56 protein-coding genes (1 of these 56 running past the window's edge) are annotated in these 57,671 nt (G+C 59.2%); 33 read left to right on the top strand and 23 right to left on the bottom strand.

The window, feature by feature from the left end; all coding sequences use genetic code 11:
• Positions 1 to 559 carry the 5' portion of a PstS family phosphate ABC transporter substrate-binding protein gene (locus tag GXX95_05755; protein ID NLT37645.1) on the bottom strand. 371 nt of this gene lie to the left of the window's left edge, so only the first 559 of its 930 coding nucleotides appear in the window; the start codon lies at positions 557 to 559; its stop codon lies off the left edge, out of view.
• Between the two features lie 232 nt (positions 560 to 791).
• Here GXX95_05755 and GXX95_05750 point away from each other — a divergent pair, with 232 nt between their 5' ends.
• Complete coding sequence (locus GXX95_05750) at positions 792 to 1,805, top strand: phosphate uptake regulator PhoU (protein ID NLT37644.1); 1,014 nt, start codon at positions 792 to 794, stop codon at positions 1,803 to 1,805.
• Between the two features lie 28 nt (positions 1,806 to 1,833).
• Here the strand turns inward: GXX95_05750 and GXX95_05745 are convergent, their stop codons facing one another.
• From GXX95_05745 to GXX95_05730, 4 genes are all read right to left on the bottom strand, one after another.
• Positions 1,834 to 2,337 carry a 3-isopropylmalate dehydratase small subunit gene (locus GXX95_05745; GenBank protein NLT37643.1) on the bottom strand — a complete coding sequence of 168 codons (504 nt, stop codon included), beginning with the start codon at positions 2,335 to 2,337 and terminating at the stop codon, positions 1,834 to 1,836.
• Between the two features lie 5 nt (positions 2,338 to 2,342).
• Complete coding sequence (locus GXX95_05740) at positions 2,343 to 3,596, bottom strand: 3-isopropylmalate dehydratase large subunit (GenBank protein ID NLT37642.1); 1,254 nt, start codon at positions 3,594 to 3,596, stop codon at positions 2,343 to 2,345.
• A gap of 17 nt (positions 3,597 to 3,613) precedes the next feature.
• On the bottom strand, positions 3,614 to 4,786 hold the full coding sequence (gene nifV, locus GXX95_05735; GenBank protein ID NLT37641.1) for a homocitrate synthase: 1,173 nt from the start codon (positions 4,784 to 4,786) through the stop codon (positions 3,614 to 3,616).
• 335 nt (positions 4,787 to 5,121) lie between these two features.
• Positions 5,122 to 6,162: an mRNA surveillance protein pelota gene (locus GXX95_05730; GenBank protein NLT37640.1), complete on the bottom strand. Its 1,041-nt coding sequence runs from the start codon at positions 6,160 to 6,162 to the stop codon at positions 5,122 to 5,124.
• A 211-nt stretch (positions 6,163 to 6,373) separates the two neighbouring features.
• Between GXX95_05730 and GXX95_05725 the strand changes: the two genes are divergently transcribed.
• From GXX95_05725 to carB, 3 genes are all read left to right on the top strand, one after another.
• A complete protein-coding gene (locus tag GXX95_05725) occupies positions 6,374 to 6,943 on the top strand; it encodes a zinc ribbon domain-containing protein (protein NLT37639.1) in 570 nt (189 codons plus the stop codon).
• Between the two features lie 94 nt (positions 6,944 to 7,037).
• Positions 7,038 to 8,120, top strand: a complete 1,083-nt coding sequence (gene carA / locus GXX95_05720; GenBank protein ID NLT37638.1) for a glutamine-hydrolyzing carbamoyl-phosphate synthase small subunit — start codon at positions 7,038 to 7,040, stop codon at positions 8,118 to 8,120.
• The gene (gene carB, locus GXX95_05715; GenBank protein ID NLT37637.1) at positions 8,117 to 11,329 is read left to right on the top strand and encodes a carbamoyl-phosphate synthase large subunit; all 3,213 of its coding nucleotides are present in this window, start codon (positions 8,117 to 8,119) and stop codon (positions 11,327 to 11,329) included. The genes carA and carB overlap by 4 nt, the downstream gene beginning before the upstream one ends.
• A gap of 163 nt (positions 11,330 to 11,492) precedes the next feature.
• Here the strand turns inward: carB and GXX95_05710 are convergent, their stop codons facing one another.
• Positions 11,493 to 11,993, bottom strand: a complete 501-nt coding sequence (locus tag GXX95_05710) for an ACT domain-containing protein (GenBank protein ID NLT37636.1) — start codon at positions 11,991 to 11,993, stop codon at positions 11,493 to 11,495.
• 161 nt (positions 11,994 to 12,154) lie between these two features.
• Here GXX95_05710 and GXX95_05705 point away from each other — a divergent pair, with 161 nt between their 5' ends.
• From GXX95_05705 to GXX95_05650, 12 genes are all read left to right on the top strand, one after another.
• Positions 12,155 to 12,949 carry a class I fructose-bisphosphate aldolase family protein gene (locus GXX95_05705; protein NLT37635.1) on the top strand — a complete coding sequence of 265 codons (795 nt, stop codon included), beginning with the start codon at positions 12,155 to 12,157 and terminating at the stop codon, positions 12,947 to 12,949.
• A gap of 4 nt (positions 12,950 to 12,953) precedes the next feature.
• Complete coding sequence (locus GXX95_05700) at positions 12,954 to 13,982, top strand: 3-dehydroquinate synthase (GenBank protein ID NLT37634.1); 1,029 nt, start codon at positions 12,954 to 12,956, stop codon at positions 13,980 to 13,982.
• Positions 13,982 to 15,436 (top strand): shikimate dehydrogenase, encoded by a 1,455-nt coding sequence (gene aroE, locus GXX95_05695; protein NLT37633.1) that lies wholly within the window; start codon positions 13,982 to 13,984, stop codon positions 15,434 to 15,436. The genes GXX95_05700 and aroE overlap by 1 nt, the downstream gene beginning before the upstream one ends.
• Positions 15,437 to 15,438: 2 nt before the next feature.
• A complete protein-coding gene (locus GXX95_05690; protein ID NLT37632.1) occupies positions 15,439 to 16,290 on the top strand; it encodes a shikimate kinase in 852 nt (283 codons plus the stop codon).
• Complete coding sequence (gene aroA, locus GXX95_05685; protein ID NLT37631.1) at positions 16,287 to 17,552, top strand: 3-phosphoshikimate 1-carboxyvinyltransferase; 1,266 nt, start codon at positions 16,287 to 16,289, stop codon at positions 17,550 to 17,552. Before GXX95_05690 ends, aroA begins: the two co-directional genes overlap by 4 nt.
• Before the next feature lie 14 nt (positions 17,553 to 17,566).
• The gene (gene aroC, locus GXX95_05680; GenBank protein NLT37630.1) at positions 17,567 to 18,625 is read left to right on the top strand and encodes a chorismate synthase; all 1,059 of its coding nucleotides are present in this window, start codon (positions 17,567 to 17,569) and stop codon (positions 18,623 to 18,625) included.
• The gene (locus tag GXX95_05675; protein NLT37629.1) at positions 18,618 to 19,688 is read left to right on the top strand and encodes a prephenate dehydrogenase/arogenate dehydrogenase family protein; all 1,071 of its coding nucleotides are present in this window, start codon (positions 18,618 to 18,620) and stop codon (positions 19,686 to 19,688) included. Before aroC ends, GXX95_05675 begins: the two co-directional genes overlap by 8 nt.
• Entirely contained in the window at positions 19,689 to 20,750 is a 1,062-nt protein-coding gene (gene asd, locus GXX95_05670) for an aspartate-semialdehyde dehydrogenase (protein ID NLT37628.1), read from the top strand. It begins immediately after the preceding gene.
• Between the two features lie 10 nt (positions 20,751 to 20,760).
• Positions 20,761 to 21,927 carry a hypothetical protein gene (locus GXX95_05665; protein ID NLT37627.1) on the top strand — a complete coding sequence of 389 codons (1,167 nt, stop codon included), beginning with the start codon at positions 20,761 to 20,763 and terminating at the stop codon, positions 21,925 to 21,927.
• The gene (locus tag GXX95_05660) at positions 21,928 to 22,332 is read left to right on the top strand and encodes a 4Fe-4S binding protein (protein NLT37626.1); all 405 of its coding nucleotides are present in this window, start codon (positions 21,928 to 21,930) and stop codon (positions 22,330 to 22,332) included.
• The gene (locus GXX95_05655) at positions 22,329 to 23,066 is read left to right on the top strand and encodes a UPF0280 family protein (GenBank protein NLT37625.1); all 738 of its coding nucleotides are present in this window, start codon (positions 22,329 to 22,331) and stop codon (positions 23,064 to 23,066) included. The genes GXX95_05660 and GXX95_05655 overlap by 4 nt, the downstream gene beginning before the upstream one ends.
• 146 nt (positions 23,067 to 23,212) lie before the next feature.
• Positions 23,213 to 25,765 carry a PAS domain S-box protein gene (locus tag GXX95_05650; protein NLT37624.1) on the top strand — a complete coding sequence of 851 codons (2,553 nt, stop codon included), beginning with the start codon at positions 23,213 to 23,215 and terminating at the stop codon, positions 25,763 to 25,765.
• A 30-nt stretch (positions 25,766 to 25,795) separates the two neighbouring features.
• Here the strand turns inward: GXX95_05650 and GXX95_05645 are convergent, their stop codons facing one another.
• Both GXX95_05645 and GXX95_05640 read right to left on the bottom strand, forming a co-directional pair.
• Positions 25,796 to 25,942 carry a hypothetical protein gene (locus GXX95_05645; protein ID NLT37623.1) on the bottom strand — a complete coding sequence of 49 codons (147 nt, stop codon included), beginning with the start codon at positions 25,940 to 25,942 and terminating at the stop codon, positions 25,796 to 25,798.
• Positions 25,943 to 26,054: 112 nt separating this feature from the next.
• Entirely contained in the window at positions 26,055 to 27,431 is a 1,377-nt protein-coding gene (locus GXX95_05640) for a radical SAM protein (protein ID NLT37622.1), read from the bottom strand.
• A 205-nt stretch (positions 27,432 to 27,636) separates the two neighbouring features.
• Here GXX95_05640 and GXX95_05635 point away from each other — a divergent pair, with 205 nt between their 5' ends.
• The 10 genes from GXX95_05635 to pheA are packed head-to-tail and all read left to right on the top strand — an operon-like array spanning position 27,637 to position 35,684.
• Positions 27,637 to 28,500, top strand: a complete 864-nt coding sequence (locus GXX95_05635) for an ATP phosphoribosyltransferase (GenBank protein NLT37621.1) — start codon at positions 27,637 to 27,639, stop codon at positions 28,498 to 28,500.
• Positions 28,501 to 28,509: 9 nt separating this feature from the next.
• Positions 28,510 to 29,556: a histidinol-phosphate transaminase gene (gene hisC / locus GXX95_05630; GenBank protein ID NLT37620.1), complete on the top strand. Its 1,047-nt coding sequence runs from the start codon at positions 28,510 to 28,512 to the stop codon at positions 29,554 to 29,556.
• Positions 29,550 to 30,215, top strand: a complete 666-nt coding sequence (gene hisH, locus GXX95_05625) for an imidazole glycerol phosphate synthase subunit HisH (GenBank protein ID NLT37619.1) — start codon at positions 29,550 to 29,552, stop codon at positions 30,213 to 30,215. The genes hisC and hisH overlap by 7 nt, the downstream gene beginning before the upstream one ends.
• Positions 30,212 to 30,916 (top strand): 1-(5-phosphoribosyl)-5-[(5-phosphoribosylamino)methylideneamino]imidazole-4-carboxamide isomerase, encoded by a 705-nt coding sequence (gene hisA, locus GXX95_05620; GenBank protein ID NLT37618.1) that lies wholly within the window; start codon positions 30,212 to 30,214, stop codon positions 30,914 to 30,916. The genes hisH and hisA overlap by 4 nt, the downstream gene beginning before the upstream one ends.
• 2 nt (positions 30,917 to 30,918) lie before the next feature.
• A complete protein-coding gene (locus tag GXX95_05615) occupies positions 30,919 to 31,467 on the top strand; it encodes an imidazoleglycerol-phosphate dehydratase (protein ID NLT37617.1) in 549 nt (182 codons plus the stop codon).
• A 1-nt stretch (position 31,468) separates the two neighbouring features.
• Positions 31,469 to 32,221: an imidazole glycerol phosphate synthase subunit HisF gene (gene hisF / locus GXX95_05610; GenBank protein NLT37616.1), complete on the top strand. Its 753-nt coding sequence runs from the start codon at positions 31,469 to 31,471 to the stop codon at positions 32,219 to 32,221.
• Entirely contained in the window at positions 32,218 to 32,838 is a 621-nt protein-coding gene (locus GXX95_05605) for a bifunctional phosphoribosyl-AMP cyclohydrolase/phosphoribosyl-ATP diphosphatase HisIE (GenBank protein NLT37615.1), read from the top strand. The genes hisF and GXX95_05605 overlap by 4 nt, the downstream gene beginning before the upstream one ends.
• Positions 32,835 to 33,494, top strand: coding sequence for a histidinol phosphate phosphatase domain-containing protein (locus tag GXX95_05600; protein ID NLT37614.1), 660 nt, complete (start codon positions 32,835 to 32,837; stop codon positions 33,492 to 33,494). Before GXX95_05605 ends, GXX95_05600 begins: the two co-directional genes overlap by 4 nt.
• A complete protein-coding gene (locus GXX95_05595; GenBank protein ID NLT37613.1) occupies positions 33,491 to 34,858 on the top strand; it encodes an aspartate kinase in 1,368 nt (455 codons plus the stop codon). The genes GXX95_05600 and GXX95_05595 overlap by 4 nt, the downstream gene beginning before the upstream one ends.
• 1 nt (position 34,859) lies before the next feature.
• Positions 34,860 to 35,684: a prephenate dehydratase gene (gene pheA, locus GXX95_05590; GenBank protein ID NLT37612.1), complete on the top strand. Its 825-nt coding sequence runs from the start codon at positions 34,860 to 34,862 to the stop codon at positions 35,682 to 35,684.
• A 6-nt stretch (positions 35,685 to 35,690) separates the two neighbouring features.
• Here pheA and GXX95_05585 read toward each other — a convergent pair whose 3' ends face one another.
• Positions 35,691 to 36,767, bottom strand: coding sequence for a pyridoxal phosphate-dependent aminotransferase (locus tag GXX95_05585; GenBank protein NLT37611.1), 1,077 nt, complete (start codon positions 36,765 to 36,767; stop codon positions 35,691 to 35,693).
• Positions 36,767 to 37,288: a flavin reductase family protein gene (locus GXX95_05580; GenBank protein ID NLT37610.1), complete on the bottom strand. Its 522-nt coding sequence runs from the start codon at positions 37,286 to 37,288 to the stop codon at positions 36,767 to 36,769. Before GXX95_05580 ends, GXX95_05585 begins: the two co-directional genes overlap by 1 nt.
• Before the next feature lie 103 nt (positions 37,289 to 37,391).
• Between GXX95_05580 and GXX95_05575 the strand changes: the two genes are divergently transcribed.
• On the top strand, positions 37,392 to 38,177 hold the full coding sequence (locus GXX95_05575; GenBank protein NLT37609.1) for an S-methyl-5'-thioadenosine phosphorylase: 786 nt from the start codon (positions 37,392 to 37,394) through the stop codon (positions 38,175 to 38,177).
• Positions 38,178 to 38,275: 98 nt separating this feature from the next.
• Here the strand turns inward: GXX95_05575 and gcvH are convergent, their stop codons facing one another.
• Complete coding sequence (gcvH, locus tag GXX95_05570) at positions 38,276 to 38,668, bottom strand: glycine cleavage system protein GcvH (protein NLT37608.1); 393 nt, start codon at positions 38,666 to 38,668, stop codon at positions 38,276 to 38,278.
• 91 nt (positions 38,669 to 38,759) lie between these two features.
• Between gcvH and hypF the strand changes: the two genes are divergently transcribed.
• Positions 38,760 to 40,937 (top strand): carbamoyltransferase HypF, encoded by a 2,178-nt coding sequence (gene hypF / locus GXX95_05565; protein NLT37607.1) that lies wholly within the window; start codon positions 38,760 to 38,762, stop codon positions 40,935 to 40,937.
• Between the two features lie 4 nt (positions 40,938 to 40,941).
• Here hypF and GXX95_05560 read toward each other — a convergent pair whose 3' ends face one another.
• Positions 40,942 to 41,385, bottom strand: a complete 444-nt coding sequence (locus tag GXX95_05560; protein NLT37606.1) for a hypothetical protein — start codon at positions 41,383 to 41,385, stop codon at positions 40,942 to 40,944.
• 660 nt (positions 41,386 to 42,045) lie between these two features.
• On the opposite strand from GXX95_05560, the gene GXX95_05555 reads away from it, so the two are divergent.
• The 3 genes from GXX95_05555 to GXX95_05545 all read left to right on the top strand — a co-directional run bounded on the left by GXX95_05555 (position 42,046) and on the right by GXX95_05545 (position 45,396).
• A complete protein-coding gene (locus GXX95_05555) occupies positions 42,046 to 43,092 on the top strand; it encodes a hypothetical protein (protein ID NLT37605.1) in 1,047 nt (348 codons plus the stop codon).
• A gap of 76 nt (positions 43,093 to 43,168) precedes the next feature.
• The gene (locus tag GXX95_05550) at positions 43,169 to 44,275 is read left to right on the top strand and encodes a TIGR00303 family protein (GenBank protein ID NLT37604.1); all 1,107 of its coding nucleotides are present in this window, start codon (positions 43,169 to 43,171) and stop codon (positions 44,273 to 44,275) included.
• 83 nt (positions 44,276 to 44,358) lie between these two features.
• A complete protein-coding gene (locus GXX95_05545) occupies positions 44,359 to 45,396 on the top strand; it encodes a radical SAM protein (GenBank protein ID NLT37603.1) in 1,038 nt (345 codons plus the stop codon).
• A gap of 11 nt (positions 45,397 to 45,407) precedes the next feature.
• Here GXX95_05545 and GXX95_05540 read toward each other — a convergent pair whose 3' ends face one another.
• The 9 genes from GXX95_05540 to GXX95_05500 all read right to left on the bottom strand — a co-directional run bounded on the left by GXX95_05540 (position 45,408) and on the right by GXX95_05500 (position 54,253).
• Entirely contained in the window at positions 45,408 to 46,013 is a 606-nt protein-coding gene (locus tag GXX95_05540; GenBank protein NLT37602.1) for an NTP transferase domain-containing protein, read from the bottom strand.
• A gap of 2 nt (positions 46,014 to 46,015) precedes the next feature.
• Entirely contained in the window at positions 46,016 to 46,810 is a 795-nt protein-coding gene (gene cobS / locus GXX95_05535; GenBank protein ID NLT37601.1) for an adenosylcobinamide-GDP ribazoletransferase, read from the bottom strand.
• A complete protein-coding gene (locus tag GXX95_05530; protein NLT37600.1) occupies positions 46,798 to 47,940 on the bottom strand; it encodes a hypothetical protein in 1,143 nt (380 codons plus the stop codon). Before GXX95_05530 ends, cobS begins: the two co-directional genes overlap by 13 nt.
• 9 nt (positions 47,941 to 47,949) lie before the next feature.
• On the bottom strand, positions 47,950 to 48,954 hold the full coding sequence (gene cobD, locus GXX95_05525) for a cobalamin biosynthesis protein CobD (protein ID NLT37599.1): 1,005 nt from the start codon (positions 48,952 to 48,954) through the stop codon (positions 47,950 to 47,952).
• A gap of 4 nt (positions 48,955 to 48,958) precedes the next feature.
• On the bottom strand, positions 48,959 to 50,086 hold the full coding sequence (locus tag GXX95_05520) for a histidinol-phosphate aminotransferase family protein (protein NLT37598.1): 1,128 nt from the start codon (positions 50,084 to 50,086) through the stop codon (positions 48,959 to 48,961).
• Positions 50,083 to 50,889, bottom strand: coding sequence for an ABC transporter ATP-binding protein (locus GXX95_05515; GenBank protein ID NLT37597.1), 807 nt, complete (start codon positions 50,887 to 50,889; stop codon positions 50,083 to 50,085). Before GXX95_05515 ends, GXX95_05520 begins: the two co-directional genes overlap by 4 nt.
• Complete coding sequence (locus GXX95_05510; protein NLT37596.1) at positions 50,879 to 51,925, bottom strand: iron ABC transporter permease; 1,047 nt, start codon at positions 51,923 to 51,925, stop codon at positions 50,879 to 50,881. Before GXX95_05510 ends, GXX95_05515 begins: the two co-directional genes overlap by 11 nt.
• Positions 51,926 to 51,943: 18 nt before the next feature.
• Positions 51,944 to 53,044 (bottom strand): ABC transporter substrate-binding protein, encoded by a 1,101-nt coding sequence (locus tag GXX95_05505; protein NLT37595.1) that lies wholly within the window; start codon positions 53,042 to 53,044, stop codon positions 51,944 to 51,946.
• Between the two features lie 135 nt (positions 53,045 to 53,179).
• Positions 53,180 to 54,253 (bottom strand): branched-chain amino acid aminotransferase, encoded by a 1,074-nt coding sequence (locus GXX95_05500; GenBank protein NLT37594.1) that lies wholly within the window; start codon positions 54,251 to 54,253, stop codon positions 53,180 to 53,182.
• 337 nt (positions 54,254 to 54,590) lie between these two features.
• On the opposite strand from GXX95_05500, the gene dcd reads away from it, so the two are divergent.
• A complete protein-coding gene (gene dcd, locus GXX95_05495; GenBank protein NLT37593.1) occupies positions 54,591 to 55,109 on the top strand; it encodes a dCTP deaminase in 519 nt (172 codons plus the stop codon).
• Here dcd and GXX95_05490 read toward each other — a convergent pair.
• Positions 55,056 to 56,075, bottom strand: coding sequence for a class I SAM-dependent methyltransferase family protein (locus tag GXX95_05490; protein ID NLT37592.1), 1,020 nt, complete (start codon positions 56,073 to 56,075; stop codon positions 55,056 to 55,058). The two genes, dcd and GXX95_05490, sit on opposite strands and share 54 nt — an antisense overlap.
• A 12-nt stretch (positions 56,076 to 56,087) precedes the next feature.
• On the opposite strand from GXX95_05490, the gene dph5 reads away from it, so the two are divergent.
• Positions 56,088 to 56,906 (top strand): diphthine synthase, encoded by an 819-nt coding sequence (gene dph5 / locus GXX95_05485; protein ID NLT37591.1) that lies wholly within the window; start codon positions 56,088 to 56,090, stop codon positions 56,904 to 56,906.
• Here dph5 and GXX95_05480 read toward each other — a convergent pair.
• On the bottom strand, positions 56,883 to 57,671 hold a 789-nt coding region (locus GXX95_05480), incomplete at its 5' end, for a hypothetical protein (protein ID NLT37590.1). The two genes, dph5 and GXX95_05480, sit on opposite strands and share 24 nt — an antisense overlap.

Here is a 57,671-nt window from a genome sequence, read left to right as displayed (position 1 = left end):
ACTCAGAAGCTCCCGTCTTACCCTTCTTGAGGACGACCTCTTCGAAGAACTGATAGGTGCCTGAGGTCGGCTGGCGGCCGTACAGGACTATGGTCAGGTCGGGACCGCCCACCTGGTTCCAGTTGGTGTACGTTCCATTGTATATGCTGGCCAGCTGGTCCAGGGTCAGGGTGGTCACGGTGTTCTCGCTATTAGTGATGATGGCTATGCCGTCAATGGCCACCTTGAACTCTAATGCGTTCACACCTTGGGCAATGGCGTTCTGCGCCTCGGCAGCGGTCATAGCCCTGGAGGCCTGCGCCACATCGGTCTCGTTCTGTATCAGCTTGGTGATGCCGACCCCGCTCCCGCCTCCGGTGATGGAAACGGAGGCTGTGGTGCTGTCAGCGTTGAAGTCCTCAGCGCACATCTGCATCAGCTCCAACATGGTGTCCGAGCCTATCTCGGTAACAGGGGTCTTTTTCTGGGCGTTGTTGTTCGAGCCGAGGCCGACGGCAAGCCCAGCGATGACGACGACCGCTATCACGGCGATCGCTGCATACATGATCTTCTTATCCATTTTTTTCCCTCAATGAGACAAGCTGGGTTGCCAAGTTCAGGCATCACCATCCGGGTGATGGCTTTCGACTGGCTGCCCATGTTCATCCATTTCCTCGCTTGAACTCACAATCGCCGATTCACATAACCAAAGTATAATCCTATGCAAAATAGAATATAGTTGTATATGTTTGTGAATGTATGACAATATACTATACATATTGTATATACAAAGATTATTTGGGAGAAATAGTATGGTCGCCAAGCGAATGGAGTCCAGAAAAGTGCAGAAGACCGGTTTATCCACGTTGACCGTGTCCCTGCCGAAGGAATGGGTCTCTACGATTAACCTGAAGCCCGGGGACCAGGTGGACCTGGAGATAATGCCCGATGGCTCCCTTCGTGTAGGTCCCAAGGAGCACAAGAAGAGAGAACCGCTTAGAAAGCTGATACAGTTAGAAAGCGATGACTCCACCGATCACCTGGTGAGGAAGCTCATAGGCGTTTACCTCGCAGGATTCACCATCATTGAGGTTCGCTCCAAGGAGCGCATGGACCTGGAGATAAAGAGGGCGGCCAGGGACTTCGCCCGTATGGTCATAGGGCCAGAGGTGATAGAGGAAACTGCCAACTCCATCGTCCTTCACGACCTCTCCGACCCCGTGGAACTGCCACAGAGGAAGTGCGTTCGCAGGATGCACCTAATCGTTGATACCATGCACCGTGACGCCATGATCGCCTATACCCAGGGGGACCGTGAGCTGGCCAACGATGTGATCGAGCGCGATCAGGACGTCGACAGGCTGTATTGGATGACATATAAACAGTATAATCTGATCCAGAAGGACCGCAGCCTCGCAGAGAGAGTGGGAGTGGACATCCATGAGAGCATGAGCCTCATGATGTTGGCCCGCCTCATCGAGAGAATAGGGGACCATGCTGAGAAGATAGCAAAGCATGCTCTGAACCTCAGTAAGAAGGGCGCATCCACGGAAATGGGCGCCATCGAGAAGATAAGCCAGGAGGCGTTAGTTATGCTCACCAAGGCCATGGAGTCCTACTTCCTCCGGGACATCGGCAGCGCCAACGATATTATCGACAGAGGCGATAACCTGGCCCATAAGGCCGAGGACCTTATACCTGAGCTGCAGTCCTACAATGGCAAAGGGGCGGTTTCCAACTCCTCGGTCCTGGACAGTGTCATCAGGACCATAATGTATGCGACCGACATCGCCGAGCTGGCGATCAACGAATCGATGCGCTCGTAGCAAAAATAAAGATTCAGGAAAGGGGTTTTCATTCGCTCTCGTCGAGCGCGAAGCCATTGTGCTTCTTGAGGTGCTCCGCCAGCCCGCCGTCCGAGAGGATCTTCATCATCACCGGGGGCAGGGGGCTGGCCTGGAGCGTCATGTTCTTGGAGACGTTCACCACAACTCCCTGCGCGATATCTATCTCCAAAACGTCACCCTCCTCGATCTGGGAGGTGTCCACCTCCACTACGGGCAGGCCGACATTGATGCAGTTGCGGTAGAAGATGCGCGCGAAGGACTTGGCAACGACCGCTCCGATGCCCGCGGCCTTCAGGACCAGCGGTGCCTGCTCCCTTGACGAGCCAGCTCCGAGGTTCTCGCCGGCGACCACAAAGTCGCCCTGCTCGATCTCGTTGTAGAAACCGGGGCGGATGTCCTCCATCACGTGCTTGGACAGCTCCTTCATGTCCAGGGTCTTGAACTTGTACTTACCGGAGATGACGTAGTCGGTGTTGAGGTTGTCCCCGAATGTATGGGCCCTTCCATTCATCGTGCTCATTTCTGCACCTCCCTGATGTCTGCGATGTGTCCGAGCATGGCCGAGTAAGCGGCGGTGGCGGGGCTGCTGAGGTAGATCTCCGCCTTGGTGTTGCCCATGCGGCCCTTGAAGTTGCGGTTGGCGGTGGAGAGAACGGTCTCCGCGTCCGAGGGCACGCCGTTGCACGTACCCACGCAAGGTCCGCAGGAGGGGGCGATAACGGTGGCGCCGGCCCTCACGAGCCTGTCGATGTAGCCCTCCCTCATGGCGTCCAGAAGCACGTTCCGGGACGCCGGGGCGACGATGAGGCGTACCCCCCGGGCGACCTTCTTTCCGGCCAGGATCTCGGATGCTATCCTGAGGTCCTCCAGCCGGCCGTTGGTGCAGGTCCCGATGTATACCTGGTCCAGCTCCGTTCCAGTCACCTGGGAGACGTCCACGACATTGTCCACCTCATGGGGCTTGGCCACCTGAGGCGGCAGGTCAGAGAGGTCCTCGCGGATCACGCGCTCGTAAATGGCCGAACCAGAGGCCTCCACACCTTTGAAGGGGGCGTTGGTCCTCTGACGGACGTACTCGCGTACACGGCCGTCGCAGGGCATGAGGCCGACCTTGGCCCCGACCTCCACGACCATGTTGGAGATGGTCATCCGGGCATCCACGGACAGGGAGTCGATGACCGTCCCGTAGATCTCCAGGGCCTTGTAGGTGGCTCCCCGAGAGGTGAGGGTCTTGCACATATGCAGGATGACATCCTTGGAGTGGGTACCCTCAGGCAAGATGCCGTCATAGACGAACTTGATGGTGCTGGGCACCCGGAACCACGTCTTGCCGGTGACCAGAGCGGCCGCCAGGTCGGTGGAGCCTACTCCGGTGGCGAACACGTTCAACGCGCCATAGGTGCAGGTGTGGGAGTCGCCGCCGATGACCACGTTGCCGGGGAGCACGTGCCCCTTCTCGGGGAGGAGCTGATGGCATACCCCTTCCCCCACATCATAGATGATGGAACCCTGGTCGTTGGCGAAATCCCTCATCTCCTTATGGATGTTGGACACCGACTCCATGGGCGAGGGGGAGTTATGATCGATGACGATGGCGTACTTCTTGGGGTTGGCGACGGCCTTGGCGGCCATCTGCTTGAACGCCTTGATGGTCAATCCTGTGGTCCCGTCCTGGGACATCATGAAATCGACCGGCACTATGCATATGTCTCCGGCGCGTACCTCCTTACCGGCATGCGCGGATAGGATCTTCTCGGAAATGGTTCCCATATTATCTCACCTTTTTTTCATTGGCCGGGGTTCGTCCCCTCCTTGTAATCTTGATATATGTACAGCAGTTCGTTCTCGGACAGGGAGCGCTTCAGGGAGACCGACGTAGCACGCACCACCTCTAGTATGGCTGCGGCGGAGTTGTCATCCAGCTCGATGCCCCTGGTCTCCAGGATCTGCTTTATGGTGCTCCTTCCGGAGTGCTTGCCCACTATGATCTTACGGGTCATGCCCACCTCCTCCGGGGAGTACGGCTCGTAGTTGGACAGGTACTTCATGACCCCATCGGTATGAATGCCCGCCTCGTGGGCGAAGCAGTTCTGTCCCACGATGGGCTTCCATGCGGGGATCTCCCTGCTGGATGCCCGGGCAACGTACTCGGATATCTCCCGGAGACGTTTGGTATCGATACCAGTATCGATTCCCAGGAGGTGCTTTGAGGCCATAACGACCTCCTCCAGGGGAGAGTTGCCGGTCCTCTCTCCGATGCCCATGACAGTGGTGCTCAGGAAAGTAGCGCCGGCCTGCACACCGGAGATGGCATTGGCTGTGGCCATCCCGAAATCGTTGTGGGTGTGCATCTCAATAGGGATGTTGACCTTTTCCATGATGTTCAGGATAGCGTCGTAGGTCACCGACGGAGTAAGGATGCCCAAGGTATCACAGTAGCGGACCCTGTCAGCACCCGCTTCCTTGGCAGTGCGGGCGAACTCCAGCATGAACTCCGGATCGGCGCGGGAGGCGTCCTCGGCATTTACAGATATGTACATGCCGTGAGCGGCAGCGTACTCCACCGACTCCACTATCCTCTCCAGGACCCATTCCCGGCTCTTCATCAGCTTATGCTCGATATGGATGTCAGATGAGGACATGGATATGGCCACGGAGTCCACGTCACAGTCGATGCTATTGGAGATATCCTCCTTGGAGGCCCGGTTCCATCCCAGGATGGAGGCGTCAAGTCCCAGATGGGCTATGCGCTTGATGGCGGCCTTCTCATCGCCGCCCATCGCCGGTATGCCTGCCTCGATCTGCTGGACCCCGATCTCGTCCAGCAGCTTGGCTATGCGCACCTTCTCCAGGTTGGCGAATACGATGCCTGCCGCTTGCTCTCCATCCCTGAGGGTGGTGTCGCAGACCTTCAGCTTTCTCTTCGCCAACTTCGCGAGGACATTTCCTTTGTCCCTCATTTTTTCGTCTCCCATATCATTGCTCCAGCCCCGCACGCACAAGTACCAGCGGATACAGCAGGATCCTCGCTGCGAGCCCTACATAAGTATGTGTCAAGAGCGTTCGCCCACAGGTCAGGCAGATGGCCCGCTTCTCCCTTGTGAAACAACCGCATCCGAACATCAGCGTCCATTCTGTTCTACCCGTAATATAAAGGGTTAGGGCCTGGTATTCTCGTTATCATAGGTTTTGTACTTAAATTGTTTTGTATACTTTACACCGAAATCGTAGCCATGCTGCCCTCTTGATTAAGATATGAATCATTGAATGTACTTTGTGAATTACGGCGTTTTGGTTAGGAAGGTAGGCGGAAGCGCAGGAGGGCGGCGATGCCTCCGATGGACTCAAGCTTCTGTCCTGCCTCGAACCTTTCGCTGACGACGATGACCTTTCCCCGGGAGGCCTCCACTTGGGACATCAGGGGCCCTGACCTGTTCTGGCGGACGATGCTGTCTAGTATGAGCAACGTCTCCACCGCGCCCATCAACACGGCCCTCTCCACTTCGGCAGGGCCATAGGCCACCGGCCCATCCTTGGCGATCTCGGTGAGCACGTCCTCCACCACCTTGGTCTCCATGGCGGCACGGGAGCCTTGCACCACCTCTGTTCCCAGGCCCGCTTTCATGAGCTCGTGGACGCCGGGCATGCCTGCCTGCCCGGTATGGTAGACATGAGCGCCCCTGAATATGTCCGGTTCCCGCTCCTTCCCTAGTGTCACGAGGGCCTCCTTGGCGAACCCGGGGCCCAGTATCACGAGGGGCACCCCCGGTTGAGCGGCCTGCTTGACCTTCTCCACGATGTCCTCGTAATAGTTGCGGTCCTCCTTCTGTTCGTACATCTTGCCTGATGAGGGGGCGTAGATCCGTGCCACCTCTTGTATCCCGAACTGACGCGCTATGGCTATCACAGCCTCGTCGTTCTCCAGGGACACGAACAGTATCCTCGGCTTCCTGGAGTCCTCCACCGCCCTCTTGACCCTCTCCAGGATAGATGGTGACCAATCGGTCTTGCGCACCGTCAGGACGTCACCCTCAGCAAGGTTCAGGGTATGGTATGAACCTACGTCCTGGGGCCCCTCCACGATCACGCCGTGCACCCTCAGGCGGCTCTCCGATTCATGGAAATCCACGTTCTCGGTGCGTATGCCCAGGACCATTCGCTTTTTCTCTCCTCGCTCCGCGCGGAGCTTATCGGTCTTGGACTCGTCCCTACGGTAGGTGACGGAAATGACGATGTCCCCTGGCAGGATGATATTGTACAGATGCCAAAGGTCGTCGAGGGTCTCCACCTGGAACTTGATCTCCCCCGCCTGGCGGTCTTGATGGAGGACGCGCATCGGGAGATGCGATGATTTGAAGTTATTTTATGATATCCCTCAGGCCGGTGCCCATCTGGTGCTGGATATCGGAATAATGTCCCAACCTGATGCTACATTTCCCTGAGGCACCGCTCAAGGCAGGGTTATCTGCTCTGATGTCTACGTTCCAGAATCACGATGATATCGACAAATAATTGATCCCGCGGTAGACCTAGTGGGGAAGTAGATAATGATCTGCGGTCGGTGCAACAACGAAAATCCCGAGGACAATCTTTACTGTGGACGGTGTGGGAACACCTTGATCACCGGAAACGTGAACGGTTCGCTAATGCGGACGAGATTGGGCATCACGCTATTGATCTTGGGCTCTGGACTGTTGGTGTTATCTTTTCTTTTCTCCATCGCGTTCACTTACATGTTCAGTATCAGCAACATGGACTGGGACCTGTCGCCTGTGTACCCAGTGATGTTCCTCCTAAACATGTTCGGGCTCCTTGGAACGGTTCTCGTAATCCTGGGGACGACCACCTACCTGCGAGGGGGCAGGTTCGACGGAGATGGGAGGGGCATGGCCACCATCCTGCTGATGGGTGGCGCTGTGATCTGCATCATAGGGGTGATCATGGAGATCGCAATGAGTGTCTCTTATCTGTTCCAGGCCATGAGCATCGTCGACTCTCAGATAACGGCCATTGGTTCAGTGATCACGGAGCTTGGCATCGCACTGTTCCTCATCGGCCTCATCCTGTGGTTGTTGCGATCGAGGCAGGGCTTCGGTTCGGGATCGGGTGTGTCGTGATGAGCCTATGTCCTGAATTGGACAATGAAGGAGAGATCTGTCCGGCCATAGATGCCAAACCTTAAGTATAACACACCATTTCTGCAAAATCTCGATGGTAAATCAGTGCCACCTCATCCTCGAAAACGGGACCATAGCTGAGGGCACTGGCTTTGGTTTTGAGAGAACGGTGTACGGAGAGGTCGTCTTCAACACCGGCATGTGCGGCTACCAGGAAAGCCTCACAGACCCCTCCTACAAAGGCCAGATTCTTATCATGTCCCACCCCATAATAGGCAATTACGGAGTGAATGACAGGTTCTCGGAGTCCTCGGAGGTGCAGGTCCGGGGGTATGTGGTGAGGGAGGCGTGCGATCACCCCTCGATGACATACGGCAACGGAAGCCTGGACGATCTCCTGAAAAGGGACAGGGTGCCGGGCATCTCAGGACTGGACACGAGGTCTCTGATCATCGGAATACGGGAGAAGGGCGTCCTGAAAGGAGCCATCGCCTTCGAAGAGGACCCCGAGGAGGTCCTCGAAAAGGTGCGGCAGATGCCATATCCCTCAGAGTCGAACTTGGTGGCCGAGGCCAGCGTGAAGAAGGTCATCAAGTACGATAGGGTGGGCTCCAAGAGAGTGGGGCTCATCGATTGCGGGGTGAAGAACAATATCATCAGGGAGCTGAGGAAGAGGTTCGAGGTCGTCCAGGTGCCATATGACACCCCGGCCTCCGCGCTGCGGGACCTGGAGATAGACGGCCTGTTCCTCTCCAACGGTCCTGGGGACCCCGCCCATCCCGAGCTGCAGACGACGGTCGTGAAGACCATAAGGGACCTCAAGGAGGAGCTGCCCATCATGGGCATCTGCATGGGCAACCAGCTTCTGGCCCGGGCCTTCGGGGGGAGCACGTACAAGATGAAGTTCGGCCACAGGGGAGTGAACCAGCCAGTGAAGCATAATGGCCGCATCTACATCACCTCACAGAACCATGGCTACGTGGTGGACCCCGAGACCATCGACGGGTCCGGTCTGATCGTGGACCATGTGAACGTGAACGACGGAAGCGTGGATGGGATGAGGCATGAGGAGCTGCCCATCTTCGCGGTGCAGTACCACCCTGAGGCGTCGGCCGGTCCCCACGACACTACCTTCCTTTTCGATGAGTTCAAGAAGATCCTGGAGGAAAGGCGATGAAGCGAACAGACCTGAAGAAGATCATGGTCATCGGCTCTGGCCCCATAGTCATCGGACAGGCCGCCGAGTTCGACTTCTCCGGGTCCCAAGCATGCCGCTCGTTGCGGGAGGAAGGGTACACCACTGTGCTCGTCAACTCCAACCCCGCCACCATCCAGACGGACGTGGAGACGGCCGACGTGGTGTACATTGAACCGCTCAACGCGGAGACCGTCGCCCGCATTGCCGAGAAGGAGAATGTGGACGGCATACTCTCAGGCATGGGTGGTCAGACCGCCCTCAATATATGCTCTGAGCTAGCGGAGAACGGTACCCTGGACCGCCTGGGCATACAGCTGCTGGGGACGCAGCCCCATGCCATCGCCCTGTCCGAGGACCGGGAGCTCTTCCGGGAGATGATGCTCAAGATAGGAGAGCCCATCCCCAAGAGCAAGACGGTCCACAGTGTCGAGGAGGCCCTGGTCGCGGCCAAGGAGCTGGGACGCTACCCGGTCCTCATCCGTCCTGCTTACACCCTGGGGGGAACGGGAGGGGGGATCGCCTACAGCGAGGAGGAGCTCATCAACATCACTGGGCGCGGCCTCATATACTCCAGGATCCACCAGGTCCTCATAGAGGAATCGGTCCTGGGCTGGAAGGAGTTCGAGTACGAGGTAATGAGGGATGCCAAGGACAATTGCGTCATCATCTGCAACATGGAGAACCTGGACCCCATGGGCATCCACACCGGGGAGTCCATAGTCATCGCTCCTGCACAGACGCTCAGCGATGTGGACCATCAGCGGCTGCGGAACGCCACCATCAAGACCATCCGGGCCCTTCAGATAGAGGGCGGGTGCAACATCCAATTCGCCCTGGACCCCGATACCAAGGAGTACCGGGTCATCGAGGTGAACCCCAGAGTGTCCCGGTCATCGGCCCTGGCCTCCAAGGCCACGGGATATCCGATAGCGAGGGTGGCCGCCAAGATCGCTGTCGGCTATGACCTTGACGAGATACCCAACAGGATAACTGGTAAGACCTACGCGGCCTTCGAGCCGACCCTGGACTATGTGGTCCTGAAGATACCGAGGTGGCCCTTCGACAAGTTCCGCACCGTGGACCGGACCCTGGGCACCCAGATGAAGAGCACCGGGGAGGTCATGGCCATAGGGCGGACAATTGAGGAAGGGCTCCTGAAGGCCGTCCGGTCCCTGGAGATCGACCAGGAGTACCTGGAGCCCGGCAATTGGACCGACGAAGTGATGGTCAGAGAGCTGAACACCGCCACAGACCAGAGGCTGTTCGTCATCGCCGAGGCATTGAGGCGAGGCATGAGCGTCCAGCGGATCTCAGAGATCACGAAATGGGATGCGTTCTTCGTGCAGAAGGTCCAGAACATCCTGGACATGGAGGCCGATTTGAAGGGAGGAAGTGAACCCTCGGCAGCCGTTCTGAGGAAGGCCAAGCGTCTGGGGTTCTCCGATGAAGCCATAGCCAAGCTTGCCGGCCTCGATGCGGAGAGGGTCAGGGAGCTGCGGAAGGAAGTAAAGCTAATACCCACGTACAAGATGGTGGACACCTGTGCGGCGGAGTTCAAGGCGGAGACCCCTTATTTCTACTCTACCTATGAGACGGAGAACGAGGCCCGCCCGTCCGCCAATAAGAAGGTCATCATCGTCGGCGGAGGACCTATACGCATCGGCCAGGGGATCGAGTTCGACTACGCCTGCGTGCACGGGGTCATGGCCCTGCAGGAGGAGAACGTTGATGCCATCATCATCAACAACAACCCGGAGACGGTGTCCACCGACTATGACATATCGGACCGCCTGTACTTCGAGCCGCTGACCTTGGAGGACGTCCTGAACATCATCGAGAACGAGGATGCCGATGGCGTGATCCTCCAGTTCGGAGGTCAGACCGCGATCAACCTGGCCATGCCCCTGCTGAAGGCCCTCAGGGGAAAGAAGACCAGGGTCCTGGGTACATCCCCGGAGGATGTGGATGTGGCCGAGGACCGGAAACTGTTCTCGGCGCTGATGGACAGGCTAGGCATTTTGCAGCCGCGCTCCGGTACGGGCTACTCCTTCGACGAGGTCAAGGTCATCGCCGAGCAGATAGGATATCCGGTGCTGGTGCGCCCTTCGTACGTCATCGGAGGACGGGCCATGGAGATAGTCTACAGCGAGGATGAGCTGCGGACCTACGTGGCCACGGCGGTGAAGGTGTCCAAGAAGCACCCCATCCTCGTGGACAAGTACCTCTCCCATGCCATCGAGATAGATGTGGACATAGTCGCCGACGGAACGGACGTGTTCATCGGAGGGATACTGGAGCACGTAGAGGAGGCCGGGGTGCACTCCGGAGATGCCACCATGACCATGCCCCCCCAGACCCTGTCCCCGGAGATCATGGCGGAGATCATCAGCATCTCCGATAAGGTCGCAAGAGGCCTCAACGTCCGGGGACTTCTCAATCTTCAACTGGCCGTGAAAGAGGGGGAGGTATATATGATCGAGGCCAACCCTCGGGCCTCCAGGACCGTTCCCTTCGTGTCCAAGGCCATTGGGCGCCCCCTAGCCAAGATAGCCACCAAGGTCATGCTGGGCCGGACCCTGAAGGAGCTGGGTTGCGTGGGCGTCCCCCAGTTCAACCATGTCGCGGTGAAGGCGTCGGTATTCCCCTTCCTTAAGTTGCCAGGCGTGGACTCCATCCTCGGACCGGAGATGAGGTCCACTGGCGAGGTCATGGGCATCGATCGCAATTTCGACGCTGCCTGCTACAAGGCCCTCATCTCCGCGGGGCTCAAGCTCCCAGCGTCAGGCGGTGTGTACATCACCGTCAACGACGAGGACAAACCAAAAATATTGAGCATCGCCAGGGAGCTGCAGGAAATGGGCTTCCGCATATTCGCCACCAAGGGCACCTCGACCTACTTGCGTGAACAGAGGTTGCATACCACCACCGTGTACACCATCTCTCAGAACATGGACCCGGATGCCCTGGGTCTGATGCGCAACGGTGACATCAATCTCATCATCAACACTCCTAGCGAGGCCTCGGGTGCGCGCCGGGACGGCTTTATGATGAGGCGTCTGGCAGTGGAGCTGGAGATCCCCTTCTTGACAACGGTGCAGGCCGCCCACGCCGCCGTGGCGGCCATGAAGCGCTCCCGCCTTGGTCCGCTGGACGTCGTCGATATCGGCTCCTATCAGAAGAGCTGTTAAGGGTGCGATTGGATTCGGCTATCAAGGCAGGACCGGCATCCGGGAAGTAGAGCACCCGGTCGGTATGCTCGAACCTTCCCGGGGCGGCCAGGAGGTCCTGCCACAGAAGAGGTACCAATGGTCTTTGTAAAAAGGCCCATGCTGCTCGGGCCAAAGCTCACATCTAGTGAATGATGAGGCTCTTTACGCCCCGGCATATCTTGATACGTGGTATCAGCTCCGGCGGCACCTCGCTGCCAGTTATCACATAGAGCCTCGGTTCGTCCGTCAGCTCGGGGTCATCGACCATGGCCTGCCTCACGCTTATTCCCGCCTCTGCAATTACCCCGGTCACATCAGCGATAATGCCTGGTACGTGAGCATCCGTAGGGATGACCTCTATACAGCTCCATCCCATCAGAGGCGCGACCTCCTTGAGCATGGCGGTGGGGAGAAGAGCCGTGAAGACCCTCTTCAGTTCCTCCGTCGACTCTATGGTCTCCACGGCAGCCCTGACGATCCTCCTGTCCACGTTGATGGCCCGGGCCACCGCCACATCCCCTATCTCCACCTCCCCGGAATAGATACGTCCTTCCTTGACCCTCAGACCATTTGTCATCAGAAGTCTGGCAACCTTACCTTGTGAAGGATATCGTCCGAAGTACTTGGAGAGGGAATACCACATGGCCGGAACATCGTCGCTGGCGATAAAAGAGTTTGCTGAACATACATCATTTCCTACGGCCCCATTTCCCAAATGGCGTGGCATTATCATGAGGTCATGATTTTTAAATAGCTCAGAAAATGGTTTATACATGCTAGATATTGTCTAGCAAGCGAGGCATAATAATGTCAGGCAAGAGCATCCGCATGGAGCGGATCATAGATCGGAACTCTGGACGGGCCGTAGTGGTGCCCGTGGACCATGGCATCACCATGGGTCCGATCCAAGGGCTAGTGGACATGAAGGCCACCATCGACAGGGTGTCCCAGGGAGGGGCCACCGCTGTTGTCATGCACAAAGGGGTGGTACCTTATGGTCACCGGTCCTTCGGCCGGGACATAGGCCTCATAGTTCACCTTTCAGCGAGCACTTCCCTGTCTCCGGACCCCAACTCCAAGGTGATCGTCACGACGGTGGAGGAGGCCATCAAGATGGGAGCGGACGCCGTATCCATTCACGTCAACATCGGCGCCAGCACCGAACCTGAGATGCTGCATGACTTCGGCCAGGTGGCCAGGGAGTGCAATGAGTGGGGGATGCCCCTCATGGTGATGCTCTACCCCCGGGGCAAGGACATCAAGGACAACTTCGACGTGGACCTTCTGAAGCAGTGCGCCCGGGCGGGAATGGAGCTGGGGGCGGACATCGTCAAGACGTCCTACACGGGCGAGATCGACACCTTCCGGGAAGTGGTGAAGGGTGCTATCATCCCTGTTCTCATCGCGGGGGGACCGAAGATGGACTCCGACCGGGACCTTCTGCAGATGGTCAAGGACTCCGTCGAGGCGGGGGGCTCGGGCGTGAGCATCGGCAGGAACATATTCCAACACCGCAATGTGACGGGCATAACCAGGGCTGTCGCCGAGGTGGTATTGCACGATGCCTCTGTGGACGAGGCTCTGAAGCTACTAGAGTGATAGCATGGAGAAGCTCATTTGGGTACGGGCCGACGGCCCCGCGGACTACGAGGAGCGCAAGAAGTTGGTCTCATCGGCCCTGGAGGAGGGCATGGTCCACATCCTCCTGAGAGAGGGTGACCAGTCTCTCCAACGCCTAGGGAGGTTCGAGGCCATGATCATCAGTGGTCCCGACGTCCTTTCCGGCGAGGAGCGCATCGGCACCATTGTGGAGATATCGACGCCTGAGGACCTGCAGCGAGCGTACTCCCTGCGGGACCAGGTGAGATACTTGCTGATCTCCGCCCGCGACTGGAAGGTCATCCCCTTGGAGAACCTCATTGCGGAGTTCCAGGGCTCGCACACCCGGATACTGGTGGTGGCGACCGATCCACTGGAGGCCAAGCTCTACCTGGAGACCATGGAGAAAGGGGCTGACGGGGTGGTCATTGAGGTCGACGACCCTGGCTCTTTGTCCTCCTTCGCCGGCCTGGCCGACCAGGGGAAGGCGAGCGTTGAGCTGGTCCCTGCCACTGTCACCGCCATCCGGCCGCTTACACTGGGGGATAGGGTGTGTGTGGACACTTGCTCCCTGTTGAGGATAGGGGAGGGCATGCTGGTGGGGTCACAGTCCTCTTGCCTCTTCCTGATCGGGTCGGAGAGCGCGGAGAGCGAGTACGTGGCCGCCCGTCCGTTCCGGGTCAATGCCGGTGCGGTCCACTCCTACATCATGATGGCCAATGGGAGGACGAAGTATCTCTCCGAGGTCCGGGGAGGGGATGAGGTCCTGGCCGTGGACGACAAGGGGGAGACGAGAAAGGTGGTCGTGGGACGATCGAAGGTCGAACGACGGCCCCTTCTCTTGGTCGAGGTAGAGGAAAATGGAAAAAGGTATAGCACCATCCTCCAAAATGCGGAGACTATACGGCTGTGCGCTCCCGAGGAGCCAATCTCCGTTTCCGACCTCAGGGTCGGGCAGAAGGTGCTGGTCAGGCTGGAGGGGGGCGGAAGGCACTTCGGCCACAGCATCAAAGAGACGATCACGGAGATCTGATGCGGGTCTGTGTTTCCCTTGTTGAGGACGGAGTTAAGGAAGCGGTGGCTGCGGGGCTTATCGCACAGGCGAAGGGAGCTGACCTGCTGGAGGTCCGCTTCGATAAGATGCCCAAGCTCCCCGAGGACCTCTCCGCCTTCCGGAAGCTAACATCACCGCGCATCGCCACCCTGCGCACCGAAGGCCAGGGAGGCAGCTCCCAGCACCGAGATGAGGAGCGGCTGAGGTTCTTCCGCAGGGCCATCCGCATAGGGTTCGAGAACGTGGACATCGAGTTCGATTCCCCCATCGTTTACCGGCTTGGCCGCGAGCTCAGGTCCGTAGGTCTGATATGCTCCTTCCATGACTTCACGGGCACCCCGTCAACGTCCCGCATCATCGATGCGCTCGTGACCGCCGCCTCCAAAGGGGACCTGGCCAAGGTGGCTTACATGGTCAACAACATCAGCGACCTGAGGCGCTTGTTGGAAGCGGCCCGGATGTTCTCGGTCACCGGCAACAAATATATCCTCCTGGGAATGGGCGAGCTGGGCGAGATCACTCGGGTCATGAGCGGGGCCTTCGGGAGCGCCTTCACCTACGCATCCCTGGAGAAGGGAAAGGAGGCCGCGCCGGGGCAGATGGACCTGGACACGCTGAAGGCCCTAGGTGACAAACCCCTGATCACAGGAATCACTGGCTCCCCGTTGGGGCATTCGCTGTCACCTGCCATTCATAATGCTGCCTTCAGTTCACTCAACATTCCTGGAAAGTACCTCCCTTTCCCCGCCACAGCCGCGGAGCTACCGGACCTCATGCACCTGGTCCGCGAGCTGGGCATCAGGGGCTTGAACGTCACCATCCCTCACAAGGAGGCTGTGATGCGGCACCTGGACGATGTAGACCCTCTGGCCAAACGTGTAGGGGCTGTGAACACCATCGTCAACAAGAACGGCAGGCTACTTGGTATCAATACCGACGTTTCCGGTCTGGAGAAGGCACTGCTGGCAGCGGGCGCCGACCCCAAGGGGAAGGGTGCGCTGGTGATAGGGGCGGGGGGAGCGGCCCGGGCCTGCGGTCTCGTACTCGAGAGGCGGGGGGCGAACATATGGTTCACGAACCGGACCGCTTCCAGGGCGCAAGAGCTGGCCAAGGTCTTCTCCGGCCGCGTCGCCAGCCACGGGGATGTCGCTCGCATGACCTTTGACATAGTGATCAACTGCACACCGCTGGGGATGCAGGGCTTCCCTAATGAGCTGCCGGTGGACCCCCATGTCTTCAGGCCGGGCCAGTGGGCGGTAGACCTGATCTACAGCCCGCCCATCACCCGTTTCCTTGAGGAGGCGAACAAGCACGGGGCCAAAACACTCTCCGGCATGGAAATGTTAATCTATCAAGCCATGGATGCTTTTGAGACCTGGACAGGGCAAAGGCCTCCCTATGAGGTAATGGCCACGGGTGCGAGGACGGGATAACCATGAAGGGCAAGGGAATGAGCCATGGCGCCGCCACCATAGTCAATGCCATCGCTGGCGGGAAAGGTGCCGCATTCGGGCTGGACCTTAGGACCGAGGCCACAGTGGAGCTAACCACGGGCAATGGCATAGTCGTCACCATGGACGGGCTTCCGAGCGAGGCCACGTCCCTGGCGGAGCGATGTGTGCAGGGCGTCCTGGAGGCCAAGGGCGGCAATAGGAGCTACCATGCGGAGGTCAGGACAACCTCGCAGATACCCGTGTCCCGGGGATTGAAGAGCAGCAGCAGCGCCGCCAACGCCATCGTCCTGGCCACCCTGGACGCGCTGGGCGAGACCATGGACCGGCTGGATGCTATACGGATAGGTACCAAGGCGGCATTGGATGCCGGCGTGTCCATCACCGGCGCCTTCGATGATGCCTGCGCCTGTGCCATGGGCGGGGTGGTGCTGACCGACAACAGGTCCGAGAGGGTCCTGTACCGTTCCCGGATGCCTGATTACATCAAGGCTGTCGTCCACGTTCCTGATGGGCAGATACGCAAGAGCGACCTGCCGAGGAAAAGGATATCGGCCGTCAGGGGCCTCGTGGACCTGGCCTTCAAGCAAGCGCAGGAAGGGGATCATTACCGGGCGCTCACCCTGAACGGGATGTGCTATTCCACCGCTCTCGGCCTGGACCAGGAGATCGCGTTGCAGGCCCTTCAGAACGGGGCCTTGGCGGCAGGCCTTACGGGAACGGGACCGGCCACGGTGATGCTCGTGGTCGAAGACAAGGTCCATGAGTTCATGGGGTCCATGAAGGAGTACCAGCTCCGAGTGGTGGACGTGTTCAACGGGGAGGGTACGGAGTGAAGCTCATCGTAAAGCCGTCCGCCCTCCAGGGGACACTGTCGTCCACCCCCTCCAAGAGCCACACCCACCGGGCACTGGTGCTCGCCGGTCTAGCTAATGGGGAGACGAGGCTGCGTCGCCCCCTCATAGGAGGCGATACCCAGGCCACCGTCAGGGGGATGGAGCAGTTCGGGGCCTCGTTCCGGGCGGAGGACGACGACCGCATCGTGCGGGGCGGACGCCTGAGGGCACCGGCCTCGGCCATCGATTGCGCCAATTCGGGAACGACCATAAGGCTGCTCGCGGGAATTGCCTCACTGCTTCCGTACAGCGTGACCCTCACCGGGGACGCCTCCTTGCAGCAGAGACCCATGAAGCCCCTGATCAGTGCCCTGACGGAGATGGGCGTTCACGCCTCCTCCCAGAACAACGGCTGCCCCCCTCTCATCATTCGTGGTCCCAACAAGGGCCGCTGGACACACATCAAGGGAGACATCAGCTCGCAGTTCATCTCCTCCCTGCTGATCTCCTCGGCCCTGAAGGAGCTGGACACGGAGATAGTGATCACCACGCCCCTGAAGTCACGGCCTTACGTGCAGATCACGCGGGACATGATGTCCCATTTTGGCGCCACCACCGCCGAGACCAAGAACGGCTATCGTGTGATGGGCGGCCAGCGTTACCGCCCCCGGGACTACACCATCCCTGGCGACTACTCCTCGGCCTCGTTCCCCCTGGTGGCGGGGGCACTGGCGGGGAAGGTCACGGTGACGGGTCTTGACCCCCAGGACCAGCAGGGGGACCGTAGCATCCTCGACGTGCTTGCGAGGTTCGGGGCATCGGTCACCCGGGGTGGGGAGAGCGTCACCGTGGGAAAGGGCGATCTCCATGGCACGGAGGTAGACCTGGGAGACTCGCCGGACGCGTTCCCTATCCTTGCCGTTCTGGCCACGCAGGCGCGGGGAGAGAGCGCGCTGACCAATGCCGAGCACCTGCGTTTCAAGGAGAGCGACCGCATCGCCACCACGGTCAGCTTCCTCAAGGCCATGGGCGCGGACATCGAGGAGCGGAAGGATGGCTGTGTCGTGAGAGGACCCACCCGCCTCAAGGGCAGGTCCATCGACCCCTCTGGAGACCACCGCATCCTCATGGCCGCTGCCGTGGCGGGGTTGGTCGCCGAGGGCACTACCACCATCTCCCACGGGGATAGTTACGCCATCTCCTACCCCCGGTTCCCCGAGGACCTGAGAGCGTTGGGGGCCAATGTAGAGGTGGTCAACTGAACACCATCGGCACCATGCTGAGGCTCACCATCTTCGGCTCCAGCCACGGCCCCGGCATTGGTTGCGTGTTGGACGGGGTGCCGGCGGGGATCGATGTGGACCGGGACTATCTACAGAGGGAGCTGGAGCTGCGCCGCCCGTCCGGAGCATTGGGAACGCCGCGGGCGGAGGAGGACCGCGTGGAGATACTCGCGGGCGTGGTGGACGATAGGTCCACGGGCGCGCCCGTGGTGCTGTTCATCGCCAACAAGGACACCGACTCCTCGAAGTACGACAAGTTCCGGGCGATGCCCCGCCCAGGCCATGCCGACCTCACGGCCCTCCGGAAGTATGGTGAAACGGTCGACCTCCGGGGGGGCGGCCAGTTCTCCGGCCGGATGACGGCCCCGTTGGTGGCCGCGGGCGCCGTGGCCAAGGAGATGCTCCGAGGATTGAACGTCCAGATCGCGGCCTACACCCAGCGCCTGGGCGGCGTGGAGGACGATCAGGAGAGGACCTTCAAGGAAGTGAAGCGGCAGGCCAAGGAGAACCCGGTGCGCTCCGCCGATCCCGCCCTGGCCTTGGACATGATCCATGAGATCATGGAGGCGAAGCACGAAGGGGACAGTGTGGGAGGCATCGTCCGCTGCCTTGCCGTCGGTCTCCCCATGGGCGTAGGGGAGCCTTTCTTCGATTCCCTGGAAGGGGAGATAGCGAAGATGATGTTCTCCATCCCTGGGGTGAAGGGCATCGAGTTCGGGGCCGGCTTCCGGGCCGCATCCATGAGGGGTTCGGAGCACAACGACTCCTTCCAGGTGGTGGACGGCGAGGTGAGCACCATCACCAATAACGCCGGAGGTGTGCTCGGGGGCCTGTCCAACGGCATGCCCTTGGACATCAAGGTGGCGTTCAAGCCCACGGCCTCCATAGCTATCGAGCAACGGACGATCGACCTTGACAGGATGGAGGACACCACCATCAAGGTCGAGGGGAGGCACGACCCGTGCATCGTCCCCCGGGCCGTAGTAGTGGTGGAGGCGGCCACGGCATTGGTCCTGGCCGATCTATGCCTGAGAGGTGATTTCATTGCGTGAGAGCATAGAAGACATTAGAAAGCGCATCGAGAAGATCGATCGCGAGATCCTTCGCATGATGGCCAACCGTACGGCGGCAGCTGTGGAGATGGGTAAGATGAAGGCCAACGACTCCTTGCCCCTCCGCGCACCCCAGGTTGAGGAGAAGGTCATCGAACGTTACATGGTCAGAGCGAAGGAGTTCGGGATGTCTGCCGATTCCGCCCGCCACATCGCGGAACTGCTCATAGTCGAGTCCATCGAGCAGCAGGGACGTATACCCAGACCACAGCAATCTAAGAGGTTCCTGATCGTCGGCGGCAACGGTCGAATGGGCGGCTGGCTATGCCGGTTCTTCGCCTCCCGGGGCCACAAGATCAGGATCTTCGACAAGGGGGAGAACGCCCGGTTCCCTGTCGAGAAGGACCTCAAGAAGGGTGTGAGAGACGCTGAGGTCATAGTGCTGGCCACCCCCATCTCACAGACGGCGGAGGTGCTCAAGGAGGTGCTGTCATACGACCCCAAGGGGCTGGTCTTCGATATTGCGTCCATCAAGGCGCCGTCCATACCCGTGCTGCGTGAAGCCGCGGCTAGGGGTGCCAAGGTGTGCTCCCTGCACCCCATGTTCGGGCCCGAGGCCCCCTCCATCATAAATCGCAATGTGGTCATGTGCAACTGCGGTTCCATCGAGGCCTTGGACCTGGCCAGACCACTGGTGGACGGGTCCAACGTCATCGAGCTGGACGTGGAGGAGCACGACTCACTGATGGCGTACGTGCTGGGCCTGAGCCATGCGGTCAACATCGCCTTCTTCGAGGCGCTTCGCCAGAGCGGCAGAGGGTACAAGGACCTGGACCGCGCCGGTTCCACCACATTCCACCGGCAGGTGGGGATCTCAAGGGACGTGGCATCGGAGAATGCTCAACTTTACTATGAGATCCAACATCTCAACCCGCACAATATAGAAGCTCTCGCTTACCTGCAGCGCGCCCTCGACGACCTCCGGGAGGCGGGGGTCAAGGGGGACCGAGAGGCGTTCGAGAGGATGATGACAGAGGGCAGTGAATATTTCGGAGGCAACTGAATGGCTAAGATAAAGGTCGCGGTTCTGGGAGCAACGGGGATGATAGGGCAGAGGTTCGTGCAGCTTCTGGAGGACCACCCTATGTTCGAGATCGGGGGGCTGTACGCCTCGGAGAGGTCCGAGGGCAAGAGGCTGGGCGACACCCTCAAGGTAAAAGACCATGAGTTCGGGGAGGACATCCTGGACATGAGGATCGAGCAGCTGATAGTCCCCAATATCGCCCGTGACTGCAGGGTGGCGTTCTCCGGGCTGCCGTCCGATATCGCCGGGCCGTTCGAGAGCCAGCTCGCAGGGTCCGGGGTCGCAGTATTCTCCAACGCGGCGAACCACCGAATGGAGGGGAACGTCCCGCTGCTCATACCGGAGTGCAACACACCTCACCTGGATATGGTGAAGAAACAGGCCACTTTCAAGGATGGGGGCTTCATCGTCACCAACGCCAACTGCTCCACCACCGGCATAGCTGTGCCGCTTAAGGCGGTGGACAGATCGTTCGGACTGGAGTTCGTGTGCGCCTCCACCTATCAGGCCGTTTCCGGCGCCGGTTACCCAGGGGTACCTTCCCTGGACATCCTTGGGAACGTGGTCCCGTACATCAAGAACGAGGAGGAGAAGATGGAGATGGAGCTGGCCAAGATACTGGGCTCGCTCAGCAAGGGCAAGTTCGTCGACCATCCCGTGGAGGTCCTAGCCTCCTGCGTCAGGGTGCCGGTGGAGGACGGGCACCTGGAATCCGTCACCTTGCGCACCGAGGAGGATGCTACCGTGGAAGAGATGATCAAGACCTTATCATCATTCAAGGCCGAGCCCCAACGCCTGAAGCTCCCCACCGCGCCCATCAGGCCGGTCATCGTGCGCAAGGAGGCGGACCGTCCCCAACCAGTGTATGATGTGAACGCCGGGGAGCCGGAGAGGGCGCGTGGCATGGGCACGGTCGTGGGAAGAGTAAGGAAGAAGGGTAACTTTTTCAAGATGTTCGTCCTGTCCCACAATACCATCCGGGGAGGCGCGGGGGGCTCGGTCCTCAACGCCGAACTGGCAAACGCCAAGAAGCTCCTATAAAGGTGATTCCGTGAAGAGAACGTACGAAGAGATCAACGCGAAGATCGAGAAGGGCGATGCTGTCGTCATGACGGCAGAGGAGGCCATCCAACTGGTGGAGAGCCAGGGACTGGAGAAGGCCACCAAGGAGGTGGACGTTGTAACAACGGGTACCTTCGGCGCTATGTGTTCCTCGGGAGCGTTCATCAACTTCGGTCACTCGGAGCCACCCATCAAGATGCAGAAGGTATGGCTGAACGAAGTGCCTGCCTACACGGGCCTGGCGGCGGTGGATGCATATATCGGAGCCACCGAGCTGCGTGAGGGGGACGGCATGGAGTACGGCGGAGCCCATGTGATAGAATCCCTGGTCAAAGGGGAAGCGGTCCACCTCCGGGCATCGGCGTACGGTACCGACTGCTACCCTCGTCGGGACATTGATACCTACATCTCGCTGAAGTCGGTGAACCAGGCATACATGTTCAACCCCCGCAACGCCTATCAGAACTACGGGGTGGCCACCAACTCATCGGAGAAGGCTTTGTTCACCTACATGGGGAAGCTGCTGCCCCACTACGGCAACGCGACCTACTGCAGCGCAGGCCAGCTCTCCCCCTTGCTCAAGGACCCTAAGCTACGGACCATAGGCATAGGCACCAGGATATTCCTCGGAGGGGGTATAGGCTATGTGGCCTGGGAGGGCACGCAGTACAAGACCGGCGTGCCCGAGAGGAACGGAGTGCCCTCGTCCGCGGGACGCAACCTGGCGGTCATCGGAGACCTGAGGGGCATGAGCGACGAGTTCCTGCGGGCCCTCAACTTCCACGGTTACGGTCCCAGCCTGGGAGTCGGCATCGGGGTGCCCATCCCCATATTGGACGAGGACCTCATGAGAACGGCCAGTGTACGTGATGATCAGATCTACGCCCCGGTCCTGGACTATGCCATACAGTCCCGGAACCGCAAGCCGATGATCGAGGTGAGCTACGCCCAGCTGCGCAGTGGTACGGTGGATCTGTTCGGGAAGAAGGTCAAGACCTCCTCCCTGTCATCGTACTTTAAGGCCCGCATGATCGCCGAACGCCTCAAGTCCATGATCATGAAGAACGAGTTCCAGCTCACGGAGCCGGTAGTCCCCCTGCCCGCGAGCAGAGAGCAAAGACCGTTGGACGTGTGCTCGAAGGAGGAGGTGCTGTAGATGGCCAAACGTAAGTTCAACCTGTATTTCCGCCCCGAACTGGTCAATGAGCCCATCACCTATGTCCTGGTCAAGGACTTCGACCTGCGGTTCAATATCCTCAGGGCAGAGGTGGTGGAACAGGGAGGACAGCTGCTGATAGAGGTCGACGGTAAGCCTGCTCAGATCACCAAGGGCGTGGCCTATCTGCAGTCCATGGGCGTAACGGTCAAGGAGCTTAACGAGTTCGTCACCAAGGACGAGTCCCGATGCACCAACTGCGGGATGTGCGTTTCCATATGTCCGGCGGACGCCATAGAGATGGACCGTAAGGACTGGACCGTAAAGTTCCATCTGGAAAAGTGCATCGCGTGCGGCCTGTGCGTCAGCTCCTGCCCACCCTTGGCGATGAAGCTCCAGGCATGACCAGGAAGCACTTCGAGGTCCGCGAGACCGCGGTGACCATCATAGCAGAGGATGAGTTCCTCCCGATCGCCGAGAGGTCGATATTCCGATCCCGGGAGGCCGTGGAGAGGTACATCGAGGAGGACCCCTTCTTCCAGGTCACCCTGGAGCCCTACCCTTGCCCTCCTCATGCCCCAGAAATAGTGCACAGGATGTGCGATGCGGCCTTGGCGGCGGGAGTGGGTCCAATGGCCGGTGTGGCCGGGGCCATAGCAGAGAGGGCGGTCCTGGACATGCGGACGGCAGGAGCGTCATATGCGATCGTGGACAATGGCGGGGACATCGCCCTGCTCATCGACCGGGAAACGGGAGTGGGATGGTACGCTGGTCCGTCGGTCAAAGGTCTGGGCTTCGCCTGCCCTCCCCGCAACGGGGTCTTCGGGATATGCACCTCGTCTGCCACTGTCGGCCCCTCCATCTCCTTCGGTGTCTCCGATGCCGCCACCGTGGTCTCCTCCAACGTCATCTTGGCAGACACCTGCGCCACCCTGCTGGGTAACCTGCTGACCTCCGAGGATGATGAGGTCATAAGGCACGCCCTGGACATTGTCTGCTCCATTCCGGGCGTGGAAGGGGCCGCCGCCGTGGTGGGGGGAAAGATGGCCATGAAGGGGAAGCTGCCCCCCCTGACCAGGACCGGCATTTCTTTGGAGAAGGTGACAAAAGTAGAGCACCTTCCAGTCGACAAGATTTAAGTTCCATCATAATGAATGCGCAGGCACAATATCAGAATTGATTCTGAAATATATTATTTTAATAATAATAGTAATGTTTCTTTGTCCGTTCCACCGTGCATATTATTCGAGCCATATACGTAGATGATGAACCCGCCCTTCTAGAGGTGACAAAAGTCTTCTTGGAGATGGACGGCGACATCGAGATCTTGGCCTTGGATAGCGGCAGAAAGGCCCTACCTCTCATCCTTAAAGGAGGTTACGATGTGATCGTTTCGGACTATCAGATGCCCGAGATGAGCGGCATCGACCTCCTTAAGGCCTTGAAGAACAAGGGCAATGACGTTCCCTTTATCCTTTTCACCGGCAAGGGCCGTGAGGAGGTCGCCATGGAGGCGATCAACAACGGTGCCGATTTCTACATCCAGAAGGGAGGTAATCCCTCGGTGCAGTTCCAGGAGCTGAAGAACGCCATCTTCAAGCTCGCGCAGAAAAGGGCAACAGAGATCATGCTGCGGGAGAGAGAGGAGAAGCTCCGCCTGCTGACCGACAACATGACGGACATTGTCTTCGAGATCGATACCAAGGGCAATGTGAAATACGTTTGTCCATCTGTAAAAGCGATCTTGGGGCATGATGCTGCCTCTTTGATTGGAAAGAACGCCCTGGTATGGGTCCACACAGAGGATCGGGAGATGGTGAGGCAGCAGTTCATGAGAATTGCTTCTGGAGAATGCGAGAATAGAGCCAAGATCGTATGCCGCTTTATGATAGCGAGCAATAAGTATCTCTGGCTGGAGACCATAGGAAAGGCCATTCGCGGGAAGGACGGACTGCCCACCGGCTTCGTATTGAGCTCCAGGGATGTCACCGATAGGATTGAGGCCGAGGCGGCCCGCCTGGACTCCGAAAGGAAGTACCAGAACATCATAGACAACGCCAATGATGAGTTCCTTATCGTCGATCAGGGAGGTAAGATACTGGAGGCCAACAAGGTCGCCAGCCGGTTGCTTGGTTTCTCCCATAAGGAACTGATCGGCATGGACATCAAAGCTGTCGAAACAGGCAGCAAGAGCGATCGTTCGTTGCAGGTCCAGACCCAATCCATGAAGGAGAACGTCTCCATCGTGGAGACATGCCACCTCGCTAAGGATGGGAGAACCATTCCTGTGGAGGTCTCGTGCACCCCCATTAACCTAGCGGGCCAGCCCGCGAACTTACTGATAGTGAGAAACATATCGGAGCGTAAGGAAGTGGAGCGGCAGCTGCGTAATTCAGAGAGGTTGCTGAACCAAACGCAGAGGGCCGCCCAGATCGGAGGCTATTACCTCGACCTTGTGAACGGGACCGCCAGTTGGACCGAGGAGGCCTACCGCCTTTGTGGGCTAGACCCGTTCAAGGTGGGGCAGGAGGACGACAACTACATGAAGCTCGGGCTCCCCTGGGGCCGCGAGACGTTCTCGGAAGCATGGTGGACCATACCCGACCGCAACACCGAGTTCGATTTCGTGTACATGCTGGTCGTCCCCAACTCCGGACTCCGCCATCTGCGCAACCGCGGCCGCCTGGAGCTGGACGATGAGGGCAACGTCAAGGGCATCTTCGGTACGATAATGGATGTCACCTACCTTAGGGCGACGGAAAGCCGCCTGCAGGAGAACCAGCGGTTGCTGGATGAGCTGGAGAAAGCCTCTCGGATCGCGAGCTTCAGGATAAACTGGGTGCGGAAGGTGCATCATTTCTCGGATGAGATCTACCGCATTCTGGGACTGAAACCAGAGGAGGACATGCCATATAGGGACATGTTCGAATTGGTGCACCCTGATGATCTGGTCCGTTACCAGGAGAGCATGAAGCTCATAAAACTGGGCAAGGAGGAGGTCGACATCGAGTTCCGTGTGATAAGAAGGGACGGCTCTATAGTCAGCCTTAAAAGCAGGGTGCGTCCGGATAAAGGACCCCACGGCGAGGTGGAAGGCATCTACGGTTCCATCACCGATGTCACCGACCGCATAATGGCAGAACAGGCGGTCCGCCTGGCAGAGATAAAGATCGCCCTCATGGGAGATATCACCCGCAGCGACATCAGCCGCAAGATCAAGACGTTGAACGGTTACCTGCAGATGGCATTGAACCGGTCCCACGATCCTGTGATAAGGGAACTGATGGCCAAAGCCCGGACGACCACCAGGAGCATAGACCAGAAGATCATGTTCAACGAGGACTATCTGAATCTGGGCCAGACAAGACCTAAGTGGATCAAACTGGACGAGAGCTGCCATTCTGCGATGTCCAAGTTGGACCTGGGAACGGTGAAGGTGAACATCGACCTGCAGAACTATGAGGTGCTCGCCGATCCCATGCTGGAGAAGGTGTTCTACAAACTGGTAGAGAACTCACTATTGCACGGTGGCACCCTCAGCACTGTCACCATCAGCTCCAGGCTCACCGCCTCAGGCCTCGTGGTTACGATCCAAGACAACGGGAGGGGCATCTCCTCGGGGGACCGGAAGAAGCTTTTCAACTGGGAGTTCCGCGGGCGACGAGGCCACAGCCTCCACTTGGTCGCGGAGGTGCTCCGCCTATCAGGGATTTCCATCCAGGAGACCGGCCATGATGGTAGCGGGTCCAGGTTCGAGATATCCATTCCTTCAGGCCTGTTCCGCGAGAGAGCGGTCCTGGGGCCGGGTGAGCAGGTCCGGGCCCCTGCCGCCATCTGATGGACCAGGTTATCGATGTCAAGACCCAACTCACTTCTTGCGAGCGTGCCTAAGGAGGTTGAGGCATTTCTTGGACCCACGGACAACCTTCTCATCACGGCACCGAATCTTGTTGGGGCACGTGAAGCACCTAGTATGCCATGTCAACAATTCATCGCCGGACTCCTGTTTGGCCATATTCTTCCCCTCTTACACGGCAGGGATATGGCCCTTTGTGGCGATATAGCTCACCCTTGTCAGTGGGGATCGTGGGGAGAACTGAATGGTGTTCGAACCGGGACATGTGCGTTCAAAGGTCCTTGAGACCGCTGGTGACTGCTCTCCGAGCATCCGGGTTGGTGAGGTTCCCGAATATTATGCTGCGGGCAGTGGGGTTCACCATCAGAACGTGCAACAGCTCCTTGACCCCTCCTAGGCTCTTCCAGGCGTCCATAAAGGCTCCGTATCCGTCCTTGACCAGGGACTCCAGCTCCGCCTGGGAAGCATTCTCGGGGAAGTACTCAAAGACCCTGTGGTTGGTCTTCCAGTCCTCTTCCTTCACCACCCCCTTGGTCCTGAGGTCATCCCACAGCGGCGTTCCCACCAGGAGGTCCAGGATGTTGTACTGTACCCCATGCGGCCTCAGGGATCGGGCGAAGTCGATGGTGGAACGCATCTCCTCCTTGGACTCTATGGGTGCGCCTATAATGTAGGAAGTTATCACCAGCATCCCCGCTTTCTTGGCATTGGCCACCGCCTCCTCGGTGCGCTCGGGGGTCTGCTTCTTGTTGTAGAATTGAAGCACCTTGGGGGATGAGGACTCCGCCCCGAAATATATGACGTTGAATCCTGCGGCCTTCATCTTCTTAAGAAGTGGGAGGGACGCGTGCCCTGCCCTGCCCTCGCAGTACAGCCTCATCTTTATCCTCCTCTCGGTCAGGAGCCGGCAGATCTCTTCCACTCGAGCGGTGTTCTGCGTGAAGTTATCGTCCACCAATACGCATTCCCTGTAACCTTGGTGGTACAGCATTTCCATCTCTCCCACCACGTTCTCGGCGCTGCGGAACCTCCACTTTCTCTCGGAGAACGCGGCACATGAGCAGTAGGTACACGAGAAGGGGCAGCCACGGGACGTGGATATGGTCGTGAACTTGCGGAAGGTAAGGGGTATCCCTTGGAAGTAGTAGCCGTACCGCAGGTCTCCCAGGAGGGAGCGGTCTGGGTACTCCAGGGAATCGAGGTCCTCGATGAGGGCCAGAGGCCTGTCTATCCAACCCCCGTTCTCCCTGCGGCTGGTGAGCCCTTCCACGTCTTCCACACCCCGCCCGTTCTCCATGCGGTCAAGGAGCACGGGCAGCGCCCGCTCCGCCTCTCCCTTTATGATGTGGTCAATGAACGGATACTCCCTCAGTATGTTGCGGGCGGCGAAGGTGGCATGGTAGCCGCCGAGGATGATCTTCATCTCCGGGAAAAGGTCGTGAGCTTTCCGCAAGGTCTCCATGGTCACCAGGAACGTGTGGGTGGAGCAGTTCATGCCCAGCACGTCCGGCCGTTCCTTTGCGATCCGTTCCACCATCTGGTCCACGGTGTAGTTGAGGCAGAAGGCATCAACGATCAATATCTCGTCCTGGGGACGGGCCTTCTTGAGAGCACCTGCGATGTACAGGATACCTAGAGGGGGCCACATCTCCGTGGTCCTCCAAGGGGGAGTCGCCAGCATTAACTTCAAGCAATATCCTGACGATAATGCGAACCGGCTATAGAAAAATATTCTGGCCTGACAAGCTACGGTGGGGCGACGGACCTTGTCCGAGGCTGGACCTTGAATAAAGGACACATGTTTTTTATGGGGACAGGATATCACCAATTCATTGTAGAGACGGGATGAAGGTATGTCGATAAAACTGGCCGTGCCGAACAAGGGGCGCCTGAACGAGAGGTCGGTGGAGATACTCGAGCGGGCGGGCCTAGAACTGGAGGACGGGGGCGAGAGGAAGCTTTACGCCTCCGTCAAGAACGGCGACCTTTCGGTCATGTTCCTGCGGGCGCAGGATATAGTCAAGTTCGTGCATAAGGGCGCTGTGGACATGGGCATCACCGGCTGGGACCTGGTGCTGGAATCGGGTCTGGACGTCCATAAGCTGATGGACATGGGCTTCGGTCGGTGCCGGCTGTCAGTAGCGGTCCCAGAGCAGATGGGGATCGACAAAGTGGAGGACATACCGGAGGGATCCATCGTAGCCACTTCCTTCCCGGGGATGACCCAGAAGTACTTTAAGAAGCAAGGGAAGAAGGTGGAGGTCGCCACCATATCCGGAGCGGCGGAGGTCACTCCACACCTGGGGGTAGCGGACCTGATCGTGGACCTGGTGTCCAGTGGGAGCACCCTCAAGACCAATCACCTCAAGGAGATCGCGGTTATCGCAGAGTCACAGGCTGTCCTCATCGCCAGCAAGGAGGCCATGAAGGTCAAGAGGACGGAGATGGAGGAGCTCGCCTCCGCCATCCGGAGCGTGATGGACGCTGAGAGGAAACGCTACCTGATGGCCGACGTGCCCAAAACGTCCCTTGATGAGGTGAGGGGGTTCCTTCCCGGCATCGCCGGCCCCACTGTTATGAACATTGCTGGTCGTGACGACGTGGTCGCCATACATGTGGTGGTGGACAAGACCGAGATATATCAGTCGGTCAACAAGCTCAAGCGGTTGGGGGCGACCGGAATACTCATAGTTCCCATAGACCGCATGGTCCCCTGAGGTGCCCAGATGAAGGAAGAATGGGTAAGATCCACCGTAAGGGACATACCGTTGTATTATAACCCTAAGGAAAAGGCAGTGCGTATGGACACTTCCATCAATGTTCTGGGGACCAATCCATGTGTGAGGGAGGTTCTCGCCAAGAGCATGGACCTGGACCTGAACCAGTACCCCACTCCTTACTCCGACGGCCTGCGCCAGGCCCTGGCCCAGCGCTACGGCCTCAACGAGGACAATTTCGTGGTCGGTAACGGTTCCGACGAGGCGCTCGACATCGTGTTCAAGTCGTTCATGGAGCCGGGCGAGACCGTGGTCGCTCCTTATCCGTCATACGTCCTCCACGGCTTCTTCGTGAAGATAAACGGCGGACGGTTCGCTACCGTTGACCTAAAGCCAGGGTTCCAGCTGGACCCCGATGCCATGCTGGCGGCCAAGGGCAAGATCATCATACTATGCACCCCCAATAATCCGACCGCCAACACCTTCGACCATGCTGACGTGGAAAGGTTGGTCCGGGAGCACGACGGCCCTGTGGTGGTTGACGAGGCCTATGGGGAGTACAGCGACAGGTCGTTCCTACCGCGGGTCGAGGAGTTCGATAACCTCATTGTTACACGCACATTTTCCAAGGCCTACGGTCTAGCGGGCATGCGCGTGGGGTACATGGCCTCCAACCTCAAGATGGCGGGCATCATGCAGCGCATCAAGATACCCTACTCTCTTAATCAGGTGAGCGAGAGGGCGGCGATGGCGGCGCTGAAGAACACCACATATGTGGATATGGCCGTGGACCTGGTCAAGAAGGAGAGGGAACGCCTCTCACAGGGCCTGGAGTCCCTAGGCTTCAAGACGTATCCTTCGCAGAGCAATTTCATACTGTTCAAGAGCCCCCACCCCTCCGGGGAGCTGGTCAAGCGACTGGCGGATAAGGGCGTTCTCGTCCGCAACTTCGGAGGGTTGAGGATGCTGGAGAACTGCCTGCGCACCACCATCGGGACCCGGGAGCTGAACGACATGCTGCTGTCCAAGCTGGGAGAGGTGATGAAGGAATGGTGACCATCAGACGATCCATAAAGTACCCCGAGGAGAACGATTCCTACCGCATCGGCCAGAGGCCAAAGGTTAAGGTCTCCATTGCCGACTATGGCGTTGGCAACCTGCACTCCATACGCAAGGCCTTGGAGCTGGCAGGCGCGCGTCCAGTGATAGAGTCCAATATGAAGAACCTCCTCGACGCCGAGGTCATAGTGTTCCCCGGAGTGGGAGCTTTCGACAGCGCCATGGAGAGGCTCCTACCCTACAAGGAGATGCTTGCCGACCGCCTCAACGCCGGGACGCCCTGCCTGGGCATATGCATAGGGGCGCAGATCCTGTTCGAGGGCAGTGAGGAAGGCAGGAGGCCGGGTCTGGGGATCATAAAGGGCAATGTGATCCGATTGAAGGCCGAGAGGGTCCCCCACATGGGGTGGAACAAGGTCGTCTCCACGGACAGGGCTTTCGAGGGTACTCCCTCCCCCTACTACTATTTCGCTCACTCCTACCACGGCGTACCTTCCGAGGATGCGGCCGTGGCCACCACCGACTACTTCGGAGAATTTCCCTCAGCCTTCAGAAAAATGAATGTGCTCGGAGTGCAATTCCACCCAGAGAAGAGCAATGCCTCCGGGGCGGTCTTCCTGAGGAACTTCGTAAAATTCATCGAGGCCAAGCTATGATAGTACTACCTGCAGTGGACCTTATGGACGGCAAGGTCGTCCAGCTCGTTGGAGGAAAGCCCGGGACCGAGAAGGTCTCCCTGTCGAACCCCCGCGAGGTAGCTCAGGACTGGGAAAGGAAGGGAGCTCCGGCCATCCATGTCGTTGACCTCAACGCGGCCATGGGCCGGGGGGACAACTTCGAGGCCATAACCTCGATCATGTCCCGGGTGCAGGTCCCCATCCAAGTAGGAGGAGGCATCCGTACCACGGAGGTGGCGGAGACCCTACTGAACCTGGGCGCCTCCAAGGTGGTCGTAGGGACCAGGGCGATCACAGATCCCATATGGTTCGCTGAACTGACAAGGTCCAACCAAAGGAAGATCATCCTTGCCCTGGACACCCTGGACGGAAAGGTGCAGGTGAAAGGGTGGAAGGAGTCCTCCAAGATCAAGCTAAAAGATGTCCTGAAAGCCACGGAGGGCCTCCCCCTGGGCGGTGTGCTGCACACCAACGTCAACGTCGAGGGAAAGGCCAAGGGGATCGATGTCCAGGAGACGAAGAACTTCCTGAGCATGTGCCCCCACGATGTCATCATCTCCGGCGGGGTCACCACCCTCGATGACCTGGCGGTCCTCGAGGACATCGGGGTCAAGTCCGTCATCGTAGGGATGGCGCTGTATCTGGGAACTATCAGGCCAGAGCAGGTATGGGGGCTGTGATGATGAGAGAGGCGAAGCTGGCCCGCAAGACCAAGGAGACCGACATCTCACTGTTCCTATTGCTGGAGGGGAGCGGGAAGAGCGAGGTGGATCTGGACGACCAGTTCCTCAGGCATATGTTGGAGACGCTCACCCGCTATGCTTCCTTCGACCTCGAGCTCCGGGCCACGGGGGACAATCCTCACCACCTGATCGAGGATGTGGCCATCGCCCTGGGGACCGCCTTCCGGAAGTCGCTCGCCGACATCCCAGTGGAGCGCATAGCCTCGGCCATGGTGCCCATGGACGATGCTCTGGTGACCGTTTCCTTGGACATCGTGGACCGTCCGTACTGCGATGCCGACTGCCCGGACCCGCTGTACTCGCACTTCCTGCGTTCCTTCTCCATGTCCTCGGGTATAACGCTCCATATCATCGTCCACCGCGGCATGGACGAGCACCATGTGATAGAGGCGAGCTTCAAGGCCCTGGGGATCGCCCTGAAAAGGGCGGTGGTTCCGAGGGAGAACGTCCTCAGCACCAAGGACGCGGTCAAGTACAGGAGCGGCTGACATGCTCACCAAGCGCATCATTCCATGCCTCGATGTCACCGACGGAAAGGTCGTCAAGGGGGTCAAGTTCCAAAACCTCACCGGTGTGGGCTACCCTCCGGACCTGGCCAAGGCATATGAGGAGCAGGGGGCCGATGAGGTGGTGTTCTTGGACATCACCGCCTCCTCGGATGCCCGCAAGACGCTGCTGGAAGTGGTGGAGAAGACCGCCGAGGGCCTGTTCGTCCCTCTGACCGTAGGCGGCGGTATACGCTCCAAGGAGGATATGAGGCTGGCCCTCAACGCCGGCGCGGACAAGGTCTCGGTGAACACCTCGGCGGTGCATGATCCCAACCTCATCACCGCCTGCGCCGAGGACTTCGGGAGCCAGTGCGTGGTGGTGGCCATCGATGCCAAGAAGGAACGGGGTCGATGGAAGGTCTATACCCATGGGGGCCGTCAGCGCACCGAGCTCGATGCCGTGGACTGGGCCTACGAGATGGAGGACCGCGGTGCGGGGGAGATCCTCCTAACGAGCATGGACGCCGACGGGACCACCGACGGGTACGACATCAAGCTCACACAGTTGGTAGCGGACACGGTCACCATCCCGGTCATCGCCTCAGGCGGATGCGGAAATCCCGAACATATCTATCAGGTGTTCGCCGAGACCAACGCCTCCGCGGCCTTGGCGGCCTCCATCTTTCACTACGGCACGTACACTGTGGGGGACGTCAAGAAGTATCTCGCTGACCGGGGGGTCCTGGTAAGATGAGCGAGGGATTGAGGTTCAACGAGGACGGCCTCCTGCCGGTCATCGTCCAGGATGCCCTGACCAACGAGGTCCTGATGATGGCGTGGACCAACCAGGAGGCTTACGAGCTCATGCTCAGCACCGGGAGAACCCATTTCTGGTCCCGGTCGCGCCAGAAGCTATGGATGAAGGGCGAGGAGTCCGGACACGTGCAGGACATCGTTAGCATTCAGACCGATTGCGATGCCGACACTCTGCTGGTCCGGGTACGCCAGACCGGGAACGCGTGCCACTTGGAGCGCCCGTCCTGCTTCAGCGACGTCCTCTATGGCGACGTGGGAGGGACCGCGGCCATCGTCCCGGAGCTCAGGAGGATCATCAGAGATCGGAAGGAGAACCCCCAAGAGGGAAGCTATACCAATCAGCTCCTGTCCAACGAGGACAAGGTGCTCAAGAAGGTGATCGAGGAGGCAGGGGAACTGGCCATCGCCGGCAAGGGCAAGGACCATGACGGTCAGGTGTGGGAGGCCGCTGACCTCATATATCATCAGATGGTCCTGTACGAGTACCTCGAACTGCCCCTGGAGGAGGTCTTCATGAAGCTCAGCGAGAGGCATAAGGGAGGGAGACGGAAATGAGGATAGATCTTCACATGCACACCCTGCATAGCGATGGGGAACTATTGCCCATAGAGCTTGCCCGACGGGCCGCGGTGATGCGGCATGAGGCCATCGCGGTGACCGATCATGCGGATGCCAGCAACGTCGAGAGGATCATCCGGGAGACCAAACGGGATGTCCCCTATGCTCGGGAATGGGACTTGGACATGATCGTGGGTGTGGAGCTTACCCATATCCCTGCCAACCGCCTTGACGACATGGTCGCCAGGTCCAGAAAGGCTGGGGCGGAGATCATCGTGGTGCACGGCGAGACCATATCCGAACCGGTGGAGAGGGGGACCAACAGGGCTGCCGTGAACAACCCCGACGTGGATATCCTGGCCCACCCCGGGTTCATCACCATGGAGGATGCCCAGGCAGCGGCCGATAACGGCGTGGTCCTGGAGATCACCTCCCGGCCCTCCCATTGCCTCACCAACGGGCACGTGGTGCGGATGGCCCGTAAGGTCGACGCTCGCATGGTGGTCAACTCCGACACCCACTCGCCCTACGACATCATCTCCGAGGAGCGGGCCATCCTCGTGGCCATGGGTGCAGGCTTGACCCAGGACGAGGCGGAGATCTGCGTGTACCGTACGCCTAAGGAGATTGTGCGGAGGGTCAGGGAAGGATGAAGGTCCTCAAGTTCGGTGGCTCATCCCTCAAGGACGGCACCAGCATGATCAGCGTGGGCAAGATCATCTCCTCCGACCAGGAGGAGAAGGTGGTCGTCGTGTCCGCCATCCAGGGGATAACCGACTCGCTGCTCAAGTTCATGTCCGCGGGACGCAACGAGGAGGAGGTCCAGCGTTTCATAAAGGACCTGCGGGACCGTCATCTCCGGATACTGACCGAGGTCGCCAACAGTATGGATGTGAAGCAGACGGCCGTTAGCCTCCTCACTTCCCAACTGGTGCGATTGGAAAGGATCCTGTACGGCATCATATACCTCGAGGAACTGACCCCCCGGACCAAGGACCTGGTGCAGTCGTTCGGCGAGAGGATGAGCGTAATCATCATGGCCGCCATGTTGCAGGAGATGGGTGTGAACGCCATGCCCGTGGAGGCGGACGAGCTGGGGATCATCACCGACGGCACCTACGGCTCGGCCACAGTGGAGATGGAGACCACCAGGAACAACGTCGCTCCACGCATATACGAGATGTTCAAGCGGCAGGAGGTACCCGTGGTCACCGGCTTCTTCGGTAAGACGCCGGAGGGCCACATAACCCTGCTGGGGAGGAACGGGACCGACTACAGCGCTAGTATCATCGCCAACGCTATCGACGCGGACAGCCTAGAGATCTGGAAGGACGTGGACGGGTTCATGTCCGCCGATCCCAAGGTGGTGCCGACCGCCGTTCCCATAAGCCAGCTGTCGTACGAGGAGGCCGCGGAACTGTCCTACTTCGGGGCCAAGGTCCTGCATCCCCGTACAGTGGAACCGGCGAGGGCCAAGAGCATCACCATCAAAGTGAAGAACGTGTTCAAGCCTGATTACGAGGGTACGGCCATCAACCCCAAAGGGGTCGAGGGCCGCAAGACCATCAAGAGCATATCCAGCATGCCTAACATGGCCATGCTCAAGGTGTACGGCTCTGGGCTGGGATCGAAGTCTGGTGTCATGTCCGAGATCAGCGTGCTGCTGTCGGAGGCGGGTATAAACATCTACTCGGCCGCCACCTCACAGACGTGCTTGTCCCTGCTCATCGAGGAAAAGGAGCTGAAGCATGCGGAGAAAGCCCTGTCCGACGCCAAGCGGGGGGTCGTGGACCGCTTCGAGACCGTCCGCGACGTCGCCCTGCTGTGCCTGGTAGGCGAGGGGCTGGGCCAGAAGGTAGGCATCGCCGGCAGGGTCTTCGCCATCGTGGCCAAGACCGGCACCAATATCGGGCTCATATCCGCCGGGGCATCCACCGTGGCCCTGACGTTCACCGTGAAGAGGAAGGACCTGGAGGTCACCACCAAGACCATCCACCAGGAGTTCTTCGGTGGTTGACATGGTGAAGGTGGCGTTCCAGGGCGTCGAAGGTGCGTTCTCCGAGGATGCGGTGGCCCTGTTCTTCAAGGAGGTGCAAACCCTGCCCTGCCCGGACTTCGAGAGCGTGTTCCGCGCGGTGGAGCTGAGGGAGGCGGACTATGGGATGGTCCCCGTGGAGAACTCCCTGGAAGGGACGGTGGCGGCCGTGAACGACCTTCTGTTGGAGAACGACCTCATCATCGTGGGCGAGGTCCTGGTGCCGGTCGTCCACTGCCTCATGGTGAACCCCGGATCGGACATAACGCGCATCAGGCGGGTCTACTCCCACCCCCAAGCATTAGGACAGTGCCGAACGTTCCTGGCCAAGTTCCCTCAATGGGAGAAGGTGCCCTCGTTCGACACTGCGGGCTCGGCGCGGCACGTCCGCGACAATGCACTCCCAGAGGAGGCGGCCATCGCCTCCTGCCGGGCGGCAAGGTTCTATGGCCTGGAAGTGCTGCGCGAGGGAGTACAGAACAGCGAGGAGAACTTCACTCGGTTCTTCGCCATCCAGAGGGCCTCGCGCTTGCTGGACAGAGGGGATAAAACCTCCTTGGCCTTCGCCACCCGCAACGTCCCGGGGATGCTCTATGAGGCCATGGGGGCCTTCGCCAGCAGGGGGATCAACATGACCAAGGTGGAGTCCAGGCCCCGGAAGGGGCGGGCCTGGGAGTACGTGTTCTTCGTCGACATCGACGGCCATGTCAATGATCCCAAGGTCGCCGAGGCCCTCACCGATCTGGTGCGCCGGGCAGCTTTCGTAAAAGTTCTGGGCTCATATCCCCGAGCCCATCCCCTGCAGTGAGCGATCTCAACCCCGGGTCAGGAGGTCCAGGACCTCGGATATGTAGGCCATACCGACCTCCAGCTGGGAGCGCGGACAGGAGAAGGTCAACCTTATTGTGCCGGGAGCCCCCCAGTAGCGTCCCGGACCCACGGCCACCCCTCGATCCAGTAGCCGTTCGCTCAGCTCCAGGTCATCGATCCCCCGCGGCAGGACGATGTGTGCCATGAAGGCCCCCTGGGGACGATGACAGCGGACGCGGGTCTCCCTCCGAAGCCAGTCCTCAACAGCTGGTAGGTTCTCATGGGCGTGTTGCAGCGCGCGCTCCCGGAACCACTCACGCCGCCTCACGGCCTCCGCGGCGTGGCGGCATGACCATGCCGGCAGCCTGTAGCTGGTGTACAACCGGGCGGCCTCCACCGCCCTGGCCACGGGGGGCGGTCCCAGGAGCCACCCTACCCTCAGCCCTCGCAGGCCATTGAGCTTGGTGACGCTGGAGACGGACACTCCGTTATCCCCCAACTGGTACGCGCCCTTGGGAACTGGCCCATAGCTCATCTCTCTGAACACCTCATCCACCAGGACCAATGCTCCCGTACGCTGGGCCTCGTCCACGATCCCGGAAAGGACCTCATCGCCCAGCATGGCGCCCGAGGGGTTGTGAAGGTTGGTGAGCGCGACCACCTTGGCCCCGCTCCGGAGATTATCGCTGAGGTCCTGCATATCCGGAACGTACGCCTTCGCCGGGGAACGCTCCAGGCTCGACACTCTAGCGACCTCCTCCGCCTGGCGGCGAATGGGCATGAACGTGGGGCTCTCCACCACTGCCTTATCGCTGGGGTTCAGGTGTGTCAGGAAGAACAGGAAATCGGCATGCTGGGCACCCATGGTGAGGGCGATCATGTCGTCATCAACGCCATAAGCCCGACATAGGGCCTCCCGGAGCTCGGCCTCCGCCTCGGCCTCATCACCCAACTCCTCCACCCTAAGAGGGAACTCGTCAGGGCCGGGAGTGGACGCTCCGCTGCTGTCCAAGGATATGGTGGCGCCTCTGCGGTGGCAGTGCACGGCCCAATCCTCCAGGGGATCGGACGGGAAGCGCATCAGCGGCCTCTGATGATCTCTCCCACGGTTCGGAACTCCCCTGCCCAGTAGATGAGCGCACGTTCCCGATCATAGTTCTCCACCGCCTGCGCGCACACCACCTCTCCCAGGAACCACGTATGGTCACCGGTATCGAAGACCTGGGTCTTCTGGCACTCCAGGTTCACCAGGCATTCTTCTATGATCGGCGTTCCTATCTTCTTTCCGGGAACGGCAGTGAGGCCGGTCTCCTCGAACTTGTCCATGTCCTTTCCGGACTTCTCACCGCAGAATATGGACTCCTCCACCAATTCCTTTGGAGGAATGTTGATGCTGAAGTCGGGGGAGCGATGGAAGAGCTCGTGACTGTGCCGTGATGGCGAGATGCCGACCCCGATCAGAGGTGGATTGAATGAAAATACGTGCACCAAGGAGAGGGTGATGATATTACGTTCCTCCTTCCCGACCACGCCCAATACCAGAGGGAAGGCGGGGAAGGTCCGGATTCCCCGGACAGGGTTCATCTCAGCTTTGACCGCCATTCTGTTCGGCATTGGGATATTTTCCTTCCATAAAAAAAGGCTCGCTTCCATTGTTCGCTTGACCGACATCGAATTTATTAGGCTGGGATAATATGCGCGGTCCATGGCACCACGCATCGGGATCATCGGCGGAACTGGAGTATACGACCCCAAGATATTCGACATCAAGGAAAAGATCTCTTTATCGACACCGTACGGACCGCCCTCCGACTGCGTTCAAGTGGGTACCATGGACGGGGTGGAGGTGGCCTTCCTCGCCCGTCACGGGAGCGGGCATGTGCTGCCGCCCCACATGATCAACTACCGGGCCAACATATGGGCTTTGAAACAGCTAGGGGTGGATAGGATAGTCTCTCCCTGCGCCGTGGGCTCGCTGAAGGAGGATTACCGCCCGGGGGACCTGGTCATCGTGGACCAGTTCATCGATCTCACTAAGCGCCGGGACTATACATTCTATGACGGGTCCAGGACAGTTCACATCTCCTTGGCCGACCCCTTCTGCGAGGAGATGAACTCCCTATTCGCCAAGGAGGCGAAGAAGCTGAAGATACCTCTCCATGTGGGCGGGACCTATGTGTGCATAGAGGGCCCCCGGTTCTCCACTCGAGCGGAGTCCAATATGTTCCGTAGCTACGCCGACATAATCGGGATGACCCTAGTCCCGGAGTGCCAGCTGGCGAGGGAGCTGGACATGTGCTACACCTCCCTGGCCACCATCACCGACTACGATGTGTGGGCGCCGGAGCCGGTGGACCTGCCCACTGTCCTGAGAGTGATGGCCGAGAACGTGGAGAAGGTCCGCAGGCTGATCTCCGCCACATTGCCCAAGATCCCGGAGAAGAGAAGCAAGTGCGCCTGCCCCCATACTCTGAAGGACGCAGGAATCTGAACCTCCTGAATAACGAACAACGCCGTCGGGATGGCCCGTATTTAAAAGACCGGGGGGCCGGCCACCGGGTCGCGGGCTAAGGCTGGGGTGCCTGAAACCTAATCCCCTATCACCTTTCGGTAACCGCTCTCGTCCAGGAGATGGACCTCCGCCTCAGGCTCGTCCATCCTAATGATGGCCATCCATCCCTCGTCGTAGGGGGATTCGTTGATGAGCTGGGTCTGTTCCTCCAGCACGGTGTTGACCTCGGTCACCTCGCCGCTCACCGGCGCATACACGGCGGCCACGGTCTTCACGCTCTCCAGCTGACCCAGGACCTCACCCCTCTGATAGTGCTTACCCTTCTGGGGTAGCTCTATGAACACTATCTCTGTCAGCTGGTTCTGGGCATGATCGGTTATGCCTACACGTGCGTTCCTATTCTCCATCTTGACCCATTCGTGGTCAGCGGTGTACCTCAATCCTTCCTTGACGATGCTCCTATGCGCCATGGGATCCCCCAAACTGATGCTCCATAAGATACCGGAGATATAGCTGTTATCGGCAAAAGGTCATATAACCTCAAAGAGTTGGAATGAGGAGATGAAGATCACTGTCCATGGCATCGTTCAGGGAGTAGGATTCCGCCCCACTGTCTATCGGATCGCTAGCTCCATGGGATTACGTGGCCATGTGCAGAACAACGGTTCCAACGTCGTCATCGTGGTGGACCGTGAGGCCGAGGAGTTCGTCCGGCGTCTGCAGCAGGAGTTACCGCCCCTGGCGCGGTTGGACTCGGTGGAGATGACCCCCTGCGAGGTGTTGGGGGAAGGTTTCAAGATCGTTCCCAGCTCCACCGGGGAGAAGGGCGTGGGGATCCCTAACGATACGGCGGTGTGCGAAGACTGCCTCCGGGATATGTTCGATCCAGCGGACCGTAGGTACCTATACCCCTTCACGAACTGTACCAACTGCGGGGCTCGGTTCACAATAATCCAGGACCTTCCGTATGATAGGGTCAAGACCTCCATGAGGGACTTCCCCATGGACCCGGAGTGCCGGAACGAGTACGATGACCCCTTGGAGAGAAGGTTCCATCACCAGACGATATCCTGCCCCCGGTGCGGCCCTTCCTACTATCTGCTGGACAGCGATGGGAACCACATTGATGGAGAGGACCCCATCCAGGCCTTTGCGGAGAGGCTTCACGAAGGGGCTATAGGCGTCGCCAAGAGCTGGGGGGGCATGCACATCTGTTCGACATTGCCCACCATCCCGCACCTGCGCACCTGGTACCGCCGGGACCAGAAGCCATTCGCCATCATGGTCCGGGACCTGGAGGCCGCCCGTCGGTACGGTATGCCCACACCATTCGAGGAGAGGCTTCTGCTCTCGACCCACCGGCCAGTGGTCCTGGTGCTGAAGAGGGAGGGACCCGCCAATGAGATGCTCGCCCCTGGCCTCAGCACCATCGGTATGTTTTTGCCGTACACCGGAATGCATCACCTCCTGTTCCACTACCTCCAGGAGGACGCCCTGGTCATGACCTCGGCCAACACGCCGGGGGAGCCCATGGTCCTCCGTGACACCGACGCCCTGGACCTGGGAGCGGAGCTGTACCTGATGCATGATCGGGAGATCATCAACCGTTGCGACGATTCGGTGGTCCGGACGTACAAGGACCGGACCTTCTTCATACGCCGATCCCGCGGGCACATACCCTCCTCGCTGGACATACCTCTGAAAGGTCAGGCCATAGGTCTGGGGGCGCAGGAGAACCTCTGTGGAGCGGTGGCCAAGGATGGGCGGATGTTCAACACCCAGTATGTCGGGGATGGGGACTCCATGAGGGTCATCGATTTCCTGGAGTCGGCAGTTGAGCACTTCCGAAGGCTGCTGGGAGTGGACCATCCTCAAGCGGTGGCGGTGGACCTACACCCCGGTTACTCCAACCGTAAGCTGGGGAAGATGCTGGCGTTACGCGAAGGGGCGGAGCTGATGGAGGTACAGCATCACTGGGCCCATGCAGCCGCCCTGCTGGTGGAATCGGGAGAGGAAGATATCGTGGCCCTTACCCTGGACGGGACCGGTTACGGAGCGGACGGCCAGGCGTGGGGAGGGGAGGTGCTGCGTGCGGACCTCACTTCCTTCGACCGCATCGCCCACCTCCAGCCCATACCACTGTTGGGCGGGGAGAAGGCGGTCCGCGACCCTCGACGGCTGGTGTTCGCCCTGGACGAGATGGCTGGCAGACCAGGGGAGTACTTCACGGATGCGGAGGCGGCGGTGCTGCGGAAGATCATGGCCCAGAGCGTTACCAGCAGCGGATTCGGCCGCCTTCTGGACGCCTTGTCCTGCTACTTCGGAGTTTGCCAGAAAAGGACGTACGATGGGGAACCGGCCATGAAGCTGGAGACCCTTCTGGAGAGAGGGAAGGTCCTCTCAGGCCTGGTGGCGGAGAGGACCGGGGGCGTGGTCATGACCGTGCCCATGTTCCAGCAGCTGAGGGAGATGAAGGGCTCGCGGGAGGACCTGGCGGTGACCTTCGTGGCCTCCGCCCTGAGGTCCTTGGTGGACGCCGCGGTGGACGAGGCCATTAGCAAGGGCATCGATGCCATCGGCCTCACCGGGGGCGTCTCCTACAACGGCGTGGTATGCTCGCTGGTAGACGATATGGTAAAAGAGCAGGGCCTGAGGTTCATCTGCCCGAACAGGCTGCCCAACGGCGATGGGGGGATCGCCAGCGGGCAGTGCGCCATCGCCTTGAAGAGAGTAAGCTGATGGCCTAGCGGATCTGATCGACCAGCAGGGGCAAAGGCCTTTCGAACCATTTTGTGGAGCCCAGGTCCTTGACGCACTTGCCGAGGCAGGCCCCCTCCTTGGGCGAGGGAGCTATGGTCCATTTCTCATCCTCGCGCTGTAACCACAGGGTAGCCCCGGGGAACCCTTTCTCCGGGACCCACTTCTCGGCGACGATCCTCTCCTCCTCCTCGTCCTGATACTCCGCAAGGCAGTTGGCCACCGTGTTGATGATGCCCTGGACATCGCTCTGGTCGTCCTGTATGCGCTGCATCTCCAGGAGGAACTCGTACAGCTGCTTCAGCCGCACTCCGTCCTGGACCCTGTAGGTCCCATGGCGGATATCATCGAGCAGGTTCTGAGCTGAGCAGCCCATGGACTGATACTTCCTTGCCAGGGCCAGGAACTCATCGAAAGTTATGTTCATCAAATAAGCAACCCCTCGTGGTCTTGCGGGGGTGATTTTGGTCACAGACCTTAACTACGTTCGTTCGTGGTTATCAATTACGATTTGTTCGAATCACTGGGAACTCAATCAAGATTCATTGGAATAATATATAATAATATTATCAATAGATCTCCTGGTATGCATCCAGCATTTCTGGGGACCGGCAGGGCGGATATTTCTATAAACGTGACAAGGGGATACGCCGCCCCACCGGTCCTTGCCAGTACCATCTGATGTTACTTGGACGGACAGTGCCGAGGGCTTATGGTGCGGCCTCACAACATGGCGGGCATCCGCCGCAGCAGGAGGGACTGACATCATTTCCGGTCCTTCCGTTCTGCTGACCCAGGTTGCCCAATGTGCGATGAGCGCATCACGACCACCCTCTGGTCGTGCTTCCGTCCTTCCGCATTCCCTTGTCGTCCCCCTTAAAGGGCTGATAGTAATTAACCTTCTCTGTTCCCATGCACCACAATCTTCACGGTGAGGGTCCCGAACAGCCATCAGTTCATCCAGTTCACGTTCGTATAACCGGATTTCGCGAATGCACGAACAAGAAGATTGCCGCCCATCGAATAGATAGCGAAGACTTATTAGCCGAACTCATTATTTGGGTTCAAAACCCTAGGACGGAGATATATCGTGAACACTTTGGTAATCCTCTTGGACGGGGCGGCTGACGATAAGATCCCAGAGTTGGGTGGGCTCACCCCTCTGGAGAGCTTCGACAAGAGGTTCATCGACGGCATCGCCACCAGCGGTGACTTCGGATGCACGGACGGTAAGGGTTACACACATCTCTTCCTCTTGGAATTCTTCTCCGGCAAGCCGCTCAACATCCCCCGTGGGCTCATAGAGGCGGTCGGACTCGGCGTGCCAGTGGAGTCGCATCAGGTGGCCTACCGGTTCTCCCCCATACACATGAAGGGAGGCAGCTTCGAGTGGGCCTACAGAGTTTCCAGGGACATGCATGAAAGTCTCCAGAAGGCGATGATAAGCAACCTCGACCTGCTGACCGACCTCAACCCCCGCCTGTACTTCTACGAGGACGGCCGGGGAGTGATGACCCTGGACACCGATCATGTGCAGGCCTTCCCCAGCCCACCGGCACCGGTCGTAGATAACGGCGTCAAGCTGGGCGAGTTCGAGGCCTTCATCAACCGCACCGCCAAGGACCTCGACGGCCTCACGGTCATGCCCTGGGGAGGAGGCTCCATGCTAGACGGGGGAGATACCAAGCCGCTGCCGCCGGCCAAGGACATGGTGGTCGTGTCTCAGAGCCCCTCGGCCCTGGGGGTGGCAGGCGTCCTCAACATGCGCCGCAGGGTCGTGGACAACATGTGGAGCGGGTTCCAGGAATCGTTCCGGCTTCTGAAGACGTCCAATGTGTTCATGCACGTGGAGGAGACGGATGACATATCCCATCGCCGCGCCCCGGACCAGAAGGTATCGCTGCTGAAGGAGGTCGATGACATCCTGCTGGAGAACGTGGAGCGCATGATGGGGCATAGAGTGGCCTTCGTCATTGACCACGGAACATCCTCCGTCACTGGTCAGCACATCCTCATGAAGACCCCTTACGCTGCCGGGGTAGTGACCGTGCCCGACCGCCGGACCGTCCGCTTCTGCGAGAAGACGGAAAAGTACCAGCCGCTTAATAGGCTGCTATGCTCTCTCGTCGGCAAGTAGTCTAACGACATCGTTTAATAGGTCCTATTCCTTCGGTTGGATGTATTGTCCAACATGTAGATGATGAGGTGAGATTATGTCGTTCAAGGTGCCAGAGGATATCGCCATAGGCTTGGAAGAGGAGATGGGCAGGAAGTTCCTGGAGCACATATGGGGCAAAAGGCCGACATATGCCTGCGTGATCGGCAACACCGAGACCGCGAAGATCCCTGGCCTGTCGGCCGCGGGAGCCAATCCGGAGGCCTGCGATTTCACCCCGGCCGCGGACATGGAACTTTTGTTCTTTGGCAAGTGCAAATGCATGGACGGCGTACCGGTCACGCCTGATGGGATCCCCACGCCCGGCATAGTGGCCATGTCTGCCATCAAGCTGACGTCCATGCCCATCTTCGTGGTCAACGGCGGCCTGAAGGTCCGCCCCCATATCCCGTACTTCGATGTGGACGGGTCGCCTGGCGAGGATATCAGGACCGGCCGGGCGGTGAAGGACCCCGAGAAGAGCTTTGACCGCGCCGTTCTGGCCGGAAGGAACCTCGCCAAGATCAGTGACTATCTCGTGGTGGCCGAGTCCATACCTGGTGGCACCACTACCGCCCTAGGCGTTCTCACCGCGTTGGGGTATGATGCCACGGGGAAGGTCTCCAGCACCCTTCCGGCGAACCCCCACTCCCTGAAGAACCAGGTCGTGCAGGAAGGTCTGATGGCCAACGGGATGGGCAAGGACGGTTTCAAGAACGATCCCATGGCCGCCATAGAGGCGGTGGGCGACCCCATGATGGCGCCCGCAGCTGGCCTGGTGGTAGGGGCGGCGGAGTCGGTCCCCGTCATCATGGCCGGAGGGACCCAGATGGCCGCCGTCCTGGCGGTCGTCAAGGGCATGGACAGCTCCGTCCTCAAGAACGTGGCCCTGGGGACCACCAGGTGGATCATGAAGGACAACACCTCCGACCTGAAGGACCTGGTCTCACAGATAGGAAAGGTGCCCATCCTATCCGCCAACCTCAACTTCTCCACCTCCCGCTACGATGGGCTGAAGATCTACGAGACCGGCCTGGTCAAAGAGGGCGTGGGAGCCGGTGGCTCCACCATCGCAGCCATCGCCCAGAGCGAGGGCAAGATCACCGCCCGCACCATGCTCGACGAGATCGAGAAGAACTACGCAAGGTTGGTCTCCCGGCGCTGAGGCCGCCGGAACCGTTCTTACATTTCGACCGAAGTGACGGCGGTACGATTTATGTCCTAGATGACCAATGGTAAAGGACCGTGTTGACGTCTTCACTGGGACGATACGAGGAGATACTTCACGGAACGTCCTCCGCCCGGTACTTGCTGGCTCGATCCGTTCCGGTCGAGTTCAAGGAACGCCTACCGCTCGCGGAGAAATGGGACCTCCACCATGTGAAGATGGAGATGCTTCGGGAGGTCATCGGCCGCAGGGAACCGCCCCGGACGGTCACACCCAACCTCATGGACCTCAAAGTGTCGATCGCCAGGGACCTGGTCCGGGAATGCTGCTTGTGCGAGCATCGCTGCGGAACGGACCGGTCCCTCACCCCGGGGCGATGCGGTGTCATGGAGAGCCGTGTGTCCAGCCACTTCGTGCACATGGGTGAGGAGGAACCTCTGGTCCCCTCCTACACGGTGTTCTTCTCAGGGTGCAATCTACGCTGCGTTTTCTGCCAGAACTACGACATCAGCACCCGTCCCGACGCTGGACTCATCTATCCCGCTGAGGATATGGCGGCCCTGCTGAGCAGGCTGGCCCGTCCCAAAGGAACTGGATACACAGCTCACGCCCATGAGGATGTGAAGAACGTAAACTGGGTGGGAGGTGACCCCACGCCCCATCTCCCCTACATACTGGACGTCCTCTCGCGTTCCCATGCCAATATCGCCCAGGTGTGGAACTCCAACATGTACCTGACAAAGCCTGCCCTATCCCTGCTGGACGGGTGCATGGATATCTACCTCACGGACCTGAAGTTCGGCAACGATGCCTGTGCTCTGAGGCTTTCAGATGCTCCGTGCTACATGAGCACGGTCACCCGCAACCATATTATGGCCGCCGCTCAGGGCGAGGTCATCGTTCGTCATCTCATGCTCCCCCACCACCTGGAGTGCTGCACCCTTCCGGTTGTTGATTGGCTCGCGGATAACATGCCAGGAGCTGCCGTAAATATCATGGCTCAATACCGCCCTGCACACCATGCATGGAGTTACCCGGAGCTTCGGGAAACGGTCTCCCTCGGAGAGCACAGGAGGGTTCTGGAGATCGCCGAAAAGAAGGGTCTATTCTTGATCTGAACGCCATCAATTCAGGGGGCCAAGCGACGGGTGAGCACCATCTCCGCCCGCCGCAGGTCACCGACGGTGTTCACGTTGAGAGCCAGCTCCTCCGACTCTGAGATCATGTAGGACTGCTCCAGCTCCAGCCCGGTGAGCATGGCCTTGCGGTCCACGACCGAGACCCCGCACAGGACCACCTCGCGACCGTCCACCGTCAGCGAGTACGTAAGGTTGAGGCCCAAGGCCCTCATCAGTTCCACGGGAACTGTTACGCAGAAGGAACCTACCTTCATCCCTTCGGCCTGTCGCAGCACCTCTTCAATGGTCTCCGGGCGGATCAGGGGCATATCTGCTGGCAACACCATGACCTGGTCGGTGGCCAGTCCGCTCATCGCCTGGTTGAGGTCCTCACTGTACCCTCTGCCGTCAGTGATGATGACATCGATCCCTCTCTTACGCAGATGCTCCTCCGTCCGAGGGGTGTTCGAGGTGATGGAGACGAGCACCGCTCCTACTCCGCTCGAGGCCATGACCGCTTCCAGCACCCTATCGATCATGGGTATGCCAAGGACGGGGATGAGGGGCTTCTCGCCCTCCATCTGCTTGATCCTACTGCCCTTCCCCCCCGCGGTCACGATCACATCGACAGGAACAGCATCACCCCTAATATCCCCACTATGACTACAGCAGGCTTGGCCAGCTCGTTTGTGGCTCCCATTATATCCCCGTTGACGCAGCCGAAGCTGCCATGCGCCTTGGCGGCAACTAGGGCTCCGGCGACGACGCTGGTGAGGACCATCAGGGTGATCAGGGTAATTGAGAAAAGCCCTAACCACGGGTACAGGAGGGGGATGAACAGAGATAGGAGGACGAACGACAGGCCTGAGGACAGGGCGGCATGGCCCTTCCGGCAGTTGCGCACGAACGGGCTCCCCAGCCCCTCGCGGGACGTGCCCAGAGCGGCCACCGTGACCAGGGCGTTCTTGCCCAGGACCTCCATGGCCAGCGGCAGGAAGAAGATAGCGTAGTCCCCCTCCCGACCGACGGACGTGAGGGCAGCGATGGTGAGAATGGTGAACATTATTCCGAAGCCAACGCCCCCGGCCCCCACCCTGGTGTCCTTCATGGCCGCCAGCTTCTTCTCGTGCGGTCCTGTGGCTATCAGCCCGTCCCCTAGATCGATGAGGCCATCGAAGTGCAGGAACCTGTTCAGGCCGTGCATCACCAGGATCACCAGGGTCGCTGACACCAGGCTGTCCAGGACGCGGGTCAGGAGCAGGAACAGGCCTCCGGCGATCACTCCGTAGAAAAGGCCGATGATGGGGGTTAGCCAGAAGTGGTGCGACAGCTGGTCCACGTCCTCCATATCGACGTTCACGGGAATGACCGTGAACAGCGAGAACTGCGCTTTGATGGCGCCTAGGAACCTAATTTGTCCTCACCCTCCAGCAGCTCGGTGTAGATCCTGGACATGATGGACCCGATGAGCGAGGCGACGATGTCATCGTGGAAAGGTCCTAGGACCCCGAGGATCCCCGGCTTCTTCTTGTCATAGCGTATGTACTCGAAGAGACCTTTGGTGCCGGCGATATACTGTGCGAGGGCTATCCCCAGCAGCTCGTCCGCCACCAGGTGCACGGGGTCCTCGCGGAACCGTCCCCGGTCCAGGCCGTACAGGTCGTCCCGGTTGCCCTTTTCCTCCAGGGCGAAGGCGGCGTACATCATGGCGTTGACGTTGATGTCCTTCCGCAGAACGGTCAGGTGCTTGAGGAACATCTGTTTCAAGGCCTCAGTGTCCCAGGAAGGGTCCGGGACATAAAGGGCGAGGGCCGCCTCCCACAATTCATCCGGACCGATGCCCAGCTCATCCAGGCGGTACCCGAAGTCCCTGGGACCACCGTTCTTGTTCCACTTGCGGACGGAATCGGCGACCGCCTCCCTCACCGTTCGGGCCATGATCATCCCGGCATCGGTGGCCGGCCCGCAGTAAAAGTCCCCCTCTCCCAGGGGACAGGCCACGGCCACGGCATCGCTGGTGGTCCCTGTGCCCTTGACGTTCATGTCCATCAGTGCCGCGCTCTTGGCCTCGGTCACGGTTATGAAAGCGCCTGCCAGACCCCCACACTCTATAGGGGAGTCCAGGAGGGCGATGATGTTTATGGTCCCGGCCACATGCTTGGGCAGGAGGTCGATGATCTCCTGGGGGAGCCTCTCCCCGGCATAGACGGCGTTGGTCACTCCAGCGGTGACTATGGCAATGACCTTCTTGCCGTTGAGCTCGTCCCTCTTCACGGTGAGGACGCGCGCTACGTCGGCGGCGGTCATGAAGCCCACGCTGTCATTCGGAAGGCCGTACTTGGTGCACACGTTCAAGAGGTCCTCCTCCGGGTGGTTGTTGTCGTAGCCCATCTTGACCTCCAGGATGAAGATGGTGTCCGTCTCCATGAAGCCGCCGCCCATGAGGGTGGAGCTGAGCACCTTGAACCTTGACGGCAGGTGCACGATGGCCACTGGTCTGTCCTGATATTCGCCCATCTCTATCCCAACATCGAAATCCGACATATTTGCACCTCACCTCAGGCCCAGCATACCTAAGAGGACGTCCTCAAGGTACAGCTGGACGTGTATACCTACGAATGTGAAAAGGGGGAGCATGATCAGGACGAAGAAGATCACCGCCGTCAACTTCATCACTCTGATGGTGTCCCTTATGACCAGGGGATCAAGGGACACCTCTCCATCTCCCATGTTGTAGTACCCCACCTTCTCGAACCTCACATGGAGGCCCCCAGCGACCGAGGCCATGGGCCATCCCTTGTTGGGGCTGCTGGTCTGGTGGTGATCGCGTAAAGCGGTGCGCCAGGCGTTCCGCCAATCCTTCCTGAGCAGGGCGAGGGAAAGCATGATGAAGGGGACGGAGAGGCGGGCGACCAGGTAGTGCGCGCAATCATCCAGGCGGGCTGTGAACCAGCCAACGTACCGATGCTTCTCACTGAGATAGCCTATCATTCCGTCCCCGGTGTTGGCGACCCTCAGGAACGCGGCCCCGGGTATCCCGGCGAGGCCGAAGTAGAACATGGGTGAGAGGACAGAGTCCACAAGGTTCTCGGACACCGTCTCCGCTGCACAGGAGATGACATGGGCACGATCGAGCTTGTTCACATCCCGCGATACCACCATGGACGCTTTCTTTCGCGCGGCGTCCAGATCGTCCCTCATGAGATCGTCCACCATGGGTGCGGTATGGGTCTCCAGCGCGCGGATGGCGAAGAGCGTCTTGAAGATTATCGCACAGGCGGCGGCCCACACCAACATCCCCAGCCACCAACGCGTCAAGGCGAGAATGATAGTGAAACCGAGGACGAAGACAAGGATGGGTATCAAGATCACGAGAACGCCCAGCGCCCTTTCCTTTCGTGTTCGGCGGGGCTCATCCCTCTTGACCAGGCCGTCGAGCGCCCCTATCAACCTACCCATCCACACCACGGGGTGGACGCGATTAGGTGGCTCTCCCAACGCCAGATCGATGACCAACGCCACTAGCGGAATGATGATAGCGTAAAGCCAGAGGTCCACACGACTACCTTCCTGAATGTAGTTCCTCTACCGTGGCCTTCAGCGCCTCCAAGAACTCATCGTCGCTCTCCCTGGTCTTCACGCAGAAGCGCGAGTAAGATTGGCCAGGAGGGCCGAAGGAGGAGCAGTCGCGGACCAGGACGTTATGGGTAAGCATCATCTCCTTGAACTTCGGGGAGGTGATCCCCAGAGGCCTCAGGGGATGGAAGAAGAAGTATGAATCAGGCATACGGATCCTGCGCTTGAGGATGTGCGATATCCCATCGCGCATCCTCTGCTTCTCGTCCAAAAGGAGGCGGATAGCATTGCGCACATGCTCCTGCTCGTTGGTCATGAGCTTTGTGGCCACCCTCTGCTCGATCGTTCCCAGGTTCCAGGACAGCCGGGCGGCGTCCATGTAGCGGACGACGTCCTTGCTTCCGAAGCCGTAGCCCACACGAAGCCCGGGCATGGCGAACGATTTTGTGAAGGACCTGATGATGAACATGTTGTCGTTGGCGGCCACCTCCCCCACGCAGGTGACCTCGCTATCCTTTTCGGAGAGCTCCAGGAGGGTCTCGTCCAGGAACACCATTATGTCCCGGCGTCCCGCCTCTTTGACGACCTCCATGACCTCCTTGCGGGTGAGCATCCGAGCGGTGGGGTTGTTGGGATTGCACACGTAGATCGCCTTGGTGCCCGGTACCATGGCATCTATGAACCCGGAGATATCCGGGTGGAAGCCATCGTCCTCCGGCAGGGGAACGTCCGCGAACTTGGCGCCCATGAGCTGGCAGGCGAAGCCGTACTCGGAGAACGTAGGGCGAGGCATGATGACCTTGTCCCCTGGCTTGACGAAAACCTCAGGGAACAGCCTGATGAGCTCGGCCGAGCCCGCGCCGACAACTATGTTCGCTGCAGGAAGCGCATATCTCTGGGAGATCGCCTCTTTAAGGTCCTTGCAGTGATCGTCAGGATAATTGACCATATCACTAGCCGCTTCCTGGATGTAATCGTTCAAACGCTCGGGAGGGCCTAGGGGATTGACGTTGGAGCTGAAGTCCCTGACCTCCAGTCGTCCCCACACATCGCCACCGTGCTTTGGCCGTAGCATGCCCAGGACCTCCGTGCGCACTCGGTCCTCAAGGCTCATCGGCCATCCTCCTTCCGTCGGGTCCTGCGGGGTATGGCATATATGCTGTCCCCATCGTTGAAGATCGCCACCTCCACACCATAGACCTGCTCTACCATCTCTGAGGTTATGACCTCCTCCGGCCGTCCGAAGGCCACTATCTTGCCCTTGGACAATATCATGACCTTGTCACAGTACTTGGCCAGAAGGTTGAGGTCGTGGGAGGCGATGACTATCGTGACGTTTCCGCTCAGCATGTCCCGGAGGTGTTCCATTATCTCCAGCTTGTACCTGAGGTCGAGGTGCGCCGAGGGCTCGTCCACCAGCATGACCCTGGGGCACTGCACGACGGCTTTGGCCAGGAGAACCCTTTGTGCCTCACCGGATGAGAGCTCGGAGAATCTCCTGTCTCGGAGGTGATAGACACCGAACTTCTCCATGGCTTCCACCACCATGCTCTCGTCCTCCTTGTTGTCCCACCACAGTCCTTGAGCGAATGGATACCGCCCCAGGAAGACGAGTTCCTGCACGGACATATTGAAGTCCTCGCTGAACTCGGTGGGGACGTTGGCGCAGACCTTGGCGATCTCCTCGATCTTCATCTTGGTGAGGTCCTTGCCCTCCATCATAATAGTCCCTACTCTGGGGCGAAGGATGCCGTTGATCAGGCGAAGCAAGGTGCTCTTTCCAGAGCCGTTGGGGCCGATAAGGCCGATGAACTCTCCCCTATTCCCTTCGAACTCCACTCCTCTCAGGACCTCAGTGCCGTTATAGCCGAACTGGACACCTTCGATCTTAATTGATATCTGCGGGTCATCCGCCATATTCTTTCCCCCTCTTAATCATGAGATAAACGAAGAACGGCGCACCGATGAGGGATATGACCGCCCCTATAGGCAGCTCGTTGGGCCGCACCGCCAGGCGAGAGAATATGTCCGCTGCAAGGAGCACGTTGGCTCCTAAGATCATAGAGGTTGGTATCAGCAGCCTGTGATCGCCTCCCACGAGCATACGGGAAGTATGGGGAACGATGAGCCCCAGGAAGCCTATTATCCCGGAGAAGGCCACAGATATGGCCGTGAGCACCGAGACCACCAGGATGGTGATGCGCTTAAATAGCCTCACGTCCAGGCCCAGATGCTTGGCGTGCTCGTCCCCCAGAAGGATGACGTTGAACTCCCTGGCATACAGTAGGAATACCATTGATAATATGAGGATGGGGACGATGATGATGAGGGCCTTGGTCCAGGACATATAGGCGAACGAGCCGTAGAGCCAGAACAACGCCCCATGCAGCCGGTTGTCGTCGCTGGACACTATGAGGACGGTGGTGATGGAGGATATGGCGATGCCTATGATCATGCCGCTCAGTACAAAGTTTACCGAGCGCCCTCCCGCGGATTCGGCCAGGGTCATAGTGATGAAGAACGCCACCAGGGCCCCGATGAGCGCGGCCACGGGGGTCGTGAACTCCGCAAGCGAAACGATGGATATGCCTGCCAGTATGGAAAGGATGGCACCCAGGGCGGCACCAGAGGAAACGCCGGTGATGTAAGGGTCGACCAAGGGGTTGCGGATAAGTGCCTGCATCACCACGCCGGACACGGAGAGGCCTATGCCCACGCCCATGACCGCCACGCTGCGGACCATTCTTGACCACACGATCTGCTGGGAGGCATCACCCTCGGCGGGGCCGAAGTTGGTGATGATGGAGATCATGCTGTTAATGACCGTCGAGAAATCGATATCCACCGCTCCCATTGACCACGAGATCATCAGGAGGAGAAAAAGGGAAAGAAGGCCGATGACCAGCACTAACACTAGCTTTGCTTTCGACTTCTGGACGATCGAACCTTCCATTGATTTTACCCCGGTGCCTTACTCGCGCCAACTCGCCACCAAGACGGCGGGGGTGAACTGGGACGCGGTCCCGGAGGGGAGGTAGTCCACGTAATCATCGCCGATGACGTTCACGCCATCGGTGGAGTGGGGCACCTCGCCGCTGAACTTATCCGGATGCATTATCTCAGCCAGTAGCTGGACCGCATCGACCGTCCTCACCGACTCTCGGTTGAAGATGTTCTCGCTTTCCCCGGTCAAGAAGTATATGTTATTATTCTTTGCCGCAGGACTCTCCTTCCAGAGGGAGTCACTCTTGAACCAGGCACTGGTGTTCTCAGGCGTTTCAGGGGAGTACATGATGGTCATGAAGATGTAGTCCACAGTGGATGCCTTGCTCTTCAGGACCTCCTCCGAGGCCATCTCAAAGCCGCTCATTTCCGCGAACACGTTGTCCCCTCCAGCCAGGTCGATGATCTCACCGATCGCCGTCCCTCCGCCCGCTGGCCATACGTTGGTGAATCCTGCCTCGGCATAGGTAACGAACATGATCGACGGCTTGTCCTCACCACTAATGCCTGCGCTGACGGAGTTTATCCGGGACTGCATGTCCTCCACCAGATCGTTGGCTTTGGACTCAAGGCCCACAAGCTTCCCGATCATCTCGATGTTGTCGTAGACCATTGATATGTTGGTGGCTGCGTTCACTATGAGCACCGTATATCCAGAAGATCGGAGCTGGATCGCCATATCCGTCTGGGTCTGAACGCTGTTGCTCACTATGACCAGGTCAGGGTTGTAGGATATGACCTTTTCATAGCTGGGAGTGTAGAAGCCACCGATGGTCTTGCCCGCATCGCGAAGGGTTTTGACCTCTTGAGGGTAGTCGCAGTAGTCCGTGACCGCCACCAGCTTATCCGTGAGGTCCATAGCCGCCACGATCTCCGATATGTCCGGCGCGCAGGACACTATCCTCTGAGGAGACGCGCTCAATGTGACGTTCGTACCCGAAGCATCCAGGACGGTGGCCGTCTGCGACGCTGAGTTATTGTTCTGGCTCAATGCCACCACTGCCACCACGGCCACTACGAGAACGGCCACCAGTGCAATGGCGATCATCTTCCTGTTTCCTGACCCCATATAATCACCCTAGAACGATACTCTTCCATAGTTGGATGATTCATCCAACATTGAGTAGATAATGGTGGGCATATAAGGTCTTTCCGAGAGTTGGATGTATCGACGTTCTTAGAATGAAAAACTGGGGGAAGGGGTTTAGATATCGAGGTGGTGGACCCACCCGAAGGGGTCCGGTCTCTCGCCGACCTGGATGCCGGTGATCTCGTCGAAGAGCCTCTTGGCCAAGGGGCCAGTCCTGTTATCGTTAATGGTGACAGTCTCTCCCTTGTGGAACAGCTCTCCCACCGGAGATATTACGGCGGCAGTTCCCGTTCCGAATATCTCGGTCATGCTGCCGTCCTTGATCGAGGCCATGACCTCATCGATGCTGATCCGCCTCTCTTCGACCTTGATGCCCCAGTGCCGGGCAAGCTGCAGCACACTGTCCCTGGTGACCCCGGCGAGGATCGTGCCTTCAAGGGGAGGTGTAATGAGGGTCCCGTCCTTGTAGAAGCATATGTTCATGGTCCCCACCTCATCGATGTACTTCTCATGGACTCCATCGAGCCACAGCACCTGCGAGTAGCCTCTCTTCTTGGCCTCGTAGGCAGGCAGCAGAGAGGCAGCATAGTTGGCCGCGGTCTTGGCCTCGCCCAGCCCTCCGCGGACGGCTCGGACGAACTCCCCGGAGGTCATCAGGCTGACAGGATTGAAGCCTTCTTTGTAGTAGGCACCGACCGGGCCGGTGATGATGAAGAAGGTGTACTTCTCCGAGACCCGGACGCCGATGTAATCCTCGGTGGCGAAAGTGAATGGACGAATGTACAGGGCTGTCCCCTTCTTGCTGGGTATCCACTCCTTATCCAGAGTGACCAGGGCCTCCACCGCTCCATTGAACAGGTCCTTCTCGACGCGGGGGATGCACAGCCGATCAGAGGAGTGCAGCATCCTCTCAGAGTGCTTGTCCGGGCGGAAGATATTGACCCCGCCTCTGTGATCGCGGAAGGCCTTCAGGCCCTCGAAGACGCTCTGTCCATAGTGAAGTGCGGACAAGGATGGCAGGATCTCGAACTTTCCGAAGGGTACGATTTTCGGTACCTGCCACTCATCGTTGGCATAGTCCATCTGGAACATGTGATCGGAGAACGTCTCTCCGAAGCTCAGATGGTCGAAATCAACCTCACCGATCCTGCTGTTTACGACCTTGTGCGTTTCAAATCTCAAATACATCGCCTGTGTGCCTTTCGGTAACACGGAAGGGATATAAGATTCTGTTCTAGCTGTTTTTTCATTGGCCAGTTGAAAGAGGGCAATACAAGCTCATGAGAGAGTAGGAGAAATAATGGCGGGGGATCCGTTGACAAGAGGAGGTAACTGAATGGCGGCAGTCCAAGGGACATAACCCCCGCTTGAACGAAGACCGAAATTCGTGCTTATAAAAAGGTTGGGGTTAGTTATTAAGAGTGATAACAGTGCACACGAGGCTCCTAATTTTTAACACTGAATCGAGCTTGAGATTCGCTAGACGACTGTTCAATTATTAAGGGAAATGCCCATTTGCGTCCATATGTGCATCCTTCCCGATCATGAGATATTGGGCCGTCTCCGCGATGGCGAGCTTAAGATAAACGGTTACTCCGAAGAGTCCCTCACCCCCAACGGCTACGACCTCAGGATATCAGAGATAAAGATCTCAGGGGGAGGTGAGGTGAGAGAGGGCACGGCGGTCATCCCGGCGGGGACCATGTTCTTCGTCTCTACCGTGGAGCGGGTGGAGCTGCCGCCCACGCTCAGCGCCCAGCTCTGGCTGCGGACGTCCTGGATGAGGAAGGGACTGCTTGCCGGCCTGGGAAAGGTGGACGCCGGGTTCCATGGAACCCTCACGTTCATGGCAGTTAACGTGTCCCCCGCACCAGTGGAAGTGCCCATCGGCAGCAGGTTCGTTCAGATCGTCTTCGAGACCCTCATGTCGCCGGCCAGGCTCACCTACGAGAAAAGGAGCGGCAACTACCAGGGACAGCGGGGGGTCACGCTAGCACCAGTCCACCAAGCCGATGTCGGCGGAGAAGACGCTCATCGACGGTGAGTAGGTCTTGAGCTCCTCCGAGCGCAGGACCGTTATGATCACTCCCATGCCCCTGGCCTCTGTTACCAGGCGCTCAAGGATGGGGCCGATGTCCTCGCGCTCGCATATGGTGTAGAGGTGTATCACCCCTCCCATCTTTAGGCGGGTGAGGGCATCGTGGAAGAAGTCCCGGGCGGAGTGGGGCAGGTTCATTATGATCCTATCGGCGCAGGGCACATCGAACACCAGCTGACGGGCGTCCCCCTCCAGAGGGACGACGTTCGTGACCTTGTTCAGCTGCACGTTCCTGATCAGGTACTCCACGGCATCGCGGTTAAGGTCCATGGCGTACACCACCTCCGGGTGTGCGTGCTTGGCTATCATGATGGAGAACGGACCTGCCCCGGCGAACATATCCACGACCCTCTCCCCCTCCCTTACCAATCTGGCTACGCGGTATCGCTCGTTGGATAGCCGGGGGTTGAAGTACACCTTCGCCGGATCGATGGCCAGCCTGATGCCGTACTCAGTGTGGACGGTCTCAGTGTCGTCTTCCCCGGCGACCACCTGAAGGTCCCGCACCCGCAGCTTCCCTTTAACTCCCTTGTCCAGGGCCACGGTGCGAAGGCGGGGGAATGTCTTCATAAGAGCTTCTCCCACCGATGACGCCAGCCCCGTAAGGTCGTCGTCCAGGCGGATTATCGCCACATCGCCTATGATATCGAAGGCCGAGGGGAGCCTCTCCTTGATCCCTATGTCCACAACCATATAGGCCCGGTAGTCCGAGGTCATCAGCTCCCTTTCGTCCAGATCGGCCTCTACCAGCTCATACCCCAGCTTGGAGGCCTCCTCCGAGAGCACAGGGAACAGGATGTGGTCCCCCTCCCTACGGATGCGAAAGGAGATGTCCAGCAGCCCTTCGGCTAAAAGCTTTTTACGTATGAACTCGGCTTCTCCCCTCGGCGCCTTCAGACAGGTGGAGCGCATATGGTGTTTCCGATGGGTGAATTGATATTTGTCGGTTTAGGGATGTCCAGGGCCGAGGACATGAGCGTTAGGGCGTTGACCACCTTGCGCAACTGCGATGAGATCTATGCGGAGTACTACACTTCCAAGCTTAACGATGCCTCGCATAGGGATGTGGAGGCCTTCATCGGGAAGAAGGTGACCGTCCTCAAGCGAGGGGATGTGGAGGAGAAGGACGTTATAATCAAGGCGGCCAGGGAACGCAAGGTCGCCTTTATCACTGCTGGGGACCCCATGTCCGCGACCACCCACCTGGACCTTCGTCTCCGTGCGGTAGAGGAGGGGATAGTCACCGACCTCATAAACGGTGTGTCCATCTTCACCGCCTGCTCGGCCGCGCTTGGCCTGCAGCCATACAAGTTCGGCCGCACGGTCACCATCCCCCTGCCGGAGCAGGGGTTCCTGCCATCATCACCCTACGAGAACATCCTGGAGAACCACTCCCGGGGGCTCCACACCCTTATCCTCCTGGACATAAAGGCCGAGGAGAACCGGTACATGACCGCCCCTATGGCCATGCAGTGGCTGATGGATGCGGAGGATAGGATAGGCTCCGGCCTGGTAAAGAGCAATTCTTTGTTCTGTGCCGCCGCCCGTGTAGGCTCGCCGAATCAGGCTTTGTTCGCGGGATACCCTGACGAGATACTCACCGTGGAACTGGGGCCGCCCCTGCACTGCATGGTCATGCCTGGCCGCCTGCACTTCATGGAGGCAAGGGGGCTGGTGACCTTCGCTAACGCTCCCCGGGATATTTTGGACGAAGGGGGGTCAGGGAGCGAATCCCAGAAGTAGCATCAACCGTACGCGGTCCCCCGCCTCGGGATCGGTCCGACCGGCATATCGGATCTTAGCGTTGGGTACCCTGGGAACGACGCGGTCCAGGACAGCCTTCAATGTATACTGGTCGATCTCTCGTCCGATGACCACGAGGATGGCCAAGGCCACCTTTTCCAGCGGCTGATCGAACCAAGGGGAAGTGAACGCCTCCGTCACCGCCTGCACCTCACCGTTCATGCCCCCTCCTTCCCCTATCCCCAGACGGAAATTTTTTACCGAGCTGAGGTCACCTCGCAATGTTGCTAGGTCGGACCGCGTGAGGACCTGGGCCAGCTCGATGGCTGGGAACATCATTATGGTGTCCATGACCCTGAAGGCTCGCCGCAGCGGCAGGTTAGGGGTCAGCTTCAGGAGTCCGTCGTTCGGGTATGTTATGGTGGCATGGGCAGCTTGGATTATGCCAGGGAGGGCCCTCTCGGCCGTGTCACGTCTGCAAGGCCCTTCCACAGAGAAGGGCATGGCCGCGGAGACCACCACCAGTTCGCTCTGGCGACGCGCGAAGTGAGCTATGCCCGGCGTCAGATGGGAACCGGTCTCCCCTCCTAGACCAGTGAACAGGAAAAGGATATCACTGTCCCCCAGAGCATCCTTGACCGCCCTGACCGCATGGTTGTCCATGGAGCTTAGCAACCTGGGGGACATCGAGCGGACCATGCGCACGCTGTCATCGTCCAGGACCACCCTTCGGCGGTGTGGTTGAAGGGTGCAGATGTCCCTCGA

The sequence above is a fragment of the Methanomassiliicoccus sp. genome (genome assembly GCA_012719175.1).
Classification (GTDB): domain Archaea; phylum Thermoplasmatota; class Thermoplasmata; order Methanomassiliicoccales; family Methanomassiliicoccaceae; genus UBA6.
The sequence above is the reverse complement of the archived record's forward strand: the minus strand, read 5'-3'. Positions and strand labels throughout refer to the sequence as shown.

Coding starts and splice junctions, on each gene's coding strand:
- GXX95_05750 (NLT37644.1), top strand. CDS start 792: ATGGTCGCCAAGCGAATGGAGTCCAGAAAAGTGCAGAAGACCGGTTTA.
- GXX95_05745 (NLT37643.1), bottom strand. CDS start 2,337: ATGAATGGAAGGGCCCATACATTCGGGGACAACCTCAACACCGACTAC.
- GXX95_05740 (NLT37642.1), bottom strand. CDS start 3,596: ATGGGAACCATTTCCGAGAAGATCCTATCCGCGCATGCCGGTAAGGAG.
- nifV (NLT37641.1), bottom strand. CDS start 4,786: ATGAGGGACAAAGGAAATGTCCTCGCGAAGTTGGCGAAGAGAAAGCTG.
- GXX95_05730 (NLT37640.1), bottom strand. CDS start 6,162: ATGCGCGTCCTCCATCAAGACCGCCAGGCGGGGGAGATCAAGTTCCAG.
- GXX95_05725 (NLT37639.1), top strand. CDS start 6,374: ATGATCTGCGGTCGGTGCAACAACGAAAATCCCGAGGACAATCTTTAC.
- carA (NLT37638.1), top strand. CDS start 7,038: ATGGTAAATCAGTGCCACCTCATCCTCGAAAACGGGACCATAGCTGAG.
- carB (NLT37637.1), top strand. CDS start 8,117: ATGAAGCGAACAGACCTGAAGAAGATCATGGTCATCGGCTCTGGCCCC.
- GXX95_05710 (NLT37636.1), bottom strand. CDS start 11,993: ATGTGGTATTCCCTCTCCAAGTACTTCGGACGATATCCTTCACAAGGT.
- GXX95_05700 (NLT37634.1), top strand. CDS start 12,954: ATGGAGAAGCTCATTTGGGTACGGGCCGACGGCCCCGCGGACTACGAG.
- aroE (NLT37633.1), top strand. CDS start 13,982: ATGCGGGTCTGTGTTTCCCTTGTTGAGGACGGAGTTAAGGAAGCGGTG.
- GXX95_05690 (NLT37632.1), top strand. CDS start 15,439: ATGAAGGGCAAGGGAATGAGCCATGGCGCCGCCACCATAGTCAATGCC.
- aroC (NLT37630.1), top strand. CDS start 17,567: ATGCTGAGGCTCACCATCTTCGGCTCCAGCCACGGCCCCGGCATTGGT.
- asd (NLT37628.1), top strand. CDS start 19,689: ATGGCTAAGATAAAGGTCGCGGTTCTGGGAGCAACGGGGATGATAGGG.
- GXX95_05660 (NLT37626.1), top strand. CDS start 21,928: ATGGCCAAACGTAAGTTCAACCTGTATTTCCGCCCCGAACTGGTCAAT.
- GXX95_05655 (NLT37625.1), top strand. CDS start 22,329: ATGACCAGGAAGCACTTCGAGGTCCGCGAGACCGCGGTGACCATCATA.
- GXX95_05645 (NLT37623.1), bottom strand. CDS start 25,942: ATGGCCAAACAGGAGTCCGGCGATGAATTGTTGACATGGCATACTAGG.
- GXX95_05640 (NLT37622.1), bottom strand. CDS start 27,431: ATGTGGCCCCCTCTAGGTATCCTGTACATCGCAGGTGCTCTCAAGAAG.
- GXX95_05635 (NLT37621.1), top strand. CDS start 27,637: ATGTCGATAAAACTGGCCGTGCCGAACAAGGGGCGCCTGAACGAGAGG.
- hisC (NLT37620.1), top strand. CDS start 28,510: ATGAAGGAAGAATGGGTAAGATCCACCGTAAGGGACATACCGTTGTAT.
- hisH (NLT37619.1), top strand. CDS start 29,550: ATGGTGACCATCAGACGATCCATAAAGTACCCCGAGGAGAACGATTCC.
- hisA (NLT37618.1), top strand. CDS start 30,212: ATGATAGTACTACCTGCAGTGGACCTTATGGACGGCAAGGTCGTCCAG.
- GXX95_05615 (NLT37617.1), top strand. CDS start 30,919: ATGAGAGAGGCGAAGCTGGCCCGCAAGACCAAGGAGACCGACATCTCA.
- hisF (NLT37616.1), top strand. CDS start 31,469: ATGCTCACCAAGCGCATCATTCCATGCCTCGATGTCACCGACGGAAAG.
- GXX95_05605 (NLT37615.1), top strand. CDS start 32,218: ATGAGCGAGGGATTGAGGTTCAACGAGGACGGCCTCCTGCCGGTCATC.
- GXX95_05600 (NLT37614.1), top strand. CDS start 32,835: ATGAGGATAGATCTTCACATGCACACCCTGCATAGCGATGGGGAACTA.
- GXX95_05595 (NLT37613.1), top strand. CDS start 33,491: ATGAAGGTCCTCAAGTTCGGTGGCTCATCCCTCAAGGACGGCACCAGC.
- pheA (NLT37612.1), top strand. CDS start 34,860: ATGGTGAAGGTGGCGTTCCAGGGCGTCGAAGGTGCGTTCTCCGAGGAT.
- GXX95_05585 (NLT37611.1), bottom strand. CDS start 36,767: ATGCGCTTCCCGTCCGATCCCCTGGAGGATTGGGCCGTGCACTGCCAC.
- GXX95_05580 (NLT37610.1), bottom strand. CDS start 37,288: ATGGCGGTCAAAGCTGAGATGAACCCTGTCCGGGGAATCCGGACCTTC.
- GXX95_05575 (NLT37609.1), top strand. CDS start 37,392: ATGGCACCACGCATCGGGATCATCGGCGGAACTGGAGTATACGACCCC.
- gcvH (NLT37608.1), bottom strand. CDS start 38,668: ATGGCGCATAGGAGCATCGTCAAGGAAGGATTGAGGTACACCGCTGAC.
- hypF (NLT37607.1), top strand. CDS start 38,760: ATGAAGATCACTGTCCATGGCATCGTTCAGGGAGTAGGATTCCGCCCC.
- GXX95_05550 (NLT37604.1), top strand. CDS start 43,169: ATGTCGTTCAAGGTGCCAGAGGATATCGCCATAGGCTTGGAAGAGGAG.
- GXX95_05530 (NLT37600.1), bottom strand. CDS start 47,940: ATGTCGGATTTCGATGTTGGGATAGAGATGGGCGAATATCAGGACAGA.
- GXX95_05520 (NLT37598.1), bottom strand. CDS start 50,086: ATGAGCCTTGAGGACCGAGTGCGCACGGAGGTCCTGGGCATGCTACGG.
- GXX95_05515 (NLT37597.1), bottom strand. CDS start 50,889: ATGGCGGATGACCCGCAGATATCAATTAAGATCGAAGGTGTCCAGTTC.
- GXX95_05510 (NLT37596.1), bottom strand. CDS start 51,925: ATGGAAGGTTCGATCGTCCAGAAGTCGAAAGCAAAGCTAGTGTTAGTG.
- GXX95_05505 (NLT37595.1), bottom strand. CDS start 53,044: ATGGGGTCAGGAAACAGGAAGATGATCGCCATTGCACTGGTGGCCGTT.
- GXX95_05500 (NLT37594.1), bottom strand. CDS start 54,253: ATGTATTTGAGATTTGAAACGCACAAGGTCGTAAACAGCAGGATCGGT.
- dcd (NLT37593.1), top strand. CDS start 54,591: ATGTGCATCCTTCCCGATCATGAGATATTGGGCCGTCTCCGCGATGGC.
- GXX95_05490 (NLT37592.1), bottom strand. CDS start 56,075: ATGCGCTCCACCTGTCTGAAGGCGCCGAGGGGAGAAGCCGAGTTCATA.
- dph5 (NLT37591.1), top strand. CDS start 56,088: ATGGGTGAATTGATATTTGTCGGTTTAGGGATGTCCAGGGCCGAGGAC.